Source organism: Halorubrum lipolyticum DSM 21995 (genome assembly GCF_000337375.1).
Lineage (GTDB): Archaea > Halobacteriota > Halobacteria > Halobacteriales > Haloferacaceae > Halorubrum > Halorubrum lipolyticum.
Genome location: NZ_AOJG01000030.1, coordinates 220402 through 274878 on the forward strand (window position 1 = coordinate 220402; position 54477 = coordinate 274878).

The window sequence follows — 54477 nt, forward strand, 5'->3', positions numbered from 1 at the left end:
TTCCACCGCCGCGGTCGCCGCCGCGAGCGGATTCCGGAGGTCGTGAGAGACGACGCCGGCGAAGTCCTCCAACCGCTCGTTCTGCCGCTCCAACTCGGCCTCGCGGCGTTCGAGTTCGGTCTGTCGGCGCTCTCGCTCGGTCACGTCGCGGAGCAGGAACACGTGTCCGCGGTCGGTGCCGCGGGGGTCCGTGATCGGGTCCTCTTGGATGTCGAACTGCCGCCCGTCGATCGAGATCGGGTGTTCCACGCCCACCTCGAGGCGGGGGAACACGTCCGACAGCGAGGAGCCGACCGAATCCGGCGAGAGCAGTTCCTCCGCCGCGGGGTTGAGGTCGCGGATCCGACCGTCGGAGCCGGCGACGATGACGGGGTCCTGCATCACCTCGACGGCGGTGTCGCGGGCGACGACGGCGGCGTCGAGCGTCCCGAGCCAGAAGACGGTCCCGTACAGGAAGACGCCGTGGACCACGAGCGCGGTCGGGAACCACGCGAGGTTCGCGTAGCTCCCCGCGTCGACGACGGTGACGATCCCGCCGAGAAACGGGAACAGCGTTCCGAGCAGGATCACGAACGTCTGGAGCCGGTAGCGGTTCCCGGTCCGGCGGTACAGGTCGACGACGACGAGAACCCCGGCGAGACACAGCCCGTAGGCGTACACCACGAACGCCGCGTCCGCGACCCCGAGACCGAACGAGAGCAGCGCGAACGGTCCCTCGACGACCGCCGACAGCGAGCGGCGCGCGAGCCCGTGGGTTCCGCTCGACCACGCGGTCAGCACCCAGACGAAGGCCGGGGCCGCGAGCGCGACGGTCCGGTTCTCCGTGCGCCACCGATCGTGTCCGGTGAACGCGAGCACGAACGCCATCCAGATCCCGGGAACCGCGGCGAGCAGCGGCGTCGAGAGGTTGAGCGCGACGACCATCGCCAACTCGCTCGCGCTGGCGACCCTGAGGGCGTACAGCAGCGAGACACCGCCGCCGCAAAACAGGTAGAGCGCGACCTCGGTCCCGCCCGGTTCGTCGCGGTCGGTCCACGCGACGTATCCGAGCCAGACGCCGATAACCCCGGCGAGCAAGCAGGCCGAAAGGTACGCCTGCACGGGCAGCGCGCCGAGATCGCTCATCGTTACCTGACACAGTCAGAGGGTCGGCAAAACCTTTGTGTCACGCGGTCGCCGCCCGCCCCGAGCGACGAACGACGCGTGTCGTACGCACGTCGCAAACGGCTTGTCCGGTCGACTCCTCTCGCCGGTATGCGCGTGCTCAGAGGTCGCGACCCCCGCCCCGCGGCGGACCGCGAGCACACGTCGACGCTGCTCGCCGACGCGGGCGACGGGACGCCGGGGCTCCGGGTGTGGACGCCGCCCCGGCAGTTCGCCTTCGGTCGTCGCGACGCCCGCGATCCGGGCTTCGAGCGAGCGAAGCGGCTCGCCGCCGATCGCGGGTTCGAGCCGATCGAGCGCGACGTGGGCGGGCGGGCCGTCGCGTATCCGGGAGACGCGCTCGCGTTCGCGCACGCGGTCCCGCTCGGCGACCGTGGCGGCCCCGGATCGATCGCCGACCGATACGAGCGCGCGACGGAGACGCTCCTCGAGGCGCTGCGCGGCCTCGGCGCCGACGTGTCTCCCGGCGAGCCGCCCGAGTCGTTCTGTCCGGGCGACCACTCGGTCCGCGTCGCCGACGGCGGCAAGATCGCGGGGATCGCACAGCGGGTCCGCGGGGACGCCGCGCTCGTGGCGGGCTGTCTGGTCGTCACACGGGCGGGCGCACGCGAGATCGCCGACGCCACCGCGGCGGTGTACGACGCGCTCGGCGTTCCGTTCGACTCGAACACGGTCGGGAGCGTCGCGGCGGCGGGGGGCCCGGAACGACCGAACTCCGTCGTTCGGGCGCTAGAGGACGCGTTTGTCGACGGTCCGTGGGGCGACGGCGACCCGCGGATCGACCGGATCGACCGCGACGGCTGAGCGGCGAGCGCCGTCTGCGACGCGGTCCACTCGCGGATCGCGGGCGGCTCGCGCTTTCGACGTGCTTTTTATTCGCGGGGGTCTCGGTTCGCCCATGGCCGAATTCAAAGTCGTCATCGCCGACCCCGACACCGGCGAGACGTTCCAGCGAGAGGTCGACGGACAGGACGCCAACCGGTTCCTCGGTCGCGAGATCGGCGACGAGATCGGCGGCGACGCCGTCGGGCTCTCCGAGCACACGATCGAGATCACCGGCGGCTCCGACGAGACCGGCCGACCGATGCGCGAGGACGTCTCCGGCACCCGCCTGAAGGAGCTGCTCTTGGAAGGCGGCGTCGGCTTCGAGCCGTCCCGCGAGGGCGAGCGCAAGCGCATCACCGTCCGCGGCCGCGAGATCGACGACGACGTGGCCCAGATCAACGTCTCGGTCGTCGACGGCGACGACGTCGCCGCCGCGCTCGGCGAGGGCGACGCCGACGAGGAGTAAGCGCCCCGTTTCGATGCCCCGCGTCCCCTCCGACGACGAGGGCGTCGCCTCGATACGCGTCTCGCTCGCCCGGAGCGGCGGCACTCGCCGCCCCTGCGTGCGGATCCCGGACGACGACGATCTCAGCGGGCGCGTTGAGTCCGGAAGCTGCGAGTCGCTGTCGATGGCCGCCGGCGACGTGATTCGGGTCGCTATCGACCGCGAGGAGTACCACGCGCCGGTGCGGAGCGACGGCGAAGGGCGGGTGATCCGGGGCGCGTTCGACAACCGCCGGCTCGCGCGCGAGCCCGGCGAGGGGGAGAACCGCCTCGCCGCGTGGCTCGACGAGAACGACCGCGAACCGGGCGACGCGATCGTTCTCGACGTCGTCGTCCCCGACGAGCTGTACGGCCTCCGGGTTCCGGGCGAACGGACGGTGTACGAGGCGACGCGCGGCCCTCGGTCGTCGCTCTCGGACATCGCTCGGGACCTCGACGGCTGAGTCGGGCGGGTCGTCCCGGCTCCTGCCGCTCCGCCACCCGCGCACGGGTCGGATCGCTTATTCTCGCGCGGACCCGATCCAGACGTATGCAAGAGGTCGACGCGGATCTGACGGCGCTCGACCGCGGGATCATCAACGCCTTCCAGGGCGGGTTCCCGGTGACCGAGCGACCCTTCGAACCGGCCGCGGCCGCGCTCCGCGAGCACGGGATCGACGTGACCGGCCCGGAGCTGTGCGAGCGCGTGCGCGAACTCGACGAGGCGGGGACCCTCTCTCGGTTCGGGGCGCTCGTCAACGCCGAAGAGATCGGCGGGGCGGCGTCGCTCGTCGCCATGCACGCGCCAGAGGACCGATACGACGAGATCGCGGAGACGGTCAACGAGTTCACCGCGGTGGCGCACAACTACGAGCGCGAGCACCCGCACCTCAACATGTGGTTCGTGGTGAGCGTCGCCGACCACCCGGACCCCGACAAAGACGGCGGCGATCGGGTCGACGAGGTGCTCGCGGAGATCGAGGCGGCGACCGGCCAGGAGACGTACAACCTCCCGAAAGTTCGGGAGTTCCACGTCGGGGCGAAGTTCCTCGTCGACGGTCCGGTCCCCGAGGGCGACGTCGACCTCTCCGACCTCGGGCCCGCGGTCACGCCGAGCGACCGGTCGACGCTCACGCCGGACGAGCGCGACCTCGTCGTCGAGATTCAGGGCGGGCTCCCGATCACGGAGACGCCGTACGCCGACGTGGCGGCCGCGATCGGCGCCGACACCGAATGGGTGATCGAGACGATAACGCGGTTCGACGCGGAGGGGAAGGTGCGTCGCGTCGGCGTCATCCCCAACCACTACGCGCTCGGGTACACCGAGAACGGGATGACCGTCTGGGACGTGCCCGAGGAGGCACTCGACGAGGTCGGGCCGGCAGTCGCGGGGCTCGGCTTCGTCACCCACTGCTACGAGCGACCCCGCCACGAGGGGGTCTGGGAGTACAACTTCTTCGCGATGACGCACGGGCGGACGGAGGCCGAGAGCGAGCGCCGGATCGCGGAGGTGAAGGAGCTGATGGACGAGTACTGGGAGGTCGGAAGGAACGACTGGGACACGCTGTTCTCGACGCGAATCCTGAAGAAGACGGGGATCCGCATCGCCGACCGCGCCGACAGCAACACGGCGTGACCCGCCGGACCGCGGTCTCACGGTGGCGCGCGTGATCCCGCTGTACCACGACTTCGCCGGCGAGACGGTGCTGGTGTTCGGCGGCGGCGCCGTCGGGTCGCGGAAGGCGTCTCGGTTCGCCGACGAGGCGCGGGTCGTCGTCGTGAGCCCCGCGTTCGACGACCGGCTGGCCGACCTCGCCGAGGGGGATTACGGGGCAGTAGACCTGGTCCGCGCCGCGCCGGACGCCGACGCGGTCCGCGGCTGGATCGAACGGGTCGAGCCCGCGCTCGTCGTCGCCGCCACGGACGACGCGGCCGTCAACGCGGCGGCCGAGGCGGCCGCGCTCGACGCGAACGCGCTCGTCAATCGGACCGACGTGTCGGCCGCGGACCGGCCGGGCAGCCGAGGGGCGCGGAGCGTCGTCGTCCCGGCGACGGTCGAGGACGACCCGGTCAGGGTGGCCCTCTCGACCGGGGGCGCGAGCCCGGCGCTGGCGAAGGCGCTCCGCGAGCGGATCGAGGCGGATATCGACGGCGCCGGCGCGATGGCGGAGCTGTCGGGATCCCTCCGGGCGGAGCTCAAAGACCGCGGTATCGCACCCGAGAAACGCCGGGAAGCGATCCGCCGCGTCGTGCGATCCGAGGGGGTTTGGAAGGGTTTACAAAAGGGGGATTCTTACGGTCGACAAGAGGCAGATTCCGTGATCGAGGAGGTACTCATCGAATGAAGGAGACGGGCGCTATCACGGGCGTGAGCGTCGCCCACTCCCGCGCGACGGTCGACGAGATCGAGGCCGCGGGCGGCGACGGCGTCCGCGCCACCGTCTCGGACCTGCTCGCGCGCGACGGGGTCGAAGAGGCGTTCGCGCTCCAGACCTGTAACCGCTCGGAGGCGTACGTCGTCACCGATCGGACCGTCGACGGCTCGGTCGCGCTGGAGTCGTTCGCCCCCGAGGTCCGCGGCGGCGCGGTCCGCCGACTCGACCACGAGGAGAGCTTGGAACACCTGATGCGAGTCGCCTCCGGGCTCGAGTCGCTCGTACTCGGCGAGGACCAGATCATCGGCCAGCTCCGCGAGGCGTACGAGGAGTCGAAGTCCGCGGGGGGGATCGGTCCCGTGTTGAAAGACGGAGTGACGAAGGCGCTCCACGTCGGCGAGCGCGCGCGCAACGAGACGTCGATCAACGAGGGCGTCGTCTCGCTCGGCTCGGCCGCGGTGCGGCTGGCCGCCGACGAGATCGACCTCACCGACGGCTCCGCGGTCGTGGTCGGCGCCGGCGAGATGGGGACGCTCGCGGCCCGGTCGCTCGACGACGCCGCGGTCTCGGAGATCGTCGTGGCGAACCGGACGGTACCGAACGCGGCGTTCGTCGCCGGCGAGGTCGACACGCCCGCGGAGGCGGTGTCCCTCGCCGACCTCGCGACGGTGGTCCCGGACGCCGACCTCGTGATCGCGGCGACCGGCAGCCCCGACCCGGTGATCCGGTCGGAGCACGTGACGGGCGCCGACCGGCTCGTCTGTATCGACATCGCGCAGCCGCGGGACGTGGACCCCGCGCTCGCCGATCACGACGGCGTCACGCTGTACGACATCGACGCCTTAGAGGACGTGACCCGACGGACCCGCGAGAGCCGCGAGGCGGAGGCGCGGGAGGTGGAGGCGATCATCGACGAGGAGCTCGACCGCATCTTGGAGGCGTACAAGCGGAAGCGCGCCGACGACGCCATCTCGGCGATGTACGCCGGCGCCGACCGTGTGAAGGCCCGAGAGGTCGACCGCGCCGTCTCGAAGCTCGAAGCGCAGGGAGACCTGACCGACGAGCAGCGCGAGACCGTCGAGGACTTGGCCGACGCGTTGGTCGGCCAGCTGCTCGCCGCCCCGACCCGCTCGCTGCGCGACGCGGCCGGCGAGGACGACTGGGAGACGATCCGCACCGCGCTCCAGCTGTTCGACCCCGAGTCGGACATGCTTCCGGGAGGCCCGGGATCGAGCGAGTCCGGACGCGACGCGGCCCCCGGAGACATCGAGGCGCCGCCGGACTCGGTCACAGAGGAACTGGACGACTGACGCGCGGTCGCGACTCGGTTTGTAACTAGCCCGCGAGCGACGGCGACGCCTCGAACTTCGCCTCAGTCGCCGGCGACCGCGAACCGCGAGGCGTCGCCGTCGGCGGTCGGCGCGGTGACGAGCGAGACGCCGACGGTGAGGAGCGCCGACAGGACCATCAGCCCGAGCGCCACGTCCCAGCCGCCGGCGACGGTGCGGGGCAGCGTCGGCACGGCGCCGACGACCGCCGACAACACCACGGAGAGGTACGCGACCTGCGGCACGAGCACGCCGGCGATCATCCCGGTCCGCGTCGTCCGGTCCCAGTAGAGGGCGCAGAGCACGGGGAGCGCGAGCAGCGCGAACCCGGAGAAGGCGGTGTCGCCGACCTCGATCAGCGTCCCGGGCCGGAAGAGGCTCGCGACGAACGCGGCCAGCGCGAAGACGGCGACGCCGAGCCGGGCGATCCACGCCTCGCGGCGCTCGGAGGCCTCGGCGTTGATCACGGGTCGGTACACGTCGCGGGTGAAGTACGACGAGCCGGAGAGCAGCATCGAGTCCGAGGAGGACATCATCGCGGCCATCGCGCCCGCGATCACGAGCGCCGCGAACCACGCCGGCGTGTACTCGTTCAACACGACGGGGAGCACGTTCGCGCCCTCCGGGACCTCGATCGGCATCCCGGCCGCCCACGCGCCCAGCATGAAGGCGGGGACGAAGAGGAGGAGGACGAGGACCGGCCACAGCACGAACGACCGCTTCAGCGTCTCGCCCGACTTCGCGACGAAGAAGCGCTGGTTGATCTGCGGGAACATCGTCACGCCGAACGCGATGGTGATCGCGGTGGAGACGATGAACCCGGGCGTGTAGCTGCCGCCGCCGAAGCCCCCGAACTCGGGTCGGGCGTCGAGCATGGCGCCGGTGGCCGCGCCGACGCCGCCGACCGCCGAGACCACCCACGCGGCGGCGATCCAGACGACGGAGAGCATGAACAGCCCCTGTACCGTGTCGGTCCACGCCACCCCGCGCATCCCCGCGAGGACGACGTAGAGGATCATGAAGGCGGTGACCAGCGCCGCGCCGCCCCAGTAAGGGACGACGCCGTCGGTGAGCCCGACCAGCGCCTCGCCGGCGCCCATCTGCTGGAGCATGACGTACGGGAACAGCCAGAGGAGGCTCACGCCGGCGACGAGCGCGCGGAGCCCGGTGGAGCCGAACCGGTCGCCGAGCATCTCCCCGAGCGTGACGTACCCGTGTCGGTCGCCGATCAGCCACTGCTTGTAGCCGATGACGTACCACAGCACCGCGAACAGCACGCCGTCGAGCGTCCCCATGACGATCAGCCACTCCGGGCCGGCGGCGAACGCGAGGTTCGGGCCGCCGAAGAAGGTGAACGCCGAGAGCAGGGTGGCGAACGTGGTGAAAAGCAGCACGACCGTCCCGATCGAGCGGTTCGCGAGGTAGTAGTCCTCGGCGGTGGCCTCGGAGACGCGGTAGGCGACGAGCCCCACCGCGAGCGCGAACAGGAGGTAGCCGACGACGACGCCGAGCGACAGCCCGAGCGTCACGGCCGATCACCCCCGAGCGCCGACCCGGGGCCGGACTCCCGGCCGCGACCCATCCCTCGCTCCCACGCGCCGCTCCGGACGAACAGCGAGAACAGGGCGGTACACAGTCCGAGCCACGCCACGTGCCACCAGATCCACACCGGCAGCCCGGCGACGACTCGATCGACTCCCCAGAGCGGCCACGGCACCGCGAAGGCGACGAGGACCGCGAACGTCGGTATCCACACGAGATCTCTCCGCGATCGACTCATGTGAAACAGTCTTAGAATCCACCGATTAAATATTGTTGGTCTACTTCAGTATTTAGTATCGAAGAGAATTTCTCTTCGAACGTCGACGACGCAGGCGCGTGCGATAAGTATTTTCGCCGACGGACACAACGATGCACGGGCGGCCGGCTCCGCCCGATCATCACCATTCACCCATCATGAAAGACACCGAAAAATACCTCATCCACGCCACCATCGCGGCCGACGGCGTCGTCGAGCGGAGCGACGTCGTCGGCGCGGTGTTCGGCCAGACCGAGGGGCTCCTCGGCGACGAACTGGACCTGCGGGACCTCCAAGAGTCCTCGCGGGTCGGTCGGATCGACGTCGCCGTCGAGTCCGAGAACGGCCAGTCGTTCGGCGAGGTCACGGTCGCGTCGAGCCTCGACAAGGTCGAGACCGCGATCCTCGCCGCCGCGCTGGAGACGATCGACCGCATCGGCCCCTGCCACGCCTCGGTGGAGGTGACGAGCATCGAGGACGTGCGGGCGGCGAAGCGCCGCGAGGTCGTCGAGCGCGCCAAGGAGCTGATCGCCGGCGGCTTCGAGGAGACCAGCCTCAGGAGCGACGACATCCTCGACGAGGTCCGCGAGGCCGCCCGCGTCGAGGGGATCGTCGACTACGAGGGGCTCCCGGCCGGGCCCCGCGTCGGCGACTCCGACGCCGTCATCGTCGTCGAGGGGCGCGCGGACGTACTGACGCTGCTCGAGTGCGGGATCAAGAACGCGGTCGCCGTCGAGGGGACGAACGTCCCCGACGCGGTCGCGGACCTCACCGCCGACCGCACCGTCACCGCGTTCCTCGACGGCGACCGCGGCGGCGAGCTGATCCTCCGCGAGCTCGCGCAGGTCGGCGACGTGGACTACGTCGCGTTCGCCCCGCCCGGCGAGTCGGTCGAGGACCTCGACCGGAACGCCGTCTTCGAGGCGCTCCGCGGGAAGGTGCCGTACAGCAGCCTCGCCGACGAGCCGAACCTCCGCGAGGCGGCCGCGGGCGACTCGGGGGACGCTCCTCTCAACGGCGACGGCACCGGCCTCCCCGGCGGAGCGTCCGATCCGTCCGATAGCGACGGCGAGAGCGACACCGAAACGGAACCCGAGCGAGCGGGCTCCGCCGGCGACGACGACGGCGCCGGCGTCGTCGCCGGCGGAGCCCGGGGCGCGACGGAGGGCGGACTCGTGGAAGCGGTCGAGAACGCGCCGGCGCCCGCGGCGATCGACGCCGAGGAGACCGACGAGGACGCGATCGAGGACGGCGACGCGGCTGGCGACGATACCGCCGAGGGCGAGGTTGACGAGGGCAACTCCGACCCCGACAACTCCGACAATTCCGACTCCGACCTCGATGCGGCCGAGGCCGAGACCGCGGAGGAAGGAGGAGACGACTCCGACGCGCCGCTCGACGACGAGCCGCGCTCGATCGAAGAGCACGTGCAGGAGGTCGTCGACGCCGGCAGCGACCGCGCCCGGCTCCTCGGCGACGACCGCGGCGTCCTCGCGGAGGTCGACGCGGCCGACGCCTTCGACGCGCTCGAGAGCGCCGAGACCGCCCCCCACACGGTCGTCGTCGACGGGCTGATCGACCAGCGCCTGCTCGACGTCGCCGCCCAACGCGGGGTCAGCGAGCTGCTCGGCCGCGAGGTCGGCCAGTTCGTCAAACGGCCCGTGGGGACGCGGGTGCTCACCGTCGGCGACCTCCGCGCCGGGAGCTGAGCCGACGCGAAGCCTCTCGGGCGGAACCGAATTCCGTCTCACCTCGCGTTGGGGAACTCCCGTTTATCACACAGATCACGGTATGAGGCAGCCGTTCGCTGAAGAGTGCTTCTTGATCGGTTGCGGGAGTAGGTGAATCAGACGGATCGCTGTGAAACGCTATTTAAATGGCCGTGAGCGGTAGCGACGTTTGTTTATAAAAGATAGGCGGTGGCGCGTGCCTGCGAGCGGGCCGTAGGCCCGCGAGTAGCACGCGCGAGGTCGCCNGCCGTGAGCGGTAGCGACGTTTGTTTATAAAAGATAGGCGGTGGCGCGTGCCTGCGAGCGGGCCGTAGGCCCGCGAGTAGCACGCGCGAGGTCGCCGGCGCTACGCGCCGGCTGCCAGAGGGACCTTCGGTCCCTCGCTGGAGTCGGTGGTCCGGAGCGAAGCGGAGGACCACCGACGAGGCTGAGGGAGGCGTGAGGCTGCGATGCTGTGCGGGGTGGGACTCAAAGGGGCAGTCGCGAGGACGAAGCACGGCGACGCAAGCACCACAGGAACGAGTGAAGCGAGTGACGAGGAGCGCAGCGAGCCGCGCGAGTCCTCGCGACTGGGGCTTTGGAGGTGTTCACCGTAGAATCACTAATCACTTATAAATAGACGACAGCAACACCGCGATTCAATTTATAAACAACCGCTCAGCCGATCTGATTCACCTACTCCCGTAATCGCTCACCGCNTGTTCACTGTAGAATCACTAATCACTTATAAATAGACGACAGCAACACCGCGATTCAATTTATAAACAACCGCTCAGCCGATCTGATTCACCTACTCCCGTAATCGCTCACCGCTACCTCTGTACTGACCGAAGCCAGATCGAGAACCGCCGCTCGTCGGGGATTTTGACGGGGAGATTTAAACCAACCCGACCGCGCCCAGCACCGCGAACAGCGCGTCGCCGAAGGTCAACGAGACGATCAGCCCGATCGCCATCGGCACGACGAACGGCATCCCCGGCGACACCAACACGCGGTCCGCCCGGGCGACGAGCGCCAGCCCGCCGCGGAGCGTCTCGGCGTCGGTGCCGTACGCGCCGTGGTCGATCTCGTCGAGGAAGCGCTCGGCGGCCCAGGGGTCGGCCGCGACCGGTTCGCCCTCGGCTCCGGTCGCGGTCCCCCCGTCGGTCCGCGGGCCGACGTGCGTCCCGCCGTCGGTCGGGTCGTGCGTCTCGCCGACGGTGTCGGGGTCGCGGAGGCGGTCCGGGTCCCCGCGAAGGTCCGCGAGCGTCGCCCCCCGCCAGCGCAGGTACATCCGGAGCGCGTCCAGATCGAGGCCGTTCCGGGTCGTCCCCGCGTCGTCCTCGAACAGGCGCCCGTGGCGGTCCGGCAGCGAGTCGGTCGCCACCGGCCGCGCGAAGAACATCGTCGCCGAGTACTCCCCGCGGCGGAGGTTGCTCAGGGCGAGCCCGAGGGGGTACGCGAGCGCGAGCAGGACCGTGTTCGTGAGCACCGTCAGCGAGAACACGCCGAGCTGGGTGTCGACGAGCGGGAGGGTCAGCCCGGCGACGGCGTACTCCGGGAACGTCGGAAAGAGGATCGCGATCGCGATCAGCGCCTTCGCGTCGGCCCCGCCGAACGCGCCGAGGTACCAGAACGCGTAGCCCAGCGGCGCGACGAACAGCAGGCTGAGCGCGGCCCGCACGGCGAACCGCGTCCCTTCGAACCCCGCGAGCGGCCATATCGCCGCGAGCTCCCAGACCAACAGCAGCGCCCCGAACGCGTACAGCGGCGGCCAAAGGCGGTTCGGGAGGCGTCGGGTCCGAACGTCCCGCAGGGCCGCCCACGCGAAGACGGGGACGACGAACAGGCGGAGGGCGTCCGGCAGCGTCGCGAACATGTCATCACGGGCGGCGCGGGCGCAATTAGGCGTTCGGGTTCGCGTATCGCGATCGATAGCGCGGGGGACGCGGTCGCGGCCAACGAGGGAGAGCCGAACCGCCGGCGCTTTGTGGGCCAGTCTCCGACCGCCCGGTAATGCGTCGCCGCCTCGGAACCAGCCTGTACGCCGGGCTCCTCTTCACCGTCCTCGGCGCGATCGCGTGGGGGACCGGCCAGCCGTTCGTCTTCCCGAGCCTCGGGCCGTCGGCGTTCCTGCTCGCGTTCGACCGCCGGAGCGAGCGCGGGCGGGCCGCCCGGATCGTCGGGAGCCACCTCATCGGCGGCGTCGCCGGGCTCGCGGCGTGGTGGCTGATCGCGGCCGGCGCGACGCTCACCGCGACCCCGCCCGCGTTCTCCCCTGCGGGGTTCCGGCTCGCGGCGAGCGCGACCGCCTCGCTCGTGGCGACGAGCTGGGCGATGATCGCGACCGACGCGGTCCACGCGCCCGCCTGCGCGACGACGCTCATCGTGTCGCTCGGCCTCCTCTCTACCCCGACCGAGGTGGCGATCATCGTCGCGAGCGTGAGCGTGCTCGTCGGGTTTCACGCCGGCGTCATCCGGGTGTTCAAGCGGATCGTCGGCGACGCACACCCACTCTATCGAGCCGAGAAGAGCTGACCGTCTGATCGTCGCGCGCAGTCGGCCGACCGCTCGGTCAGCCGTCCGGCCGTTCCGCCCGGCGGTCGAAGACGTCGAGGACCGGATCGGGGTCGGCCAGCCCCGGAATTCGGTACTCCTCGTCGCGGAGTTCGATCACGACCGTCTCGGTGCCGAGCCGCCGGTCGAGCCATCCCCGCCTCACCCGCAGGTCGGTCTCGTCCCACGGCTCGACGCGCCAGAGGGCCGCCTCGGACAGCCGGTCGTAGGCGACGAGCGCGTCGTCGCCGGCGCGGTACTCCACGGTTCCGTACCGCAGCCAGTGGTCGATCCCGAGGAGCAGCGCGGGGAGCGCGACGCCAGCCGCGAGCAGGAGCGAGGCGACCGACCACAGCCGACCGGTCGCGAACAGGAGCCCCCCGAGCAGACACAGAAGGCCGATGTACCCGACGCCCGGGTGTTGCGGGGCGCTCGCGAGCCCGCCGAGCAGCCGGCTGCGGAGGGTCGGGCGCACCCGGCACCGCGCGTCCGGGAGCGGGTCCTCGACCGGGTCGTCGGCGGGCGGGTCGTACGCCCACCCGATCTCCAGCGCCGACGACTCGTCGAAGGCCGCGAGTCGGTCGCGGTACAGCCCGGCGAGGTCGAAGGCGGCCTTGACGCCGACGACCCCGACGAGCAGCGGGAGGCCGACCGCGCCGGGATCGACCGCCGACAGCTCGGCGTCGGTCTCCAGCGTCGCCGCGCCGATCAGCGTGACGGCGAAGATCCCGCCGACCGCCACCGCGCCGGCCCTGAAAAAGACGCCCCGAATCGCGGTCTGCGCGCTGTGCTCGCGGTACGTCCCTTTATAAATGTAATCGACGAGCGTCGTCGCGCCCTCGGTCGCGAAGATCACGAGCACCGCGAGCGTCACCGAGTCGAGCGCGTCGGGAGCGAGCCCGCCGTCGACGGCGACGCCGACGGTGACCGTCCCGGCGACGAACCACACGCCCGCGAGGACCGGGACGACGACCGGGAGCACGAGGAGCGTCGAGAGCCGGACCCGGAGGTCGGTTCCCGGGACGGGGAGCGCCGCCCGCCTCGCCGCGAGCGGGCCGACGATCAGCCCGTCGCGCCCGATCTCGGACGGGCGCCCGGCGAACAGCGCGCGGACGACCGCCCAGAAGGACGCGATCCCGAGTTCGAACCAGTAGAGGAACACCAGCGCGCCCGCGTTCCAGCCGAGCGCGACGACGCCGACGAGCGGGAGGAAGTTCGAGACGAGGAACCCGATCGCCCGCGGACGGCGACCCCGAGCGAGGGCTCCCAGTCGGGGAGCGCGGTCGGTGGAGGGCATGCGTTCGAGCGATCCGAGTTCGGAGTTTATAAGCGGTCGGTGCGCGTCACCGCGCCGGTCCCGCGTCGCGGTGGAGGTAGAGGTACGCGAGCACCGGCACGATCGTGAACGCGAGCGTCGAGAGCGCCCAGAGGACCGCGTAGCGGCTCCCGCGCGCCCTCGCGTCGCGGTAGATCCACACCGCGGCGGCGACGACGACGCCGTAGATCACGAGCGTGAGCGGGAGCGACCACGGGAGGGCGACGCCGAAGAGGCTCATGGCGCCCCGGTGAGGTCGGCGGCCATCACGAAGTCCGGTTCGGCCGCGACCGGAACGCGGTTCGCGCCCGTGTCGCTCACGTGCTCGACCGTCTCGGGGATCAGCACGCGTGCCGCGTCGGCGTCGACCGCGTCGGCGTCGGCGGCGATCGCGTCGTACAGCGCGCCGGCCGCCTCGACGCCGCGCCACGCGGCGACGCCGTAGGTCGCGATCCGGGTCGCCTCGCCGTCTTCCTCGCGCTCCGTCACGCGCGTTCTGACCGCGAACCCGGCGAGCGCGTCGGCGTCGGCGACCGCGAGCAGTCGGCCCCCGTCCGCGGCGTCCCGGAGTCGCTCGCGGGTGAGTTCGGAGCAGGCCCACGACTCGTCGGGGTCGAGCGCGAGCCCGCGCAGGTGATCGCGGGCGTCGCTGTCGCCCCAGAACGCCCACGTCGCGTTCGGGTCGGGGTCGGCGAGGGCGTCGAAATCGGTCGTATTTAACCCAGACGCGTCCGGCGCCGGCTCCGCGAACCGGAACTCCGTCGCGGGCTCGAAGCCGACCGCGCGCGACTGGCCGAGCCCCATGACGTTCCACGAGAAGACCATGTTGCGGCAGACGGTCGCGCCGCGGTCGCGCGCCCAGTCGAGCGCGGCCGCCGAGAGCGCGGTCCCGACGCCGTGACCCCGGGCCGCGGGGTCGACGCGGATCCCCTGTCCCCACGCCTCCCACTCGGAGAGCAGGACGCCCTGGATGCAGCCGACGACCGCTTCCGGCTCGCCCGGGGCGGCCGCGCCCGCGCCGTCGCCCTCGACGAGGGTGTCGCCCGGATCGCGGCCGTCGCGTTCCGTGACCCCGCCGGTCTCGGCGACCGCGGCCGGCGGCAGCGTCGCCACGAGGGTCCGGCTGTCGGGGTCGTCTGACTCGGCCCACTCGGGGAACACGCGCGGGATGTAGTCGTCGTGACGCTCACCCCACGTGTCCCGCGCGAAGGCGGCGACCGCGTCGGCGTCGGCGGGGCGGGCCTCGCGGACGACGACGCGGTCGGCGGCGGCGGCCCCGTCGGACTCCCGCTCGGTCATCGCCAGGGCTGGGACTCCTCGGTCAGTTCGCCGGCGAGGTCGCGTCCCATCGCCTCGGCGGGGTCGGACAGGTTCGCGAGCGCCCACAGCAGCTTCACCTTCGCGGTGCCGGGGAGGGTGTCGCCCGCCTCGACGACGCCGGCGTCGAGGAGGTCACGGCCGGTGTCGTACACGCGGTCGCAGACGCGGCCGGAGAGACACTGGCTCGTCATCGCGACGACGGTCCCGCTCTCGACCAGCTCCTCGATCCGCGGGATGAGGTCGGTGTGGACGTGACCGAGTCCGGTCCCCTCGATCACGACGCCGTCTTTGCCGTCGAGGTAGTCCCACGCCGCCGGATCCATGCCGGGCGTGAACTTCACCAGCTCCACCTCGGCGTCGAGGTCGGTCGCGGTCGAGAGGCCGTCCCCGCCCGCGCCGTCTCCCCGCGGAAGCGGCTCACGGGCCCATTCGATGGCATCGTCGGCCGCGTCGCCGTCGGCTCCCGCCTCGGCGGCGGCCTCGTAGTCGATGCGGCCGAGGGGCGCGGCGCCGACCGTCTCGAAGGCATCTCGGCGGGACGTGTGGTTCTTCCGGACGCGGGTGCCGCGGTGGAGCGCGCAGGCGTCGTCGGACTGGCTCGCGTGCATGCAGACGAGCGTCTCGGCGTGGTCGGCCTTCGCGGCCTCGACGGCGCACACCGCGTTCATCACGTTGTCGGAGGAGGGCCGGTCCGCGGAGCGCTGGCTCCCGGTGAACACGACCGGCACCGGCGAGTCGAGCATGAAGGAGAGCGCGGACGCGGAGTACTGCATCGTGTCGGTGCCGTGCATCACGACGACGCCGTCGGCGCCGGCCTCGATCTCCTCGCGGACGGCCGCGGCGAGCTCGCGCCAGATCGGCGGCTCCATGTTCTCGGAGAGGATGTTGGCGACGACGCGCCCGCGGTAGTTCGCGCGGCCGGCCAGGTCGGGGACCGCTCGGAGCACGTCCTCCGCGTCGAACTGGGCGGTGACCGCGCCGGTCCGGTAGTCGACGGTGGAGGCGATGGTGCCGCCCGTCGAGATGAGCGAGACCGTCGGCAGGTCGTCGTCGAAGGTGATCTCGGAGGCCTCGCCGCCGCCGGCGTCGGCGCCCTCGTCGACGTCGCGGGCGCCGGATTCGAGCACGTCCACGTCCGCCTCGTCGCGGTCGACGCCGACGTTGTACCCCCCGTCGAGCTTGACGACGAGGTGGTCGCGAGTCGTCGAGGGGAGCAGTACGCCCTCGTTCGTGACGTCCCCGCGGTCGACGCGGACGCGATCTCCCGGTTGCATACCACCCGGTTCCCCTCCGGCGGACTTGAATCCAACCGTTCGGCGGTCCGGGGCGGACCCAGTGGCGGATCGAATTCGGTCCCGAACCGGACCCAGTACGTCTTTTACCTACGCCCCCACCGTGAGCGCATGGACCGCGACGAGTTCGCCGCCAGCATCGATCACACCGTGCTCGGCCCGGAGACGACGTGGGGCGACGTCGAGACCGTGCTCGACGAGGCCGCCGACCACGGGATGAACGCCTGCATTCCGCCCTGTTACCTCCCTGAGGCGGCCGAGCACGGGAACGCGCCGGAGACGGTCGCGACCGTGGTCGGGTTCCCGCACGGCCAGCACGCGCCCGAGGCGAAACGCGACGAGGCGGTCGCCGCGTGGGACGCCGGCGCCGACGAGATCGACCTCGTGATCAACGTCGGTCGGCTGAAGGCGGGCGAGGACGACGCCGTCGCGGCCGAGGTCTCGGACGTGGTCGCCGCGGTGCCGGTCCCGGTGAAGGTGATCATCGAGACCGCGCTCCTGAGCGACGACGAGAAGCGCCGCGCCTGCGAGGCCGCCGTCGACGCCGACGCCGACATGGTGAAGACCTCCACCGGCTTCGCCGACGGCGGCGCCACCGTCCCGGACGTGGAGCTGATGAGCGAGTACCTCCCGGTGAAGGCGTCGGGCGGCGTCGGCTCCTACGACGAGGCGGTGGCCATGCTCGAGGCGGGCGCGGTCCGGATCGGCGCCTCCTCCGGCGTCGCTATCGTCGAGGGCCACCCGGAGAGCGGGACGGGCGAGTAGCGCCCGAGCGACGCCGACCGGGACGAGAACGAGCGTCCCGGGAACGGCGGACCCCGCCGATCGCGTTCTCTCGCCGTGGGAACGCCGTCGTATCCATTTATATACTGAACCCCTATCGGGGGGTATGAGTCATTCGACCGGACCGGAATCGACGGGAGTGGACCTCGACGCGGCGTTCAAAGCGTTCGGCGCGGTGGGCATCCTCATCTCCGTCGCGCTCATCGTCGGCGTGCTCGCGCTGACGGACCCGTTCGGCGAGTACGTCACGACGTCGCCGGCGGTGTTCGGGAGCCTGCTGTCGGCGGGGCTGCTCGTCGCCGTCGGCTACGCGACCTACGCGCTGCGGCGGCGCTGAGGAGATACGCCGGGCGATCGGCGGAAAACGGGAAAACCGAACAGCGAGAAGGAGAGAGAACGGAACAGCGAGAGGCGCGGGCGCAGAGTCGGAACCAGCAGCGGGAGCGGAACCGAAACGGATCGACGACAGAGCGTCCGATCAGCTCGACGCGGTCGCGGACTCGGCCTCCGACCGGTCGTACTTCTCTTCGAACTCCTGGATGAGCTGGCCCATCTTCGCGTACCAGTCGTTGAGCATGCGCTGCATCTCGTCGGTGATCTTCTCGGGATCGGTCGGCGAGTAGACGTGGTAGTAGCCGCCCTGGTCGTAGTTGATCTGCTCTTTGGTGATGAACCCGGTCTGAAGGAGGCGCTGGACCGACCGGTAGGCCGTCGAGCGCTCGCGGTCGACGGCCTCGGCGACCGCGTCGATGGTCATGGGCTCGTCGCTGTCGACGAGCACCCTGAAACACTCGCGGTCGAGCGGCTTGAGCCCGTGGAAACACTCGAGTAGCCCCTCGCATTGCATATCGCTCTGGAGCTGTTCGGACAGGGAATCCGGCATGGTATTACCCGCGGATACGACGCGTATCGGTAAAAGGCTTGTGTGTAGATAATACAATCTTGCGATATCCTGCTAACGGAAACGGGCGACCCACCGGTCGCGGGGCAGGGCGGCGGGGTGGAGATCGGCTACACGGAGCGGCGGCGCGGAGGGCAGCGACGGTGGCGGAGCGGCGGCGGCACGGAGGGCAGCGACGGTGGCGGAGACCGGCCGTCCCGGAACGGACTCGCCCTCAGGCCGTTCGTGGCGGGGGAACGAGGAAGACGTTCCCGGTCGCGCGGGCGACGACCTCCTCGGAGACGCTCCCCAACAGGAGCCGGCGGAGTCGGCTGCGCCCGCGAGAGCCGACGAGCAGGGTGCTCGGGTCGTACTCCGCCTCGGCCGCGAGGATCTCCTCGGCGGGGTCACCGCGGCGCACGTCCGTCCTGGCGTCGAGCCCCCAGTCGCCGAGCCGGTCGGCGAGGTCGGCGAGGCGGTCGGCGGGGTCGGCGTCGCCGCCCGCGTCGTCCTTCGGCGACTCGACGTGGACGAGCGTCACCTCCTCCGTCGCGTGCCGCAGGTACTCGAACGCCCGGAAGGCCCGCTCGGCGTTCTCCGAGAAGTCGGTCGCGAACAGCGTCCGCTTAAACAGGTGCCGTCGGATCGGGTCCGGGTCGTCGACGCCGCGCTCGATGCGGTCGACGAGCAGCGGGACGACGGTCGTGCGGGCGAGGTTGCGCGCGGTCGACCCGATCACGCGGTTCTCGAGCGGGCTCTTCCCGCGGGAACCGACCAGGATCAGGTCGGCCGCGACCGACTCGGCGATCCCGTTGATCCGGCGGTGCGGCGTCCCGCGGACGACGTGGGTCTCGACCCCGAAACCGGCGCTCTCGATCGTCGACCGGTAGGTCCGAAGCGTCTCCTTCCGGCGCTTCTGGAAGTTCATCCCCGGCATCCCCGAGTGGACGTTCGAGGGGACGACCGTCACGAGGTGGACCCGGTCGACGCCGATCCGGCCGAGACAGGAGAGCCCCGTCTCGGACTCGACCATCGTCTCGCTCGCCGCGGACAGGTCGGTCGCGATCACCGCGGACTTCCCCTTCGGAGCCGAGTCGCCGGCCCCCGCGCCTCCGGTCATCGTCGCCCCTCGACGCCGATCGGTCCCCGAGCGGCCCTCTCTCCCCCGTCAGTATTTTTCATACTGCACAATATTCACCCACAAGCGATAAAACTCCCGGTCGGAACGCGGCCGGACAGAGGCGGCCGGACGGAGGCGGCGAGGGATATAACCCGGCGGCGGCCGAACGGCGGCCATGAGCGACGAGCCGATCGAGGCCGCGGTCGAGCGCTTCCTCGACGAGACCGAGTCCTCGCTGGACAGCTACGATCAGGGGTACGCGGACGCAGACGCGACGATATCGGTGATCCGGACGCACATCGACGAGCTGGCCGCCGCGGTCGACGACGCGGAATCGGAGTGAGCGAGGCCGGAGTAGGCGAGGGCGAAGTGAGCGAGGGCGAAGCGGCGTCGGCGCTCAGGGCCCCGCGCCGATCAGCTCCCTGACGCGGGCGACGTGCTCGCCGAAGGCGGGGTCGCCGCGCTCGCGCGGCCGCGGCACGTCGACGTCGACGATCTCGGCGACGCGGCCGGGCTCGGCCGCCATCACGACGATCCGGTCCGCGAGGGTCACCGCCTCGGCCACGTCGTGGGTGACGAACAGGACGGTCTTGCCGGTCGACGCCCACACGTCGAGCAGCTCGCGCTGCAGCATCTCCCGAGTCTGGGCGTCGACCGCGCCGAACGGCTCGTCCATGAGGAGCAGCTCGGGGTCGACCGCGAGCGACCGCGCGATGGCGACGCGCTGTTTCATCCCGCCCGAGAGCGACTTGGGGTACGAGTCGCGGAACTCGGTGAGTCCGACGAGGTCGAGCATCTCGTCGACCCGGCGCTCGCGCTCCCCCTGAGGGCGGTCGCTCCGCTCCAGCCCGAACCCGACGTTCTCCTCGACCGTGAGCCACGGGAACAGGTGGTACTCCTGGAAGACGACGCCCATGTCTGTCGTGGGGGCGGTGACGGGCGCGCCGGCGACCCGGACCGATCCGTCCGTGGCGCCCGTGAGCCCGGCGATGACCCGGAACAGGGTGGTCTTCCCGCAGCCGGACGGGCCGACGACGCAGACGAACTCGCCCGACTCGACCGCGAAGGACACGTCGTCGAGCGCCCGGACCGGGCCCCCGCCGTCGTCGTACGTCTTGCCGACCCCGTCGACGGCGACGCCGGTGTCGGCGCCTCCGTATCTGTCCGCCGACTCGTCTCCCGCCTCGGAGTCGCGGTTCACGCCTGCCATGCTAACACCCGACGTTGGACCGCGCGGAACGCCACGTCGACGACGAGGTACATCAGGCTCAACACGAGGATGTACGCGATGGCCCGGTCGACGCGGAGGTTGTTGCTCGCGCGCAGGATCTCGCGCCCGACGCCCGGCACGGAGAAGATCTCGGCGGCGATCACGAGCATCCAGCACCGGCCGAGCCCGGTGCGGATCCCCGTCGTGATCCCCGGCAGCGACGCCGGGAGGACGACCGACCGGATCATGTCGAGGTCGCCGCGCACGCCCAACGTCCGCCCCACGTCGACCAGGTCCTCGGAGACTCCCTCGACGGCGCCGTAGGTCGCGTAGAAGTTGATCCAGAAGCCGCCCACCGCGATGATGAACGCCGCGCCGGCGTGGTTGAGGCCGAACCACGCGATCGCGAAGCCGATCAGCGCCAGCGGCGGCACGGGGCGGAGCACTCGCACCAGCGGGGCCGTCACGTCGTCGAGCAGGCCGCTCCACGCGAACGCGACGCCCGCCCCCACGCCGAGCCCCGTGCCGGCGATCGTGCCGGGGACCCAGTGCCGGACACTCGACGCCAGCGCCTCGAGCATCGTCCCCGAGACGAGCTGGCCGCGGAACTCCGCCGCGACCGCGACCGGTGACGGCAACACGATCGCCGGCTGCGTGAGCGAGACGAGGTACCAGAGCGCGACGAACCCGATCAGCCCCGCGGTCCCGCGGAACAGCCGCCGCGGGTCGTCGAGGCCGAGGCCGGTCCGCAGCCCGCTCCCGTCGAACTTCCCTCCGGTGTCGGTGGCCATCAGAGCGAGTCGTAGACGTCGAAGTCGAAGATCTGGTCGTTCGTGAGCTGCTCGCCGATCTGCCCGTTATCCGCGGCGAACTCCGAGAACACGGGGGTGGCCTCGTTGATGGACGCGGGGTCGGTGACGAAGTTCGACAGCGGCGAGTCGAGGGCCGTCCGCGCCCGGTCGGCCGGCATCCCGATCCCCGACTCGACGTGCTGGGCCGTTGCGTCCGGGCTCTTACCGATGAACTCGGTGGCGCGAACGTGCTGTTCGAGGAACTGGGTCGCGAGCGGCGAGTCGCGGACCGCGTCGCTCATCAGCGTCACCGCGGCCGGCTGACCGGGGAGGATCTCGGCGGCTGTCCGGAGCATCGTGACGGACGAGCCCTCCTCCTGTGCGATCGTCGGCACGGGTTCCATGATCGAGGTCCCGTCGATGTCGCCGCCGTTGATAGCCTGCCAGACCGAGTTGGCGCCGTTTATCTCCCGGATCTCGACGCTGTCGTTCGCCTCGGGGTCGACGCCGATCTCCCGGAGCCAGTACCGGAGCAGCACGTCTGGGACGCTCCCCTGCGGGAACGTGCCGAACCGGAAGGGGCGCCCCCGCTCGTCCTCCCACATCGCGAACGCGTCTCCGCCGTGCTCCTCGAAGGTGTCGCGGAACGACTCCTTGGCCATGATCCCCATCGGCTCGCGGATGTTCGCCGCGGTCACCTGCGCGGCGATGCCCTTGTCGATCACGATCATCGCCGGCACGATCCCGAACATGGCGATATCGATGTCGCCGCCGGCGAACGCCTGCACGATCGCCGGCCCGTCGGTGAACTCCCGGCCGTCGATCTCGGCGTCGATCTCGGAGAAGTACCCCTCGCCCTCCATCACGTACCACTGGAGGTCGGGGTAGATCGGCATATGCGCGACCGTCAGCTCGTCGAGGCCACCGCCACCGCTGCCGCTGCCACCGCCGAGACAGCCGGCCAGACCGACCGCCGCCGTCCCGCCCGCGGCCGCAAGAAATGACCGCCGCGAGGCTCCCGCGTTTCGCTCGTACATACCGATTACAGGGGCGGAGCGTGCAATACACCCGCGCCACCAGCAACTGGAGCGTATACCGGTGACGACCGATATCGCCCCGAGAGACCGATCCGCGGGGTCCGCGGTCGACTTCCGCGGCGATCCCCCCTCAAGGTCTCGTCCCCGCTAGACGCAATACTTGCGGGCGCGATCGGGGGCGTCGCTCTCGCGATCGGTCCTCGGCGTCGACCCGCCGTCGTTTATGAGGGCGCCCGCCAACACGCGCGTATGGTCTCGGAGATCTTCGACCCCGACGCGTGGGAGCCGGTCACGGACGAGTTCGACGACGTCACCTACCACCGGGGCGTCGACGTGCCGGTCGTCCGGATCGCGTTCGACCGCCCCGAGGTCCGGAACGCGTTCCGGCCCGGCACCGTCGACGAGCTGTACGCCGCGCTCGACCACGCGCGCAAACAGGCCGACGTGGGCTGCGTGCTGCTCACGGGCAACGGCCCCTCTCCTGATGACGGCGGCTGGGCGTTCTGCTCCGGCGGCGACCAGTCGGTGCGCGGCGGCTCCGGCTACGAGTACCGCGACGACGACGAGGCGGGCGACGAGGACGACCCGCTCGTCAGGGAGGCGCGCGCCGGCCGGCTCCACATCTTAGAGGTCCAGCGGCTGATCCGCTTCATGCCGAAGCCCGTGGTCGCGGTCGTCCCCGGCTGGGCGGTCGGCGGCGGCCACTCGCTGCACGTGGTCTGCGACCTCACGCTCGCGAGCGAGGAGCACGCGAAGTTCCTCCAGACCGACCCCGACGTGGCCTCCTTCGACGGCGGGTTCGGCTCCGCCTACCTCGCGAAGCAGATCGGCCAGAAGAAGGCCCGCGAGGTGTTCTTCCGCGGGAAGACCTACTCCGCCGAGGAGGCCGCGGACATGGGGATGGTCAACGAGGCGATCCCGCACGAGGAGCTCGAAACCGTGGCGATCGAGTGGGCCGACGAGATGACGGAGAAGTCGCCGACCGCGATGCGCATGCTGAAGTACGCGTTCAACATGACCGACGACGGGATGGTCGGCCAGCAGGTGTTCGCGGGGGAGGCGACCCGCCTGGCGTACATGACCGACGAGGCGCAGGAGGGCCGCGACGCGTTCCTAGAGAAGCGGGAGCCGCAGTTCCGCGACTACCCGTGGCACTACTGAAGGACCGAGGCTACTGAGCGCGGAGTGCCCACGGCCGACCGCTACCCGTGCGTGTACCCGCGGTCGGGGAGCGGGTCGCCGTCGGCGGTGACCCCTCCCGCGGCGTCGACGACCCGCCCGACGCGGGTCAGCCCGCCCGGACACGCCTCGCGGGCGGGCTCGACCGCCTCGTCGGGGAGCGCGCAGACGAGCTCGAAGTCCTCGCCGAAGTGCGCGGCCAGCTCGAAGCGCTCGGCCTCGTCGCCCTCGGCGACCGCGTCGACGGCGGGATGGACGGGGAGGCGGTCGGGGTCGAGTTCGAACCCGACCTCGCTCGCCTCCGCGAGCTGGTGGAGCGAGCGCGCGAGCCCGTCCGAGGAGTCCATCATCGCGGTCGCCCGGCCCGCGAGCGCGAGCCCGTCGGCGACGCGGGGCGTGAACCGGAAGAGGTCGTTGGCGCGCTCGACCGCCTCGCCGCTGTCCTTTTTAAATAGTCGGAGCGCGGCCGCGGAACGGCCCCACTCGCCGGTGACGCAGAGCGCGTCGCCGGGGCGCGCGCCCGACCGCGTGACGGCGCCCGCGTCGGGCGCGTCCCCGATCGCGGTCGAGGCCGTGGTGAACTCGTCGTGGGTGTCGAGGTCGCCGCCGACGTACTCGGCGTCCACCGCCTCGCAGACGTCGACAGCGCCGGCGACGAACCGATCGAGGTCACCCTCGTCGAAGGCGGCGTCGGCGTACACCGCGACCGCGGCGGTCGCCGCCGCCCCCATCGCCGCCACGTCCGAGAGCGACGCGCCGACCGCGCGCCACCCGGCGGTGTACCGCGTCGTCCCGGGCGGGAAGTCGGTCCGCTCGTGGAGCATGTCGGTCGTGATCACGGTGTCGCCCACGACGGCGGCGTCGTCGCCGGCGTGCGGGAGGTCGACCGCGAGCGCCCGGAGCGCGTCTCGCTCGTTCACGATACGGCGGATCGTGTCGGAGCGATTTATAAGCGATCGATCCGGGAGGCGCGGGGTTACGTCTCGGTCGCCCGCCGATCTTGTTGGTTGTTATCAAGAACCATTTAAAGGAGTAATACACATTAACGAATATTATCATTATCAATCATTATGTTTATTACCAACCTCCCGCACCTACCGAGTGCAATGACAGTATCCGTACGCGGACACGCAGCAGCCCGACCCGCCGATAGCACGATCACTATACGACCGCCGCAACCGCCCACACGACCCGATGACGACACCTGACGACACCACATCCACGGACGACCCGACGAATCAGACGACGACCGACCGACCGACCGATCGGACGCCGACCGATCGACGCGGCACCGATCGAACGCCGACCGATCCTTCTCCCCGGACGATCCCCGGGCGCACGCCGATCACCGAGGAGGCGGGCGCCCCGATCGTTCCGACGACCCGTCCGACGAGCGCGGGGCCGACCCCGACCGACGCCCCGCGACGCCCGAGTCCGCCGCCGACCGACGGCGAGCGGGACGCCCCGCTGGTCCCCGACCTGCGACCGACGCGTCGCCCGCGGACCGCCGGGGGGTCGCGATGAGCGCCGTCCCCATGGCGGGGACCGGGCGCGGACCGCGGCCGGACCCGACGACGTTCACGCGGCGCGCGACCGATCGGACAGAGCGGCCCGACCACGCGACCACGGAGTGACATCAATGCATCCCAACGAACTCGACGACGACGTCTTCACGAGAGATATCGACAACCCGGCCGGCCGGAAGCTCCGCGAGCTGTTCGCGGAGCAGGACTACACGTTCGCGCCCGGGATCTACCACGCGCTCGACGCCCGCCTCGCGGAGATGGCCGGGCTCGACGCGGCCTACATGAGCGGCTACTCGACCGTCCTCGGCCAGTTCGGTTTCCCCGACCTGGAGATGGTCACGATGAGCGAGATGGTCGAGAACGCGAAGCGGATGGTCGAGGCGACGAACCTCCCCGTCGTCGCCGACTGCGACACCGGCTACGGGGGCGTCCACAACGTCCGGCGCGCGGTCCGCGAGTACGAGAAGGCCGGCGTCGCCGCGATCCACATCGAGGACCAGACATCGCCGAAGCGCTGCGGTCACATCGCGGGCAAGCAGATCGTCTCCCGCGAGCAGGCGCGGTCGCGGTTCGAGGCCGCCGTCGACGCCAAGCAGAGCGAGGACACGGTCATCATCGCGCGGACCGACGCGTACGGCTCCGCCAACGGCGACTGGGAGGAGCACCTGGAGCGCGGCCGGATCTACGCCGACGCCGGCGTCGACCTCGTCTGGCCCGAGATGCCCGACCCGTCGCGCGAGGACGCGGTCGAGTACGCCGAGACGATCCACGAGACCCACCCGGACCTGGATCTGGCCTTCAACTACTCCTCCTCGTTCGAGTGGGGCGCCCAGGAGGACCCGCTCACCTTCCAGGAGCTGGGCGACCTGGGTTATCAGTACATCTTCATCACGCTGTACGGGCTCCACTCGGGCGCGCACGCCGTCTACGAGGACCTCTCGAACATCGCCGAGAACGACGAGGAGGCGCAGTTCGACCTCGAAGAGCGGTACATCGGCCACGAGACCGAGAGCCACCACGAGCTCTCCTTCGTCCCGCGGTACCAGGACATCGAGGCCGAGTTCGACCCCGAGGCGCGAAAGCGGCAGGAGGAGTCGGCCGGTTTCACCGACGAGGAGAGCGACCCGATCACGGCCGAGAGCAACGACGACGACTGATCGCGTCGGCCGCCGGCTGATTCCGGCGGTCGACGGCCGGCCGCGTCGCCCGGCGCTCGACCGGCGGACCGCGTCGGCCTTCGGTCAGCGATCCGGAATCGCGCCCCGTTTTTTCAGCTCGGCGATGTCGCCGTCGCCGTAGCCGTACTCGCCGAGGACCGCCTCCGTGTGCTCGCCGAGCGACGGCGGGTGCCGGCGGACCGTCGTCGGCGTCCGCGAGAAGTGCATCGGCGAGCCCGGTACCCGCATCGGTCCGGCGGTCGGGTGGTCGAACTCGGCGACCATGTCCCGCGCGGCCAGCTGCGGGTCGTCGAACACCTCCGCCATGTCGCGGACGGCGCTCGCGGGGACGCCGCCCTCCTCGAGCCGGTCGAGCGCGTCCTCGGTCGCGAGCTCCGCGAAGGCGGCGTCGAGCGCGGGGTCGAGCGCGTCGCGGTTCCGCACGCGCTTCTCGTTGGTCTCGAACCGCTCGTCGGCCAGCAGGTCGGGGCGGTCAAGCGCCTCGCAGAGCCGGGGCCAAAACGGGTCGGAGGCGCAGGCGACGACGACGTAGCCGTCGCGCGTCTCGAACGCCTGATACGGAGCGATGTTCGGGTGTTTGCTCCCCATCCGCCCCGGCGGCTCGCCGCTCGCGAAGTAGTTCGCCGCCATGTAGCTGGTCCACGCGGCCTGCCCGTCGAGCAGGCTCACGTCGATCTTCTGGCCCGTGCCGTCGCCGAGTTCGCGCTCCAAGAGCGCCGCGAGGACCGCCTGCGTCGCGTACATCCCGGCGCCGACGTCGGCGAGCGCGACGCCGATCCGGACCGGCGCGCCGCCCTCGACGCCCGTGATCGACATGAAGCCGCCGCGCGCCTGCATCATGATGTCGTAGGCCGGCTTGTCGCGGTCGGGCCCCCACTCGCCGTACCCGGAGATACCGCAGTAGATCAGCTCGGGGTTCTCCTCCGCGAGGTCCGGGTAATCGAGGTTCCACTCGGCCATCTTCCCGACCCGAAAGTTCTCGACGAGCACGTCGGCCTCGCAGGCGAGGTCGCGGAACACCGCCCGCCCGGCCTCGCTCGCGAGGTTCAGCTCGACGGAGCGCTTGTTGCGGTTGACGCTCGCGTAGTAGGCGCTCTGGGCGCCGTCGTTCTCTCCCGTGCCGTCGTTCCTGTCCGCTCCGTCGCCCACGTCGCCGGCGTCGCCCTCGCCGAACGCGGGCGGGCGCCACGTCCGCGTCTGGTCGCCCTCGCCCGGGCGCTCGACCTTGATCACCTCGGCGCCGAGGTCGCCGAGCTGCATGGTGCAGAAGGGCCCCACCAGCACCCGCGAGGCGTCGAGCACGGTGAGCCCGTCGAGCGGTCCCGTCTCGCCGGCGGGGTCGCGCGCCTCACCGACCACGCGGGATCACCCTCGAGCTCCGTCGCCGTGTCGCGTCCATGTCCCCAGACTCGCACGGGCGGGTTATGAGCCTCCCGGCGAGGCCGGGCGCCTCCGCTCGGTCGATCCCCGGTTCCCCGCCGGCGACGCACGCCGCGTCGCCAACGGTTAAACCGCACCGCGCCGATCGGCCCCGTATGGATCTCGACATCGAGGGCAACGTCGCGCTGACGACGGCATCGAGCAGCGGCCTCGGCTTCGCGTCCGCCCGGGCGCTCGTCCGCGAGGGCGCGAACGTGGTCGTCAACGGCCGCGACGCCGACCGCCTCGCGGAGGCGAAGGCGGACCTAGAGGACGAAGCGGCCGGCGACGCCCGCGTCGTCGCCGTCGAGGGCGACATCACGGAACCGGACGACCTCGACCGGCTCGTCGAGACGACCCTCGACGAGTTCGGGCGGCTCGACCACCTCGTCACGTCGGCGGGGGGACCGCCCTCGGGCGCGTTCCTCGACACCGACGACGAGGACTGGGAGGAGGCCTACGAGCTGCTCGTGATGAGCGTCGTCCGGCTCGCGCGGACGTGCGCCGAGCCCCTCGCCGACGGCGACGGCGGCACCATCGTCACCATCGCCTCGCGGTCGGTGAAGGAGGCGATCGACGGGCTGGTGCTCTCGAACTCGGTGCGGATGAGCGTCGTCGGCTTGGAGAAGACGCTCTCGAAGGAGCTCGGGCCGGACGTGCGCGCGAACGCGGTGTTACCCGGCTCTCACGAGACGAGCCGGATCCGAGAGCTGATCGACCAGGCGATCGAGCGCGGCGAGTACGACTCCTACGAGGAGGGGCTCGCCGACTGGGTCGACAACCCGCTCGACCGCATCGGCGACCCGATCGAGCTCGGGAACACGGTCGCGTTCCTCTCCTCGCCGCGCTCCGGGTACGTGAACGGGCAGGCCGTCGTCATCGACGGCGGCGGCGGGAGTTCCAACCTGTAGTCGACGTGTCCCCGCCTCGGCCCGGGGGATCGCCTCCGCGCCCCGCGCCACCCGCCCGCTACCGCAACCGTCAACCGGCGGGCTCGCCACGGTCCGCGTAGATGGAGGTCCTCCTCCGGCTGTCGGGGTTGCTCGCGCTGCTCCTCGCGGGGACCGGCCTCCGGCGCGTCGGCGTCCTCGACGCGGACCGCACGGAGCTGCTCAACCGGACCGCGTACTACGTCGCGCTCCCGGCGCTGGTGTTCGTCGCGACCTACGACCAGGCGATCGGCGACGTGGTCTCGTGGGAACTGCTCGTCGCCGTGATGGCCACGCTGCTCGGGACCGTGCTCGTCGCGTCCGTCGTCCACCGGAACCGCTCGCCGAGCGCGCGCCGCAGCGTCGCGGTCGTCCAGTCGTACCACTCGAACCTGGGCTACCTCGGCGTCCCGCTCGTCGCGGCGACGTTCGACGCCGAGGTGACCGCGATCGCGAGCGTCATCCTGGGGATCGGCGCGCTGGTGCAGGTGCCGCTGACGGTACTCCTGTTGGTGTCGATGAACGGGGCGAGCGCCGAGGGCGCGCTGGGGCGGCACCTCCGGTCGCTCGCGGGCAACCCCGTCCTCATCGCGCTCGTCGCCGGCATGGCGATCGGCGGGTTCGAGCTCGGCGTGCCGACCGCGGCCGCGACCGCCCTCGACTGGGTCGGGTCGCTGGCGCTCCCGCTCGCGCTGCTCTGCGTCGGCGCAACACTCCAGGTCGACTCCTCGACGATCGACCGGAGGGCGACCGCGTCGGTCGTCGCGCTCAAGGTGGCGTGTATGCCCGCGATCGCGTGGGGCGCCTTCGCGCTGCTCGGCGTCGACGCCGCGACGCTCACCGCCGGCGTCGTGATGCTCGGGACGCCGACCGCGGTGTCGACGTACGTGTTCGCGACCGAGCTCGGCGGCGACGCCGGGTTCGCCTCGCTGAACGTGTTCGTCACGACGGTCGCGTCGGTCGCGTCGCTGACCCTGCTGATCGAGCTGGTCGGGACGGCGGTGTGAGCGGCGGAGGCGGGAGCGACCGGAACGCGAGGCGTGTCCCGCCGCGACCCGAACGGATTTGCTCCGGGGCGCTCACGGACGACCCATGGAACACGTCGCGTTCGACGACGCGGAGACGTACGAGCCGGACGACGGGTGGGCGCGCGCCGCGCTGGCGGGAAGCGACCGCTTCTCCTTCGAGTGGTTCGAGAAACCGGCGGGCCACTCCTCGCCGATGCACGACCACGAGAACGAGCAGGTGTGCGTCTGTCTGGAGGGCGAGCTCGTCGTCCACACCGAGGCGGAGTCCGTCGCGTTGGAGACGTACGACTCGGTGCACCTCGACGCGTGGGAGTCGCACCGCGTCGAGAACCGGACCGACGAACGCGCGGTCGGCCTCGACGTGTTCGCGCCGGGCCGGGGCTTCGACTTCTGGACGGACCGGGAGGAGTGATGTCGGGAGACGCGTCGCGGTCGGGAGCGGGCGCGGAGGCGAACGATGCAGAGGCGCTCCGGCTCGCTCGGACCGTCGAGGGGCGACCCCTGCTCGGCGACGAGGGCGGCTTCGTCCCGCTCGGAGCGACCGGGATCGACGGGGTCGACGACGCGCTCGGGGCGGCGACCGGAGCGGCGGCGTCCGGAACGGCGGCGTCCGGAACGGCGGCGTCCGGAGCGTCGACGCTCCCGTCGATCGACGACCTGCCCGCGACGCGGACGCCGGCGGAGCGCCTCTCGTTCGGCGTCCCGTTCGACCCCGGGAAGCTGTGGGGGATCGGGCTCAACTACGCCGACCACGCGACCGACCTCGACGCGGTCCGGCCCGCGGAGCCCGCGAGCTTCATGCAGCCGTCGACGGCGCTGACCGCGCCCGGCGGCCCGATCCGGCTGCCGCCGACCGAGGAGACGTCTCGGGTCACGGCGGAGGCGGAGCTGGGGCTCGTGATCGGTCGGACCTGCACCGACGTCGACGAGGCCGACTTCGGCGACGTGGTCGCCGGAGTCGTCCCCGTCATCGACGTGACAGCCGAGGACGTGCTCCAGCGCAACCCGCGGTTCCTCACCCGCGCGAAGAGCTACGACACGTTCCTCCTCGTCGGCCCGTGGGTGTCGGTCCCGGTCAGCGTCGACCGCCTCGCAGGAACGACCGTTCGGACCGTGATCAACGGCGTGACGGTCGCGGAGAACACCGTCGACCGGATGCTGTTCCCGCCTGAAGAGCTCGTGAGCGTCCACTCGCGCGTGATGACGCTGGAGCGCGGGGACCTCATCTCGACGGGAACGCCCGGCGCGGGCGTGATCGAGGCCGGCGACACGGTCCGCGCTGAGGTCGACGGCGTGGGAGCGCTGGCGGCCGACGTGGTCGGCGGCGAGTGAAGAGTAAAGGGTGAGCGAGGGGTTCGGAAGTGAACGGGGCGGGACGAAGCGGTGCCCGATTGTCAGGCCGGCAGCGTGTCGATCCCGTTGATCTCGACGTAGCCGTAGCCGCACTCGGGGCAGCGCCACTTCGTCTTCTCGCCGAGGTGGAGCGTCATCGCCGCGGTCCGGTAGAACGACTGCGTCTCTCCGCACGAGGGACAGTCCACGTCCTTTTCGAGCGCCATGTGCGCGGATCCGTCCGGCGCGGTTTTGAAGCTACTGATCCGCCGGTTGTACCCGGTTGATCGTTTTTAAACCGTTACTGACGGAGCGGCGGTGAACGCCTCCAAATCCCCACCCGCAACCGCTGGAAGACGTTCCTGCTCGCTTCGCTGCGCGGGCTGCGACTTCCATGGTCCCGCTCGCTCCCTCCGGTCGCTCGCGAGACCGCAGCCTCACGCCTCCCCAGCCTCGCGGCGACCGAAGGGAGCCGCGTCCCTCGCGCGGTCGGTTCGCGGCCCTGCGGGCCGCTCACCGGCACGCAGGGAGGCGCGTCGCACCTCTTGCAGCCGGCGGCAAGCCGCCGGCGACGCCACCGCAGATTTATTTATAAATAGTCGTTTCCGTCCTCTCGATCGCTTATAAATAACTCTCGCCGCGATCCCTACTTTTCGTCCACGTGCCGGACCTCGCTGGCGACGCCGCGCGTCGACTCGACCATCTCCGGGCCGGACATCTCCGCGCGGCCGACCGCGAACGCCTTCGGCCCCTCGATGACGACCTCGTCGCCGACGCGGATGTCGTCGTCCGCGTCGACGACGCCGGGCGCCAAGACGGAGCCGTGCGGGACGAACGGGTCGATCTGAACGCGCTTGGTGGGCGCGTCGCTCGCGAGCCAGCGGCGCGCGCCGGCGAGGGTAAAGGAGAGCGTGCCGTACTGCGGCACCATCGTCGCGAGCTGCTCGCCCGGCTCGCCCTCGCGGCCGGCGTCGGGGTCGTCGCCCCACACCTGTAGTTTGGGGTAGCGCCCGGTGGTCCGAATGTCGGCCTCGCCCGGCCCGCCGAACAGGTCGTCGCCCGCGCCGTCGCCGAGCAGGTAATCGGCGAGGGCGCGGACCGTGTTGTGCTCGCGCTCGCGCTTGCTGTAGGCGGGCTCGCCCTGTAAGGCGGCGTTCAGCTCCCCGAGCGACTCGTCGCTCGTCGGGTGACCGACGCAGGTGTACTCGAAGGGCACGTCGATCGCGGGGTCGCGCTCGACGCGCTCGCAGATCTCGCGGTAGCCGTCCTCGGGGACGTGCGCGACGACGCGGGAGTAGTCGGTCCGCTCCAGGTACCGGCGGAGCACCTCGGCGACGAAGCCGATCTCGTCCTCGCTCCAGTCGCCGGTGACGACCGCGTCGTAGTGCTGTGCCGGGTAGGTCGTCTCCAGCTCCTGGGGCACCACGCCGATCGGCGAGGTCATCGAGACGGTGTGGCCGCGCCACTGGATCGCGTCGTGGAACTGGCCGTGGCTCTGGGAGTCGCTGTACGGCTTCGTGGCCGAGCAGGGCACGAGGACGAGCGGCTGGTCGGAAAAGCGGTTCCGGTACCGGCTCGTCACCCGGTCGGCGAACCGCCGGATCTCGACGCGGTCCAGCGTCTCCGCGGTCGCCGCGGTCACCTCGGCGTCGCGCATCAGGGGCGTCCGCTGTTCGAGGTACCCCCACTGATCGTCGAACTCGCGGAACGCCGCCGTGAGCCACTGCTCGTGGCGCGTCTGCCCCTCGATGTAGTCCCGGAGGCGACCCGCCCGAACGCGCTCACGGACCCGCCGGAGCTCGGCCCGGAGCGCGTTGACGTTGTGCTCGGCGCAGTCGGCGCGCGTGAACTCCTCGCGGGGCCCCGCGCAGGCGGGACAGGCGCACGGCAGCTCGTCGAGGTCCTCGAGGAAGTGCTCAGCGTCGGCGGTGCAGTACATCCCTTCCGTCCCCTTCGTCCGCGCGAGCGTCGCGTCCACGAGGTCGACGCCGGCGTACGCGAGGAGCGCGACGTTACGGGGCGTGGCGACGCCCGACAGCGTGAGTGCGGTGTCGGCCGGGAGGGTTTCTTTCGCCGCCACGACCGCGTCGCGGAACGCCTCGCCGTGGCCGACGAACCCGGAGGCGTCCGCGAGGACGTACGCGTCGGCGCCCACGTCGCGGGCGCTCTCGCTGTCGACGACCGCGGCGGCGGGGAAGTCGGGATCGGGGTGGTCGACCGCGAACGACTCGCGGACCTCCTCCCGGGTGCCCGCGGGAAACGCCCGGTGCGGCAGGACGGTGAGCGACGCCTCGTCGCCGTCCGGGACCTCGCGGTCGCCGGCCCAGAGGCTGCCCGCGTCCGCCAAGAACGGGTCCGCGAGCGCCGGCGTCGTCACCGGGTCGGCGAGTCGGAGCTCGCCGAGCCGGGCGGCACCGTCGCGCTCGTGGACCTCGAAGTACTCGGTCATACTCCTCCTCGCGGGGGGACGGTCAATTCTCTTGTGTTCCGCGACCGCGGGGGAAGGACCCTCGTCGCCCCGCCGTCGGTCGCGCGGCACCTACTGTTTAGGTCCCCCACGCCCTACGATCCGCATGGAGATCACCGGCCCGTGGGACCGCGAGCGCGTCGACGAGTTCCTCGACGGGGCGAAGATTCCGGTCCGCATCGGCTGTCGCACCCCGAGCGACGCCCCGTGGATCGTCTCGCTGTGGTTCTCGTGGGACGGCGCGGTCAACTGCGCGACGAGCGCGAGCGCCGACCTCGCCGACTTCCTCGCGCACGACGACCGCGTCTCGTTCGAGGTGTCGACGAACGATCCCCCGTATAAAGGGGTGAGGGGCCGGGGGCGCGCGACGGTGACGCCGGACGCCGACAAGGAACAGCTTCGCGCGCTGTTGGAGCGGTATCTCGGCGGCGTCGACAACCCGACCGGCGACCGGCTCCTCCGACCGGAACGCGAGGAGGTCCGGGTGCGGATCGAGCCGGAGCGGCTGCACTCGTGGGACTACAGCGAGCGGATGGACCCGAAAGAGAAAGACCGCTGACCGCCGCCCCCGCGTTCTCAGCGACCGAGGTGCCGCAGGTTCTCCGTCTCGACGCGCTCCGGCACCGCGTCGACCGCGCGCGGCACCCAGTCGTCGTGGCCGAGCGTGATCTCGGTCTCCGGGTTTGCGTCGGCGAGGCTCGCGACGCCCTCGGCGGCCGCGACCTGCGCCGCGCCGTCGACCCGCTCGGGGACCTCCGCGGTGAGCGGGTACGTCTCGGAGAGCGCCCGCGGGAAGGGGCCGAACGGGGGTTTCACGCGCCACACCGCGTCGTAGTCGTGGTTCGAGGGCGCGTCGGACTCGGTGAGGAGGAGGCGGTCGGGGACCGCGAGCCGCGAGAGCCGGTCGTGGTGCCGCCGGACCTCGGGGCGGCGGGCCGACTCGTGGGAGGTGTAGAAGAACGCGTCCTTCGAGGCCGGGTCCGTGCGCTCCAGCTCGTCGGCGTGATCGAGGAGGGTCCGGAGCCCGTCGAGCATCGCGGGGTGGCCGCGGGCGCGGCGGTCGACGAGCTGGAGGAGGTTTCCGGACCGGATCGCGGCCTTCACGCGTCGCAGCTCCTCGAACGTGACGTGGAGGTTGTGCTCGGCGAGGAGCTGCTCGGTGTCGCCGTCGTTTCCGTCCAGCTCCCGGAGCTCCGCGGGCGTGTGCGCGGCGCAGACGGGACACGAGCAGGGGAAGTACTCCATCTCCTCGAGGTGCTCGGTCCCCGAGACCGTCAGGTACCGGCCGTCGCGGGCCATCAGCGCGTAGGCGGCCGAATCGAACAGGTCACAGCCCGCGGCGACCGCCAGCGCGAGCATCATCGGGTGGCCCGCGCCGAACAGGTGGACCGGGGCGTCGGGGTCGAGTCCGCGCTTCGCGGCGCGCACCGCCTCGACGACCTCGGCGTAGCGGTAGGAGTTCAGGAGGGGGACCATCGCGCCGACCGGGAATACGTCCAGGTCGGTCGCGCTCGCGTGGCGGCCCGCCCCCTCGCGGAGGTCCGGGAACGTCGACCCCTGCACGGGAGCGTTGACGAGCATCTCGCCGGTCTCCGCGGCCTCCGCGTCGGCGAGCGCCCGCTTCGTCGTCTCCAGTTCCCGCTCCGCGCGCTCGCGGTCGACGTCCGGGGGCGTGGGCACGTCGACCGGGGTGGCCACGTCGCTCCCGATCCGCCGCTGGAACTCGATGATCTCCTCGGTGGTCACGTCGATGTCGCCGTACTCGGCGAGCTGGAAGGAGCCGGAGTCGGTCATGATTGCACCGTCGAACCCGAGGAAGTCGTGGAGCCCCTCCTCCAGCACGCGGTCGCGGATCCGGTCGGTGCTCCGGATGATGTAGGAGTTGGTGATCAGCATCTCCGCGCCGAACTCCTCGGCCAGCCGCCGCGGCTCGACCGTGAGGACGTTGGGGTTGACGACCGGCAGGAGCGCCGGCGTCTCGACGGTCACCCCGGCGCGGGGGACCTCCAGCCGCCCGATCCGCCCGGCGGCGTCGTGGTCCCGGATCTCGAAGTGATCGCGCATACCCGGAGTCCGGGGACGCGGGCGGTAAGGGTTGCGTTCGGGGGCGACGGGGCGGCGTCGGCGACGCCGTCGCCCTCGGCGTCGACCGCGTCGGCGAGCGCCCCCGACTCAGAGCCCGGTCGGGTGGCTCACGTACGTCGTCTCCAGTCCCCACTCCTCGGTCAGCGCCTGCAGCGACCGAACGCCGAACGTCTCGGTCGCGTAGTGGCCCGCGAGGAAGACGGAGATCCCGGCCTCGCGCGCGTCGTGGTAGACCTGCCCCTTCCCCTCGCCCGTGACCAGCGCGTCGGCGCCCGCCTCGACCGCCTCGTCGAGCCAGTCGGTCCCGGAGCCGGTGACGACCGCGACGCGTTCGATCTCGTCGGGGCCGAAGTCGACCACCCGCGTCGGGGACTCCTCGCCATCGTCCTCACCGCCCGGCTGGCCCTCGAACCCGTCGAGCGTCTCGCGGATCGACGCCGTCGACCGCGGCGCGTCCGTCTCGCCGACCGTCCCGATCGTGACCGGCCCGATCTCGCCGAACGGCTCCCGGTCGCCGAGGCCGAGCTCCGCCGCGACGCCCGCGGCGTTGCCGAGGTCGGGGTGGCCGTCGAGCGGGAGATGGGAGACGTAGAGGGCGATGTCGTGCTCCGCGAGCGTCGCGACTCGGTCGTAGGTCCGGTCCGTGACGCGGTCGATCCCGCCCCACGAGATCCCGTGGTGGACGACGAGCGCGTCGGCGCCCGCGTCGGCCGCGGCCTCGATCGTCGCGTCCGCGGCGTCGACCGCGAACGCGACGCGCTCGATCTCCCCCCGGTCCGACCCCACCTGTAACCCGTTCGCGCTGGCGTCGACGTCGGCGTACGCGGCCGTGTCGAGCCTATCGTCGAGTCGTCGAACGTACTCGGAGCGCTCCATACGGACGCGTGCCCCGGGCGGGAGATAAAGCGCGCGGCTCCGAGCGGTGGTTACGCTCTCTCCGCGAGGAAGGCCTCGACGGCCTCCCGGTCGGGAAGCGCCGTCATCCCGCCGCGGTCCTGCACGGAGAGCGCGGCCGTCGCGTTGGCGAACGCGAGCGCGTCGCCGAGGTCGGACGCGTCGCCGGAACCGGTGGCGTCGCCCGTCTCCGACGCCAACCGGCGTATCAGGCCGGACGTGAACGCGTCGCCGGCGCCGGTGGCGTCGACCGCCTCGACCGCGAATCCCCCGTGACGCGCGGTCGTCTCGCCCCACGGCGCCGCGTCCATGCTCGCCGCGACCGCGCCCGCGGAGCCGAGGGTGACGACCGCCGTGTGCGGGCCGAGCTCCAGCAGGTCCCGCGCCAGCTCCTCGCCCTCGTGCGAGGAGATGCCGGTCGCCGCCACGTCCTCGTCGCTGGCGAACGCCACGTCGGTGTCTCCGAGGATGTCGCGGATCGCCTCGACCACCGCGTCCCGCTCGCCCTCCGGAACCAGGTCCGGACGGTAGTTCACGTCGAAGGAGACCGTGCAGCCGCGCTCGTCGGCGGCCGCCGCCAGCTTGCGCATCGCCGCCCGGCCCGTCGGGTGGGTCAGGGCGACGCCGCCGACGTGGACCCACGAGGCGGACGCCAGCGCGTCGACCGGGACCGCGTCGGGCTCGAACCCGAACGTCACGTCCCGCGAGCCGTAAAAGCGGAACCGCCGGCCGTCGACGCCCGGGGGAGAGACCACCGCGAGAGTGGTGTTGCCGCCGACCCGTCGAGAGAGCGCATCCGGGACGCCCTCCTCGTCGAGGGCCTCCCGCAGGAAGTCGCCGAAGGGGTCGTCGCCGAGCCGAGTCCAGAACGCCGGGGGCGTCCCGAGCCGCGAGAGTCCGACCGCGACGTTGGCCGGCGCGCCCCCCGGGCGGTGCGTGAAGCCGTCCACGTCGCGCAGCGTCTCGCCCTCCCCGGGAAGCAGGTCGACGAGCGTCTCTCCGGCCACGAGGATGTCCGTCATACCTGGAAGGAGCGGTGCCGGTCGGTATGAAAGTACCCGGTTCGTCGCCGCAGCGGACCCGACCAGCAGGGGCCGGGGGAGGGCGTGGTAACAACCGCAGCGGCGGCAAAAGAAACGGTAAGCGATTCGGCACCGAAATCTGAAGTACCGGCTCACGTTGCTTCTCGTGACCACACGTATGATATTCTAATTCCGCTCGGGAGCTATAGAATTTGTATTTAAAGAGTACAATCTGTCAAAATAGTAGGAACATTATCACAAATTTATATAAATACAATATAAGTAATGTATGATAATAAATGTTATTAGGTGGAGAGGTGAACAGCCAACTGCACCATGCGACGACGTGACACACTCAAGGCCGTTGGTGGTATCGCAGGAGCGAGCGTTATCGGGTCGGGTACTGGCAGCGCGAAAGAGTGCACCGGAGATTTCATTCGACCGGGCGGACCGTTCGTGCCGGAAACGGCGAATATCAACTACAATTCGTTCACGAGCAACGAGAAGCTCTACAAGACGCTCGAAGCGCTCGACGACCGGAGTAATCTCGTATACGAGCCGATCGGCGAAACGTGGGAGGGGCGCCCCGTTCCGTACGTCCGCGTCGATGGCGGCGACACTGACGTGTTCTACACCGCCCAACAGCACGGGGACGAGAATCACGTCGCAGAGGCCGCCCTGCAACTCCTCCGACGATTTGCCGCCGGTGGTCGGCGAGTCGATTCGATTCTCGACGAGCTGACTCTGCACGTCGTTCCGCGGCACAACCCCGACGGTTGGGCGCCCGCGGATGACAACGAGACGCCGCAACGGCGGAACGGGCGACCGGACGACGTCTGTCACGATGGACCGTACTTCGGACCGAACCAATGTGGTCCGGTCGACCCGAATCGCCAGCATTACTTCGGCATTGATCCCGATATTCTCGAGGCCGTTGACGGAATCGACCCGGATCTGATTCCGGACGAGAACCCGTCGCCGGAAACCCAAGCGATGCTGGACAAAGCCGAGGAAGTCGGCGCTGACATGGTGATGGACTTCCACCACCAGTTCACCCTCCGAAACGACGACTGTGAGCTGATCAACGCGTCGACGCTCTGGCCGCTCAACGAAGCTGCACCCGAGGAGGCGGTGGATCTCTCCCGACAAATCTCTGCGTACTCCTACCAGCAGACCAAGGACCTCGGGCACACGACCTGGGACACCTATCCAGGCGGAACGACCGCCAATATCGCCCGAAACGGTCATGGCGTTCGCGGTCGCGGAAGCGTCCTCTTTGAGTTCCGCGGGCAGGCATCCGACCTCGGTAACGCCTCCAAGGGGAGGCTCGTAACGGTCATTAACACGGTTATGAACGAGCTGCTCGAAGGGATCGGGTCTGGCGAGCTCTATGACGTCGACCCCGCCGACGCCGACGATATTCCGCCCCGCGGCGATTACTTCTGGAAAGAGCTTCCGCGAAGCGAATGGGGACCGGAACACGAAGCCTACCGCGAGTGAGTCACGCACAGACGAGACCCGCTCGCGATTTTTCGAAGGGATATGCCCGTCGGCGTACCCCTCCGAGAGTGTGTTCCGGTCGGCAAGCTCCCTCGTCAGCGTACTTCTCTGAGCGGCGCGCTATCCGTCGTCATCCATCTCGTCTCCAGCTTCGCCGTCTTCGTCACTACCCTCCTCAGCCGCCGCGACCTCGTCCGCCACCGCCTCGAACGCCGCGAGAATGACCCGCTTGCAGGCCTGTCCCTCGGTCGTCCAGTGGTGCGCGTAGTCGAGCATGTCGTCGTAGATGTCGGGCTTGCAGCCGGCCGCCTGCGGGTGCCCGCCGCCGTTCACCCTCCCGGCGACCTCGTGGGCGTGTCGGAAGCCCTCGGAGCCGCGGATCGACGCGGAGCCGGCGGGCTTGACGATCACCGCGGCGTCGGCGCCCTCGCCGCGCAGCGTCTCGGCGACCTCGTTCTGCGAGCAGCGGCCGTACGTGACCGCGACGGTCCACTCGCCGACCTCGTGGGTGACCGCGCGGTCGACGGCGGCGTCGATCCGGGCCTCCTTCTCGACGCGCCGGTCGGCGACGTACTCCCGGACCGTCTCGGGGAGGTCGGCGCCGTACGCGCCCACGATCGTCGCGTACTCCTCGCTTCCCGCCCAGTAGGAGTAGTCGGCCAGGTCGTCGGAGCGGGGGTCCTCCTTGATCCAGAGGTCGTGGTCCCGCGTCACGACCGCCAGCTCGGCCCAGCGCTCGTCGAACTCGTGGTCGAGCGAGCGGAGCGCCACGTCGGCGGTGCACTCCTCGTCGGACTCGCCGACCACGAGGTCGACGCCGAGGTCGCGGACGGCCGCGGCGGTCGACTCGTCCCACTGGTGGTGGTCGAACCAGCGGATCGAAGCGGTCGACTCCGCGAGCGCCTCCAAGGGCTCGGCGATCCACTCGTAGTCGTCGGGACAGAGGTCGCAGACGAACAGGTCCACGTCGTCGGCGGCGTACGCGAGCACGCGTTCGAGCGACGCGTCGATGGAGTACGGTCCGGCGGCGACCAGCCCGACCGGCGACTCGGCGTGGGCGTCCTCGGTGGGGTCGTCGGCGTCGGACTCGTCGCCTTCGGCGTCGGACTCGTCGCGCTCCTCGTCCTCCCCGTCGTCGAGCCGCGCCGCGATGGCCGCCTCGAAGTCCGCGGCGTCGAGCGCGGCGTCGTACGTCTCCCGGACCATCGCCGCGCAGGCGAGCCCGTCGGCGTCGCCGTCGGCGATGACGACCGCCTCGCTCCCCTCGATCGCCTCCTTCGCGCGCCGCTCGGCGCGCTCCTCGTCCAGCGAGTCCGGGTAGAAGAAGCCCTTGCCGGGCAGTCGGGTGTACCGCGAGCGGGGGATGTCCCCCTCGTCGATGAGTTCGTCGTCCATACCGTCGCGCCGGGCGGGAGCGGGAAAACTCCGCCGTTCTCGGGCGGGTCGGGCCGTCTGGCCGTCTGGCCGCTCCGGCGCGAACCGCCCCCCGCCCCTCAGATCGTCGTCCGCCGCGGGTCCTCCTCGGTGAGCTGGCGGACGGTGAGCACGGGGATCGGGCACGTCCGGACGACGCGCTCGGCCACCGAGCCGATGAGGAACCGGTTCTCCCCGTGTCGCCCGCGCGTTCCCATCGCGACCACGTCGGCGTCGACCTCGCGCGCGTACCCGGAGATCTCGGGGGCGGGGCGGCCCTCCCGCACCTCAGCGGTGATGTCGAGGTCGGCGTCGCGGGCGGTCGCGGCGTCGGTCACCTGGTCGAGCGCGGCCTCGCCGTGGTCGTCGAGCGCCTCGCGGAGGTCGTCTCGGACCTCGTCCGGGGTGGACTCGACCTCGCCGCTGTCGACGACGTAGACGGCGTGGACCTCGGCGTCGAACCGCGCGGCCACGTCGACCGCGACGTCGACGGCCCGGCGGACGCTGTCGGAGCCGTCGGTCGCGACCACGATCGTGTCGAACATACCACCCCGTTCGCCGAGGCGGTAGTTAAAAACACGCGGTCGGCTCCGGACACACGGCGATCGATAACGCGAGCGCGGCGGAGACGTGTTTTATAAGTGATCGAAGCGGTGCGGCGGCGCGCGCCTCCGAGTAGCCGCCATCGGCGGCTACGAGGAGCGCCGCGCGAGGGAGTCGGTGGTCCGGAGCAACGCGGAGGGCCACCGACGAGGCTGGGGAGGCGTGAGGTGCGGTGCTGAGCGGTGCGGGGTGGGACTCAAAGGGGCAGTCGCCGGCGGCAACGCCGCCGGCTTCCAGAGGCGCGAAGCGCCTCGCTGCCGCGAGGACGGCGCAGGCGACGTAAGCACTGGAAGGAGCGAGCAACGCGAGCGACTGAAGCGCGCAGCGAGCGTGCGCCGTCCTCGCGGCTGGGGCTTTGGGGTGTCCGTCTCGTCACTCGCGGGATCCGTGATAGGCGCGTATAACCGATCAACCACCCCGAAAACCACTTATAAACCCCCGATCCGCGTACTACCCCACTTACGCCAGGAAGACGTGCCGCGGCCGATCCGCTAACACCTCGCGGCCCCACTGGACCGTCTCGCGGAACTCCTCGGAGCCGAAGAAGGCCATCGCGTCCTCCTTCGCGTGCCACTGGCTGGCGATGAACATGTCGTTCTCGTCTTCGACGTTCAGCATCAGGTCGGTTTCGACGTGACCGTCCATCTCCGCGAGGATCTCCCCCACGTCGTCGAACGTGTCGGTGAAGTCACCCTGGTGCTCCGGTTTGACCGTGTAGAACATCCCCATTGTGCCGAAGCCGGACTCCTCGCCGGCGCGGGCGACGACCTCCGGCAGCTCCGAGAGGAAGCCCGCCGCGGTCTCGGCCGCCGACGCCGTGTCCCAGATGGAGACGACCGCGGCGCGGTCGGTGACGCGCCCCTCGTAGACGGCCGTCTTCACGTGGGTGCCGTAGTGGTCGAAGTTGCCGCGGAGCCCCTCGACCTCGTCGAACAGCTCGTCCACGTCGGCCTCGCTGTAGAGCACGGTCGCGTACACGTCCTCGCCGCTGGGCTTCCCGGCGTAGATGTTGAGGTCCGCGAGCTCGCCGCGGATGTCGGCGTCCGAGGCGTCGTCGCCGGCTTCGCCGGTCTCCCCGCCCTCGTCGCCCGCGTGCGGGTGGTCGCCCTCCCCGCTCGCCTCCCCCTCGCCGTGGGGGTGGTCGCCGTGCGCCGATCCGCCGCCGGAGCCGGCGTGGTCGTGGCCCCCGCCGCGGCCGTGACCGTCGTCGCCCTCGCCGTGGTGGCCACCGTGGCCCTCGTCGCCGTGGTGACCGCCCTCGTCGTGCCCGTGCCCGTGCTCGCCGTCGTCCCCGCCGCCCTCCGGCGTCGGCACCGTCTCGCCCGCGAGGTACGCGCCCAGGTCCGCGGGCGGGAACCGGCGACCGATGTAGAACTCGCCGAACTCGCCGTACCGCGAGGAGGCGGGGTCGAAGCGCATCTCGTAGACGATGTCCTTGATGTCCGTCGGGTCCGAGCCGAACAGCGTGACGCCCCACTCGTGGCTGTCGAAGCCGACCGAAGAGGCGATCACCTGCTTGATCTTCCCGGCGTACTCCCGTCCCACGTCGCCGTGGTCGGCCATGAGGTCGGCGCGGTCCTCGAAGGAGAGGTCGTACCAGTTGTACTCCTCGCCGCGCCGCTTGCTCATCGGGTAGAAGCAGACGTACTCGTCGTCGGGGATCTCCGGCGTCAGCTTCCCCTCGATGTAGCGTTTGAGGCCCGCGTCGACGGACTCCGGATCCTCGAAGTACTCGTCGGAGACGTAGCCGGAGACCTCGGTGACCGAGACGTAGGAGGTCGTGCGCTCCGTGAACGCCGCGAGCGCCGTGTCCTCGAACCGGCGCTCGATCGACGACAGGTCGTCGAGCGAGGGGCGGAAGTGGACGAACAGCAGGTCGGCCTTGTGCCCGAGCACGGAGAACAGCCCGGAGTTCCCCGCCTCTGCGTCGGCGACCAGCTCCCGGTGTTTCAGGAAGGCCTCCCCCTCCTCGATCGCCCGTTCCCGCTCTCGTTCGGGGGCGTCGCGCCACGCGTCCCAGTCGATGGACCGGAAGTCGTGCAGCGCGAACCACCCCTCCTCGGTCTGTGGTGCCTCGACCATACGCCGACTTGGGTCGCCGGGACTTAGGGGTTTGCGAGTCGCCTCAGTCGCTGGGAGCCGTCGACGCCGCATCGACCGCCCCTGCCGACGCCGAACCGCGACGCCTCGGGCCGATGTCGCGACCGAAACCCTTTCACGACGACTCAGAAAGGTAGGGACGATGCGGAAGAGCGGGCCGCCCAAGGGGCTGATCTCGTATCTCGTGTTGGAGCTGCTCGACGAGCGCCCCCGGTACGGCTACGAGCTGCTGGGCGAGATCACGGAGATCAGCGGCGGCCACTGGGAGCCCTCGTACGGCTCCGTCTACCCGATCCTCTACAAGTTCGAGGAGGAGGGCGTCGCCGAGCGCGTCGAGCGCGCCGACGAGCCCGACCGCAAGTACTTCGCGCTCACCGACGCGGGCCGCGAGGAACTCGCCGAGAAGCGCCGCGAGATCGGCGCCGAGGCGAGGGACTTCGGCGACGTGGTGCTCGGCTTCTACCACGTGTACGCCGCGCTCGCTACCGACGGCCGCTTCGAGGTCGACGACGACGAGGGCGACTGGGCGTACTCCGAGCGCTACAGCGCGTGGATCGTCGAACAGACGATCCGCCACCACGAGCGCGACTTCGGGGAGTTCGAGCGGATCGACGCCACGCCGGAGGAGTTCTACGCGGAGGCGGCCGACGAGAGCGAGGACGACTCGGCGGAGTGAGTCGACGGAGCGCGGCCGGACCGACTCGACCCGCCGCTACCGGTCGATGAGCCGCCCGAGTATCCCGCCCGGGAGCCCGGCGCGGACCAGTCGGTCGGCCAGCCGATCGGGGAGCGCCGCGACGATTCGCGGGAGCCAGCGCGCGCGGGGGCTCACCCGGTAGACGGCCCGCGGTCGGTCCGCCGTGACCGCGGCGACGACGCGCTCGACCACGGTCTCCACGTCGGTCGCGGCGGGCGCGTACCCCTCGAACGCCCGGTAGGCGTCGGCGTAGGGGCCCTCGGGGTCCGCGTTCCGCTCCGCGACCCCGGCGGCCGCGCGCTCGTTGAACCCGGTCGGGACCGGTCCGGGTTCGACGAACGCGACGGTCACGCCGTGGGGCTCGATCTCGCGGCGGAGGGCGTCGACGTACCCGCGCAGCCCGGCCTTCGCGGCGCTGTAGGCGCCGTGGTAGGGGAGCGCGGTCGACCCGACCATCGACCCGACCACGACGATCCGACCGCCGCGCTTACGGAGCGACGGGAGGGCGGCCCGGACGACGGTGTGGACCGCGGTCAGGTTCGTGTCGAGCTGGCGGCGGAACGAGTCGACCGCGGTGTCCTCGACCGCCGCGATCTCGTACCCGCCGACGCAGGAGACGACGCGGTCCAACTCGCGGTCGGCGAGCAGCGCCGCGACCGCGTCGCCGTCGCGCAGGTCGAGGGCGTGCGTCGACACGGTCTCGGGGAGCGTGGCCAGTCCCGCGGCGTCGCGGTCGACGCCGATCACGTCGTGACCGGCGGCTGCGAGCGCTCGCGCGACGCCGCCGCCGATCCCGCCGGCCGCCCCGGTTACGAGGACGCGCATGAGGACGGGTAGCACCCGAGAAGGGGTGACGCTGGCGGTTCGGGGCGGACGCGGGCGCCGGAACGCGCGGGCCGCGAGGGTCACCCCGAAGTCCACCCCCGAAGGCATATACCGCCGACCCGCGACTACCCGACGTATGTCCACCGACGAACCGTCCGTCCCGATCGTGTGCACCGAGTGCGAGACGGAGACGAGCGTCCCGCTGTCCGACGTGGCGGACGCGCTCACCAGACACAACGACGGGAAACACGACGGGGAGGAGATCGCGGAGGTCGACCCCGCGCTGAAAGACCGACTCGCCGACCTCGTCGCCGAGGACCTCGGCCTCTTCGACGAGGCCTAGCGGCTCTTCGACGAGGCCGAAGGAGAGAACGCGCGGACTCGCGAACGCGACCTCGTCACCTCGGGGTCGCGAGGAGTTCGTCACCCGTCAGTCGTCGCGAGACCGCGAGACGCCGATCGCCGGGAGCCGGTCCCAGCCGCGGACGCGGGTCCCGCGGGCGATCCGCTCGCGGGCGCGGTCAGTCGTCCTGCGCGAGCGCACCCTTCGGATGCCCCTTGTGCTGGAGGTTCCGGTTGTCGCGCTTTCGCGTCGCCGTCGCGGGAATGACCGTCTCGACCTCGTCGCGCGGGCGCCCGGTGTAGCCGTGGTCCGGGTGCTCGGCGCAGTGCGCCATCGCGTCGTGAGACCCTTCCCACGGCCCTTCGTCGCAGCCGTCCGCCGTGCAGACGAACACTATGTCATCGGACATGTTGCCCGACTGTTCAGAGCGGGCCTATAAAAACGTCACAGCCAAATTATCGATGTCGATAACCGTGGGCGTCCCCGGGCGAACGGACGGCTTCTCCCCGTCCTCGCGGTCAGTCGCTGGCGATCGGCACGCCGGACAGCTCGACGCTCGTCCCGTCGTCGCGGCAGGCCTCGAGCGCGTGTTTGGCCGCGAAGCCCGCCTCGTGGGCGGAGGCGCCGTGGCCGACCCCGACCTGAAGCTCGATGCCGGCGTCGTCGGCGACGTGCGCCACCGTGTCCGCGAACGCCCGCTCGGGGAGGTCCGGACAGACGGCGATGACGTTGTCGCCGCCGACGAAAAACGAGAGGGCGCCGTGGCTCTCGCGGAGGTACCGCGTCAGCGAGCCGTAGGCGCGCTCGACGTTCAGGAACGTGTCGAACTCGTTGAGGTGGTCGGTGTACTTCCCCGTCACGTCCACCACGTCGAAGTGGGCGATCTGGAGGTCCGACGGGGCGGTCTCGGTGAGGTAGTCGCCGGCGAGCACCTCGGTTCGGCCCTCGTCTTGCGCGCTCCCGGCCGTCTGGAGCAGGCGGTTCGCCGACTCCAGGGCGTCGATCGGCCGCTCGGCGACACCGGTTCCGAGGCTGACGCTCACGGGGTACCGGTTCCCGATCGACTCCTGAAGCGCCGCGTGGGCCGCGCCGTCGAGGCCGTTCGTCACGGCGATCATGTTGTCGTAGCGGGTGGAGAAGACGTACGCGTCCCGCGGACCCATGAACTGAGCCACGTCGGCGAAGAGCCGCGACTGAAGCGTCTGGAGGTCCATCTCCCGTCGGGGCTCCGGGGTCACCGTCCACGGCCCGTAGTTGTCGATCTGGACCAGCGTCACCTGAGTCGTCGTCACAGTGACCGCAGGTTAGGAACGGCCCCGCTTTACGCTTCCGTTATCCCGAAGCTGAAACGGGTACCGGATATGGAACGGCAGGGTCGAAGCGGGACGGAGCACGGAGGCGAGGCGGCGCAACCCCTACGGCCGTGGCGCCCCGAACGCGTCCATGAAGTTCAGCGGCGCCGTCCTCGACGTGGACGGCACGGTCGTGCGAGGCGACGAGCCGATTCCCGGCGCGCCGGCGGGCTACCGACGGCTCCGAGCGGCCGGGATCGAGACGCTGTTCGTCTCGAACAACCCGACGAAGGCGCCGCCGGCGTACGTCGACCGGCTCGGCGCCGCTGGCTACGAGGTCGACGCGGACCAGGTGTTCACCGCCGGCGCCGTGACGACGCGGTACCTGCGCGAGCGCCACGCGGACGACGAGCTGCTGTGTATCGGCGCCCCGGGACTGGTCGATCAGTTCGAGGCGGCCGAGCTCGCGACGACCGACGACGTCGACGCCGCGGACGCGCTGGTCGCCTCGATCGACCGGGAGTTCGACTACGACGACCTCTGTACGGCGCTGTGGGCGCTGGAGCGCGACATCCCCTTCATCGGCACCGACCCCGACGTGGTCATCCCGGCCCCCGAACGCGACGTGCCGGGCTCGGGGGCCGTGATCAACGCGATCGCGGGCGTCGCCGAGCGGGAGCCGGACGCGGTCCTCGGGAAGCCCTCGGACACGGCGATCGAGATGGTCCGCGAGCGGCTGGCGTACCCTCCGGAGGAGTGCCTCGTCGTCGGCGACCGGCTGAACACCGACATCGCGCTCGGCGAGCGCGCCGGGATGACCACCGCCCTCGTGCTCTCGGGCGTCACCGACGAGGCGGCCGTCGCGGACGCGAGCGTCTCGCCGGACTACGTGCTCGACGATCTCGGCGACGTCGGCCGGATCATCGACTGACGACGCGACCGATCGCCGAGCGGCGATCCCGTGCGCGACCACTTCCGCCCTGTGGAATATATTTATAAACCGGAGCGCCTTCCGAGCGAACATGAGAGAGGTTGCCTCGCACGAGGACGGGACGGGCGACGACGAGGAGGACCCGGAGGGGGCCGTTCGCGTGATCGAGGGGCACGCGGTGCAGTTCAACGAGTACCGCTACTGAGGCCCCGAGCGGGCTCGCGACCGCGTGACCGCGGCGAGCGTCCGCCGACGGCGACGGTGCGCTGTCGGGAGCGTTAAGTGCGCGTCCCGGGTATCCGAGGGTGTGATACGGAGGCTACGACGGGCGAGCGTCTTCGCCGCGGTGGCCGCGGTCGCCGTCCTCGCGCCGGCGCTCGGCGACGCCGCCGCCGTGCCGTTCCTCGCCGCCGCCGGCCTCGCCTTCTTCGGGGTCCGCGACGGCGAGTGGTTCGAGACCCTCGCCCTGCCCGGTGACCGCGAGGAGGAACGCCTCTACGGCTTCGTCGCGTTCGCGCTCGCCGCCGCCGGCCTCGCGCTGTTCGCCTCCCTCCCCCGCGCGCCGCTCCCGTACGAGGCGTTCGCCGCGGCGGCGCTCGCGGTGGGCTTCGGTCGCCTCGGCCGCGCGGTCGTCGCCGGCCGCTCGACCGACGAGTTCCCCCTCGTGGCGGGCTACGTCGCCGGCGGGACGCTCGGCGCCCTCGCCGGACAGGTCGGCGTGCTGCTCCAGATCGGCGGGTCGAGCCTCGTCGACGGCCTCCCCGGAGTCGTCTTCCTCGCGGCCGTGGCCGCGCTCACGGCCGCGCTCGTCAGGTCGCTCGTCTTCGACCGGGACGCGCACATCACGGTCATCCTCGTCGCGTTCGCCGTCTGGGGGTTCGTCGCGGTGGACCCGACCGTCACCGTCCCGCTCGTCGCCTTCGGGCTGGCGGTGACCGGCGGGCTCGGCTACGTCTCGTTCGCGCTCGGCACGGCCTCCGTCCCCGGCATGCTGACCGGGGTGTTGTCCGCGCTGCTGGCCGTCGTCCTCGGCGGCGTCGGCTGGTTCGCCACGCTCATCTCCTTTTACGCGATCGGCGGGCTGGCCTCGAAGTACCGCTTCGACGAGAAGGCGAACCGAGGCGTCGCACAGGAGAACGAGGGCGCCCGCGGCACCGGGAACGTGCTGGCGAACTCCGCGGTCGCGCTCGTCGCCGTCGTCGGCTACGCGGCGACCGCCCAGGTCGGCGTGCCGGGCCCGCTCTTCGGCTTCGCGTTCGCCGGCGCGACCGCGACCGCGATGGCGGACACGCTCTCCTCGGAGATCGGCGGGCTCTTCGACGACCCCCGGCTGGTGACGACCCTGCGCCGCGTCGAGCCCGGCACCGACGGCGCGGTGACGTGGCAGGGCGAGCTGGCCGGGCTCGCGGGCGCGCTCCTCGTCGCCGGCCTCGCGGCGGTCGGGATGCCGATCGGCGACCCGGTCGTCGGCGGGGGGGTCGTCGTCCTCGCCGGCGTCGCGGGAATGACCGCCGACAGCCTCCTCGGCGCGCTGATCGAGGGCGAGCGGATCGGGAATCAGGCGGTGAACTTCCTCGCGACGCTGTCGGGGGCGACCGTCGCCGTCGCCGCCGCCGTCGCGCTCGGGGTGGGCGCGTGAGATGACGGGTGAGCCGTCGGGGGACCGCCGCGACGCCGCCGATCGCCCCGCGGGCGACCGGCTCGCCCCCGATCCCAGGGTCCGCGCCGCCCGGCCGGCCGACGCCGACCGGATCCGGGAGCTACAGGACCACCTCCGACAGCCCAACCCCGACCTGCTGGAGTACGGGCTCGCGGTCGGGTCCGCGCTCGTCAGCGTCGCCGACGGGCGGGCGGTCGGCTACCTGCTCCCGGTCGACGCCGCGAACCGTCCCGGGGTCCACCTCGCCGAACTCGTCGTCGAGCCCGCCCGGCGCCGGGAGGGTCGCGCCCGCGGGTTGCTCTCGGCGGTCGTCGGGGACGCGACCGGCCCCGTGACGCTGCAGGCGCACCCCGACAACGACGCCGCGCTGGCGCTGTACGAGGGGGTGGGGTTCGAGGTCGTCGACCGGCGCGCCGACGCGTACGCCGACGGCGACGCGCTGGTGTTGCGCCGGGAGTAGGAGCCGGTGACGAGTGGGAACAGACAAAAGGACTATTCGAGCCCCACGCGTCCGGCGAGACATGACCGACGCCGACGCGGGAGAGGGAGCGATCGAGGTCGACTTCGGCGACGACGGGCTCGTCCCGGCGGTCGCGCAGGACGCCGACTCGGGCGAGGTGCTGATGCTCGCGTACGTCTCGCCGGAGGCGCTCGAACGGACCCGCGAGACGGGCGAGGCGCACTACTACTCGCGGTCGCGCGACGAGCTGTGGCACAAGGGCGGCTCCTCGGGGCACACCCAGGCGGTCCGCGAGGTCCGCGTCGACTGCGACGCCGACACCCTGCTCTACGTCGTCGACCAGAACGTGGGGGCGTGTCACACGGGCCACCGCTCCTGTTTCCACCGGACGATCGACGGCGAGCACGTCGGCGAGCGCGTCTTCGACCCGGACGAGGTGTACTGAATGAGCGGCGCGGGAGCGACGGCCGACGGGGACGACGCCGACCCCGTCCGCGAGGCGGGCGAGGCGGCCGCGGCGCTGCGCGAGCGGTACGACGAGCTCGCCCGGATCGAGGGGCGGATCGCCGACCTCGGGCGGGACCGAATCGAGGCCGCCGTCGACGCCTACCGCCGGGCGCACCGCGTGCTCGACGGGTACGAGGAGGACGCGGTCGGCACCGGCGACTTCGGCTCCTACGTCCAGTTCCGGGGGGAGTTCGGGGAGGCGGTCGACGTCGACGACGACGCGCTCGCGGCGGACGCGTTCGCCGCCGCGGACGAGGCGGTCGACAAGCGCCGCCTCTCGGAGTCGGACTTCGCCGCCGCGCGGGAGGCGCTGGAGCCGGCCGGCGAGTACGTCGACCTGCTCGCCGACCGAGACGCGGCGGTCGACGACTACCGGGCCGCGCGCAAGGCCGCGCGAGAGGCGCGAAAGGCGCTCGACGCCCGGCTCGACGAGCTGCGCGAGGTCGCCGAGATGGCCGACGCCGACCTCGACGCCGACGTGGACCGGCTCCGGGGGCCGATCGAGTCGTACAACGACGCGGTCCGCGAGGGGTTCGACTCCTTTTATAAATCCGCGTCGGCCCGAGAGGCCTTCGCCTTCCTCGACCGCGCCGACGGCACCCCGTTCGTCGACGCGGACGTGCCGCCGACCGACTTACGCGAGTACGTCGACGAGTACGAGGCAGGCGAGGAACCCCTGCCGACGCTGTTGAAGTACGCGGACTACTCGAACTCGAAGCTGGAGCACTACGTCGACGACCCCGGCGCCCTCCGGACCGCGGTCGCGGTCCATCGGACCTACATCGAACGGCTCGACGCCGAGCCGCTGACGCTCGACTGGCCGCCGGCCGGCGGCGACGAGCTGGCCTACGAGATCGACGAGCTGATCCCGCTCGTCTCGCGGGTCGCCGACGACGAGACGGTGGCGACGCTCCGCTCGGTCCGCGAGCTCGCCCGCGACGACGACTACGAGCGGCTCCGTCGCGCGGCCGCGGTGCGCGACGCGCTCGACGAGCCGAAGCTGGACCTTTTAAAAAAGGGCGTCGTCGACGACCGGGTGCGCGAGGCCGAGCGGACCCTGTCGATCGTCGGGGACGTGCTGGCGGAGACGGAGCGGGACGCGTAGCGAGAGCGCGGCGAGCCGTCGTCACCGCGACCGCGTCACCCCCGGATCCCGTCGCTGATCATCCGCAGGTTGCGCTCGATCCCCCAGTCGAACCGCCGCTCGAGCAGGAACGCGACCGCGAAGTACACCACCGCGCCCGACGGAACCAACACGAGGAACTCGACGAGCGGGGTCAGCTCCGTCGCGGCCGCCGCGTACCACAGGGTGCCGAACATGACCGAGGCGGCGACGAACGGGTAGAGGTACTCGGCGTACAGCTGTCTCTGTCGGGCCTTGACCATCCGCGCCGAGAGGTACACGTCCAGCGGAAGCATCGGGAAGACGTACACCCCGACGACGACCAGCGCGGTCCCCTCTATCCCCCATCTCGCCGTCGCCGGCCAGATGAACGCGGCGATACACGCCACGCGGAGCAGCCCGGTCTTGACGATGTAGTCCGGGCGGTCGAGCGCCTTCCAGATGGCGCCGAAGTTCCGCGTTATCGAGTGCAACAGCCCGTACAACGCGAGTATCTGCATCGCCGTGATCATCGGGCGCCACTCGTCGCCGAGGACGGCGGGGACGAAGCTCGGCGCCACGAGCGCGATGCCGAACGACAGCGGAAACGCGACGAACGCGGTCAGCCGGGTCGTCTGGAGCAACGCCCCGCGGAGCTCGTCGATGTCGCCCTGGAGCCGGGAGTACGCCGGGAACGTGATCTCGGAGATGATCCCGGAGGCCTCGGACGCCGGCATGTCCGCGATCCGGTACGCGTACTGGTAGAACCCGAGGGCGGTCGCGGAGAGGAACCACCCGACGAAGGCGTCGTCGCCCTCGCTGTACACGAACCCGATGATCGACGCGCCGGTGATCCACTTGCCGTAGTCGATGAGCCGCCGCGCGACGGCGACCTCGAAGGCCGGCCGCGGGCGGTAGTCGTGGAGGACGTACGAGAGGATGAACTTGAAAAAGGACTTGCTCACGGTCGCGAAGACGAGCGCCCAGACGGTCGGGGAGTAGAGCGCGTAGCCGACGCCGACGACGAACTGCACGACCGACCCGCTCGACTTGAAGACGAAGTCCTTGTGAAAGGAGAGGTCCTTCTGGAAGTAGACGATAGCGGGGTTGCGAAACCCGTACAGCAGCGGGCTCAGGCCCAGCACGCGGATGAGGTTCGTCGCACCGGGCTCGTCGAAGACCCCGGCGATGAACGGCGCCGCGACGGCCAACACGCCGAAGATGAGGACGCCCCGCGCGGCCTCCAGCGTCCACGTCGTGTTGAGGTACTCGTCGATGTTCTCCTGTTTGTCCTGGATGAGGGCCGCGTTGATCCCGATGTCGGTGAAACGCCTGATCCCGGAGAGAACGAGCAGGGCGATCCCCATCAGCCCGAAGGCGCGCGGGGAGAGCAGCCGCGCGAGCACCAGCAGCATCAGGAGCTGTGACAGCCGGACCGCCATCTTCGTCGCCGTCACCCAGATCCCGCTCTTGACGGTTCGCTGGACGACGGACCCCGACGGGACGGCGCGCTCGACGAGTTCTCGGAGGCGGTCCTTCATGGACTGCCGCGCCCGGACGGCCCGAGACGCCCGCCGCCTTTGCTGGAACGGTTCATGGCCCGGACTCCGGGCGACGAGGGGATTGTTATGCCGCTCGTAACGCCGGGACGCGAGCGGGTCGGGCGTCCCGTCCCGGCTCGGACTCCGGTATCCCGTTTATACTTATTCGGGCGGACGGCCTGCACCGACACGTCGTGACCCACCGACGGAGCGGCCGGCGCGCGTCGCAGCTCACCACCGGCGGGGCGTCCGCCGGGAAGCCACGCGGTCGATCCCGGGGCCGATGACCGACGCCGACGACCTCACGCTGCTGTTGATGAGCGGGAGCTGGTACCCGGAGAACGCGTACATGACCCTGCTCGCGGACGCGCTCTGCGAGGCGGGCGTCGAGGTCCGGACGCCGCCCCTCCCGCTGTTCTTCCCGCTCACGCGCGCGGTCCTTGCGAATCCCGACGCCGACGCGATGCAGCTCGACTGGATCTACGACTACTACGTGACGACCGGGACGGGGGTCGGCCCCGCGAACGCGCTGGTCTCGTTCCTGCGGGCGGCCGCGTTCCTCGTCGACGTCGCGCTCGTCTCGCTGCTCGGCGTCGGCGTCGTCCGGACCGTTCACAACGAGCGCCACCACGAGGGGTTGTACCCCCGCACGGAGCGGCTCGTCAACGAGTGCGTGTTCGCCGTCGCCGACGCGATCACGGTCAAGTGCGGCGCCGCGGCCGACGCGGTCGCCGCGGCGTACCGCGTCCCGGAGGCCGACGAGATCACGGTGGTCCCCGACGGGAACTTCGTCGCCGCGTACGAGAACGACGTGTCCCGCGAGGCGGCTAGACGCGACCTCGGGATCGACGACGACGCCTTCGTGGTCCTCTTTTTCGGGCTGATCCGCGAGTACAAGGGGGTCCCGGACCTCGTCGAGGCGTTCGCTGGCCTCGACGCGCCGGACGCGGAGCTGTGGCTGGTCGGGAACCCGCACGACGACCGGACCGAGGCGCAGGTCGCGGCGCTCGCCCGGAGCGACCCGCGGATCGAGACCCGCCTCGAGTTCGTGCCGGACGAGCGGATCCAGTACTTCCTGAACGCCGCCGACGCCCTCGCGTTACCGTACCGCCGGATACTCAACTCGGGGACGGCGCACCTCGGGATCTCGTACGGCCGCCCGGTGATCGCGCCCGCGATCGGCTGTCTCCCGGAGACGGTGCCGCCGGAGAACGAGTTCCTCTACGACCCGAGCGACGGCGACGGCCTCGCGGAGGCCCTTCGGGGGGCGTACGACCACCCGGACCTCGAGTCGATCGGGCGAGCGAACCACCGGCACGCGCGGTCGCAGCGCTGGGCGGAAGCGGCGGCGTCGCTGAGTCGGATCTACCGAGAGGCGGCCGACGGCGATGGGCGTCTCGACCGCTCGGTCGGCGCGACCGAGCCGTAGACGGCTCTGTGAGAGGCGCCGATCGGCGACGACCCCCGCCGTTTCGGGGCCTTCCCGCTCGGTTAATTATGAGACTAACTATATATTTCAATGACATATTGGGCTCCGTCTTGATGTCTCGCATCCTCTCCTCGGTCAAACGGCGGCCCGTCGTCGTCCGGACGGCCTGGTGGGCCGGCAAGGTCGTCAACCACCGGATTCCGAGGCTGATCTCGCGGCTGTCGAACGGGGAGGGGCGGGCGAAGGCGGGGATACGCCCGCCGGTCCGCGAGAGCGACATCCTCTCGGACGGCGGCGAGCACGAACTCCCCGGGCCGGAGGAGATAACGGAGACGGGGTATAACCCGGTGTTAGTCGCAGAGGACGTGACGGACTTCGGCGCGGTCGACTTCGTCGCGGACCCGTTTCTCCTCCCCGGAGCGGACCGCTGGCACCTCTTCTTCGAGGTGTGTAACTACGCCCGCGACCCGGACGCCGCGATCGGCCACGCGACGAGTCCCGACGGGCTCCGCTGGGAGTACGACCGCGTCGTCCTGCGAACGGACGAACACCTCTCGTTCCCGTACGTGTTCGAGTGGGAGGGCACCCGGTACATGGTGCCCGAGGAGGGCGGAGCAGACGGGCGAGCGGTCCNGTACGTGTTCGAGTGGGAGGGCACCCGGTACATGGTGCCCGAGGAGGGCGGAGCAGACGGGCGAGCGGTCCGGCTCTACGAGGCGACCGATTTCCCCGGCGGGTGGGAGCAGCTCGCGACGCTCGTGTCGGCGGATCACCACACCGACGACACGGTCCTGTTCAGGTGGGGGAACCGCTGGTGGCTGCTCGTCGGCGACGGTGACGTCGCGGGGGTCCGGGCCTACTACAGCGACTCGCTCGTCGCCGACGACTGGGAGCCGCACCGAGAGAACCCGGTCGTCACCGACCGCCCCGCCGCGTTCCGACCCGGCGGNGTACGTGTTCGAGTGGGAGGGCACCCGGTACATGGTGCCCGAGGAGGGCGGAGCAGACGGGCGAGCGGTCCGGCTCTAC

General features: G+C 71.0%; 56 protein-coding genes and 1 pseudogene (2 of these 57 cut by a window edge). 30 read left to right on the forward strand and 27 right to left on the reverse strand.

The features are described 5' to 3' along the window. Positions 1 to 1125, reverse strand: partial view of a sensor histidine kinase gene (locus tag C469_RS11515; protein WP_008006781.1) — the 5' portion only. 555 nt of this gene lie to the left of the window's left edge; the window shows 1125 of its 1680 coding nt (coding positions 1-1125); it begins with the start codon at positions 1123 to 1125; its stop codon lies off the left edge, out of view. 129 nt (positions 1126 to 1254) lie between these two features. On the opposite strand from C469_RS11515, the gene C469_RS11520 reads away from it, so the two are divergent. The 6 genes from C469_RS11520 (at position 1255) to hemA (ending at position 6157) form a co-directional block, all read left to right on the forward strand. Next, positions 1255 to 1968 (forward strand): lipoate--protein ligase family protein, encoded by a 714-nt coding sequence (locus tag C469_RS11520; protein ID WP_008006782.1) that lies wholly within the window; start codon positions 1255 to 1257, stop codon positions 1966 to 1968. A 94-nt stretch (positions 1969 to 2062) separates the two neighbouring features. Continuing rightward, positions 2063 to 2455, forward strand: a complete 393-nt coding sequence (locus C469_RS11525) for a 30S ribosomal protein S6e (RefSeq protein ID WP_008006783.1) — start codon at positions 2063 to 2065, stop codon at positions 2453 to 2455. A gap of 13 nt (positions 2456 to 2468) precedes the next feature. Next, the gene (locus tag C469_RS11530; RefSeq protein ID WP_008006784.1) at positions 2469 to 2936 is read left to right on the forward strand and encodes a DUF7112 family protein; all 468 of its coding nucleotides are present in this window, start codon (positions 2469 to 2471) and stop codon (positions 2934 to 2936) included. Between the two features lie 86 nt (positions 2937 to 3022). Next, entirely contained in the window at positions 3023 to 4108 is a 1086-nt protein-coding gene (ahbB, locus tag C469_RS11535; RefSeq protein ID WP_008006785.1) for a siroheme decarboxylase subunit beta, read from the forward strand. A 31-nt stretch (positions 4109 to 4139) separates the two neighbouring features. After that, positions 4140 to 4817, forward strand: a complete 678-nt coding sequence (locus tag C469_RS11540; RefSeq protein WP_049911365.1) for a precorrin-2 dehydrogenase/sirohydrochlorin ferrochelatase family protein — start codon at positions 4140 to 4142, stop codon at positions 4815 to 4817. Continuing rightward, entirely contained in the window at positions 4814 to 6157 is a 1344-nt protein-coding gene (gene hemA / locus C469_RS11545; RefSeq protein ID WP_008006787.1) for a glutamyl-tRNA reductase, read from the forward strand. Before C469_RS11540 ends, hemA begins: the two co-directional genes overlap by 4 nt. 62 nt (positions 6158 to 6219) lie before the next feature. Here hemA and C469_RS11550 read toward each other — a convergent pair whose 3' ends face one another. Together C469_RS11550 and C469_RS11555 are read right to left on the reverse strand one after the other, a co-directional pair. Then, a complete protein-coding gene (locus C469_RS11550) occupies positions 6220 to 7704 on the reverse strand; it encodes a sodium:solute symporter family protein (RefSeq protein WP_008006789.1) in 1485 nt (494 codons plus the stop codon). Continuing rightward, on the reverse strand, positions 7701 to 7955 hold the full coding sequence (locus C469_RS11555; RefSeq protein ID WP_008006792.1) for a DUF3311 domain-containing protein: 255 nt from the start codon (positions 7953 to 7955) through the stop codon (positions 7701 to 7703). The genes C469_RS11550 and C469_RS11555 overlap by 4 nt, the downstream gene beginning before the upstream one ends. A gap of 176 nt (positions 7956 to 8131) precedes the next feature. Between C469_RS11555 and dnaG the strand changes: the two genes are divergently transcribed. Next, on the forward strand, positions 8132 to 9682 hold the full coding sequence (gene dnaG, locus C469_RS11560; protein WP_008006793.1) for a DNA primase DnaG: 1551 nt from the start codon (positions 8132 to 8134) through the stop codon (positions 9680 to 9682). 898 nt (positions 9683 to 10580) lie between these two features. On the opposite strand, the gene C469_RS11565 is transcribed toward dnaG, so the two are convergent. Further along, positions 10581 to 11561: an A24 family peptidase gene (locus C469_RS11565; RefSeq protein WP_008006794.1), complete on the reverse strand. Its 981-nt coding sequence runs from the start codon at positions 11559 to 11561 to the stop codon at positions 10581 to 10583. A gap of 137 nt (positions 11562 to 11698) precedes the next feature. Between C469_RS11565 and C469_RS11570 the strand changes: the two genes are divergently transcribed. Next, positions 11699 to 12220: an HPP family protein gene (locus C469_RS11570; protein ID WP_008006795.1), complete on the forward strand. Its 522-nt coding sequence runs from the start codon at positions 11699 to 11701 to the stop codon at positions 12218 to 12220. A gap of 37 nt (positions 12221 to 12257) precedes the next feature. On the opposite strand, the gene C469_RS11575 is transcribed toward C469_RS11570, so the two are convergent. The 4 genes from C469_RS11575 to gatD are packed head-to-tail and all read right to left on the reverse strand — an operon-like array spanning position 12258 to position 16147. After that, entirely contained in the window at positions 12258 to 13535 is a 1278-nt protein-coding gene (locus tag C469_RS11575) for a DUF6498-containing protein (RefSeq protein ID WP_008006796.1), read from the reverse strand. A 46-nt stretch (positions 13536 to 13581) separates the two neighbouring features. Then, complete coding sequence (locus C469_RS11580; protein WP_008006797.1) at positions 13582 to 13794, reverse strand: hypothetical protein; 213 nt, start codon at positions 13792 to 13794, stop codon at positions 13582 to 13584. Continuing rightward, the gene (locus tag C469_RS11585; RefSeq protein WP_008006798.1) at positions 13791 to 14852 is read right to left on the reverse strand and encodes a GNAT family N-acetyltransferase; all 1062 of its coding nucleotides are present in this window, start codon (positions 14850 to 14852) and stop codon (positions 13791 to 13793) included. The genes C469_RS11580 and C469_RS11585 overlap by 4 nt, the downstream gene beginning before the upstream one ends. Beyond that, positions 14849 to 16147: a Glu-tRNA(Gln) amidotransferase subunit GatD gene (gatD, locus tag C469_RS11590; RefSeq protein WP_008006799.1), complete on the reverse strand. Its 1299-nt coding sequence runs from the start codon at positions 16145 to 16147 to the stop codon at positions 14849 to 14851. Before gatD ends, C469_RS11585 begins: the two co-directional genes overlap by 4 nt. Before the next feature lie 129 nt (positions 16148 to 16276). Here gatD and deoC point away from each other — a divergent pair, with 129 nt between their 5' ends. Further along, positions 16277 to 16930, forward strand: coding sequence for a deoxyribose-phosphate aldolase (gene deoC / locus C469_RS11595; protein ID WP_008006801.1), 654 nt, complete (start codon positions 16277 to 16279; stop codon positions 16928 to 16930). A 124-nt stretch (positions 16931 to 17054) separates the two neighbouring features. After that, a complete protein-coding gene (locus C469_RS11600) occupies positions 17055 to 17285 on the forward strand; it encodes a hypothetical protein (protein ID WP_049911330.1) in 231 nt (76 codons plus the stop codon). Between the two features lie 141 nt (positions 17286 to 17426). Here C469_RS11600 and C469_RS11605 read toward each other — a convergent pair whose 3' ends face one another. Together C469_RS11605 and C469_RS11610 are read right to left on the reverse strand one after the other, a co-directional pair. Beyond that, positions 17427 to 17831: a helix-turn-helix domain-containing protein gene (locus tag C469_RS11605; RefSeq protein ID WP_008006805.1), complete on the reverse strand. Its 405-nt coding sequence runs from the start codon at positions 17829 to 17831 to the stop codon at positions 17427 to 17429. Between the two features lie 232 nt (positions 17832 to 18063). Beyond that, on the reverse strand, positions 18064 to 18948 hold the full coding sequence (locus tag C469_RS11610; protein ID WP_008006807.1) for a universal stress protein: 885 nt from the start codon (positions 18946 to 18948) through the stop codon (positions 18064 to 18066). 175 nt (positions 18949 to 19123) lie between these two features. On the opposite strand from C469_RS11610, the gene C469_RS17245 reads away from it, so the two are divergent. Next, a complete protein-coding gene (locus tag C469_RS17245) occupies positions 19124 to 19291 on the forward strand; it encodes a hypothetical protein (protein ID WP_008006809.1) in 168 nt (55 codons plus the stop codon). A gap of 54 nt (positions 19292 to 19345) precedes the next feature. On the opposite strand, the gene C469_RS11615 is transcribed toward C469_RS17245, so the two are convergent. From C469_RS11615 to C469_RS11625, 3 genes are read right to left on the reverse strand one after another with little or no spacing between them, the layout of a single operon-like run. Beyond that, positions 19346 to 20158 (reverse strand): ABC transporter ATP-binding protein, encoded by an 813-nt coding sequence (locus tag C469_RS11615; RefSeq protein WP_008006811.1) that lies wholly within the window; start codon positions 20156 to 20158, stop codon positions 19346 to 19348. Further along, positions 20146 to 20949: an ABC transporter permease gene (locus tag C469_RS11620; protein WP_008006813.1), complete on the reverse strand. Its 804-nt coding sequence runs from the start codon at positions 20947 to 20949 to the stop codon at positions 20146 to 20148. The genes C469_RS11615 and C469_RS11620 overlap by 13 nt, the downstream gene beginning before the upstream one ends. Continuing rightward, entirely contained in the window at positions 20949 to 21986 is a 1038-nt protein-coding gene (locus C469_RS11625; protein ID WP_008006815.1) for an ABC transporter substrate-binding protein, read from the reverse strand. The genes C469_RS11620 and C469_RS11625 overlap by 1 nt, the downstream gene beginning before the upstream one ends. A gap of 249 nt (positions 21987 to 22235) precedes the next feature. On the opposite strand from C469_RS11625, the gene C469_RS11630 reads away from it, so the two are divergent. Then, the gene (locus C469_RS11630; RefSeq protein WP_008006818.1) at positions 22236 to 23147 is read left to right on the forward strand and encodes a 1,4-dihydroxy-2-naphthoyl-CoA synthase; all 912 of its coding nucleotides are present in this window, start codon (positions 22236 to 22238) and stop codon (positions 23145 to 23147) included. 41 nt (positions 23148 to 23188) lie between these two features. On the opposite strand, the gene thiL is transcribed toward C469_RS11630, so the two are convergent. Continuing rightward, on the reverse strand, positions 23189 to 24088 hold the full coding sequence (gene thiL, locus C469_RS11635) for a thiamine-phosphate kinase (RefSeq protein WP_261797449.1): 900 nt from the start codon (positions 24086 to 24088) through the stop codon (positions 23189 to 23191). A gap of 271 nt (positions 24089 to 24359) precedes the next feature. Here thiL and C469_RS11640 point away from each other — a divergent pair, with 271 nt between their 5' ends. Further along, on the forward strand, positions 24360 to 24689 hold the full coding sequence (locus C469_RS11640) for a hypothetical protein (protein WP_008006822.1): 330 nt from the start codon (positions 24360 to 24362) through the stop codon (positions 24687 to 24689). A gap of 115 nt (positions 24690 to 24804) precedes the next feature. Beyond that, positions 24805 to 25848 (forward strand): isocitrate lyase, encoded by a 1044-nt coding sequence (gene aceA / locus C469_RS11645; RefSeq protein WP_008006824.1) that lies wholly within the window; start codon positions 24805 to 24807, stop codon positions 25846 to 25848. An 84-nt stretch (positions 25849 to 25932) separates the two neighbouring features. Here aceA and C469_RS11650 read toward each other — a convergent pair whose 3' ends face one another. Next, a complete protein-coding gene (locus tag C469_RS11650; RefSeq protein WP_008006825.1) occupies positions 25933 to 27228 on the reverse strand; it encodes a CaiB/BaiF CoA transferase family protein in 1296 nt (431 codons plus the stop codon). Positions 27229 to 27404: 176 nt separating this feature from the next. Between C469_RS11650 and C469_RS11655 the strand changes: the two genes are divergently transcribed. The 4 genes from C469_RS11655 (at position 27405) to C469_RS11670 (ending at position 30577) form a co-directional block, all read left to right on the forward strand. Beyond that, complete coding sequence (locus C469_RS11655; protein ID WP_008006826.1) at positions 27405 to 28199, forward strand: SDR family oxidoreductase; 795 nt, start codon at positions 27405 to 27407, stop codon at positions 28197 to 28199. Between the two features lie 101 nt (positions 28200 to 28300). Then, positions 28301 to 29224 (forward strand): AEC family transporter, encoded by a 924-nt coding sequence (locus C469_RS11660; protein WP_008006827.1) that lies wholly within the window; start codon positions 28301 to 28303, stop codon positions 29222 to 29224. 85 nt (positions 29225 to 29309) lie between these two features. Beyond that, positions 29310 to 29657 (forward strand): cupin domain-containing protein, encoded by a 348-nt coding sequence (locus C469_RS11665; protein WP_008006828.1) that lies wholly within the window; start codon positions 29310 to 29312, stop codon positions 29655 to 29657. Then, positions 29657 to 30577: a fumarylacetoacetate hydrolase family protein gene (locus C469_RS11670; protein ID WP_187127453.1), complete on the forward strand. Its 921-nt coding sequence runs from the start codon at positions 29657 to 29659 to the stop codon at positions 30575 to 30577. Before C469_RS11665 ends, C469_RS11670 begins: the two co-directional genes overlap by 1 nt. A 62-nt stretch (positions 30578 to 30639) precedes the next feature. On the opposite strand, the gene C469_RS17250 is transcribed toward C469_RS11670, so the two are convergent. Both C469_RS17250 and arcS read right to left on the reverse strand, forming a co-directional pair. After that, positions 30640 to 30804: a DUF7838 family putative zinc beta-ribbon protein gene (locus C469_RS17250; RefSeq protein WP_008006832.1), complete on the reverse strand. Its 165-nt coding sequence runs from the start codon at positions 30802 to 30804 to the stop codon at positions 30640 to 30642. Positions 30805 to 31223: 419 nt separating this feature from the next. Next, positions 31224 to 33026 carry an archaeosine synthase subunit alpha gene (gene arcS, locus C469_RS11675; RefSeq protein ID WP_008006833.1) on the reverse strand — a complete coding sequence of 601 codons (1803 nt, stop codon included), beginning with the start codon at positions 33024 to 33026 and terminating at the stop codon, positions 31224 to 31226. A 124-nt stretch (positions 33027 to 33150) separates the two neighbouring features. Between arcS and C469_RS11680 the strand changes: the two genes are divergently transcribed. Beyond that, positions 33151 to 33603, forward strand: a complete 453-nt coding sequence (locus C469_RS11680) for a pyridoxamine 5'-phosphate oxidase family protein (RefSeq protein WP_008006834.1) — start codon at positions 33151 to 33153, stop codon at positions 33601 to 33603. A 17-nt stretch (positions 33604 to 33620) separates the two neighbouring features. Here C469_RS11680 and tgtA read toward each other — a convergent pair whose 3' ends face one another. The 3 genes from tgtA to C469_RS11695 all read right to left on the reverse strand — a co-directional run bounded on the left by tgtA (position 33621) and on the right by C469_RS11695 (position 37045). Beyond that, complete coding sequence (tgtA, locus tag C469_RS11685; RefSeq protein WP_008006835.1) at positions 33621 to 35108, reverse strand: tRNA guanosine(15) transglycosylase TgtA; 1488 nt, start codon at positions 35106 to 35108, stop codon at positions 33621 to 33623. 108 nt (positions 35109 to 35216) lie between these two features. Continuing rightward, entirely contained in the window at positions 35217 to 36005 is a 789-nt protein-coding gene (locus C469_RS11690; RefSeq protein ID WP_008006836.1) for a Nif3-like dinuclear metal center hexameric protein, read from the reverse strand. A gap of 50 nt (positions 36006 to 36055) precedes the next feature. Then, positions 36056 to 37045, reverse strand: coding sequence for a carbohydrate kinase family protein (locus C469_RS11695; protein WP_008006837.1), 990 nt, complete (start codon positions 37043 to 37045; stop codon positions 36056 to 36058). Positions 37046 to 37381: 336 nt separating this feature from the next. Between C469_RS11695 and C469_RS11700 the strand changes: the two genes are divergently transcribed. Beyond that, the gene (locus C469_RS11700) at positions 37382 to 38545 is read left to right on the forward strand and encodes a M14 family zinc carboxypeptidase (protein WP_082230138.1); all 1164 of its coding nucleotides are present in this window, start codon (positions 37382 to 37384) and stop codon (positions 38543 to 38545) included. A 120-nt stretch (positions 38546 to 38665) separates the two neighbouring features. On the opposite strand, the gene C469_RS11705 is transcribed toward C469_RS11700, so the two are convergent. The 3 genes from C469_RS11705 to C469_RS11715 all read right to left on the reverse strand — a co-directional run bounded on the left by C469_RS11705 (position 38666) and on the right by C469_RS11715 (position 42643). Beyond that, positions 38666 to 39940 carry a DHH family phosphoesterase gene (locus C469_RS11705; protein WP_008006840.1) on the reverse strand — a complete coding sequence of 425 codons (1275 nt, stop codon included), beginning with the start codon at positions 39938 to 39940 and terminating at the stop codon, positions 38666 to 38668. A gap of 98 nt (positions 39941 to 40038) precedes the next feature. Then, positions 40039 to 40503 carry a universal stress protein gene (locus C469_RS11710; protein WP_008006841.1) on the reverse strand — a complete coding sequence of 155 codons (465 nt, stop codon included), beginning with the start codon at positions 40501 to 40503 and terminating at the stop codon, positions 40039 to 40041. 517 nt (positions 40504 to 41020) lie between these two features. Continuing rightward, on the reverse strand, positions 41021 to 42643 hold the full coding sequence (locus C469_RS11715) for a heme-binding protein (protein WP_008006843.1): 1623 nt from the start codon (positions 42641 to 42643) through the stop codon (positions 41021 to 41023). A gap of 160 nt (positions 42644 to 42803) precedes the next feature. On the opposite strand from C469_RS11715, the gene C469_RS11720 reads away from it, so the two are divergent. Beyond that, entirely contained in the window at positions 42804 to 43337 is a 534-nt protein-coding gene (locus tag C469_RS11720) for a PadR family transcriptional regulator (protein ID WP_008006845.1), read from the forward strand. A gap of 36 nt (positions 43338 to 43373) precedes the next feature. Here C469_RS11720 and C469_RS11725 read toward each other — a convergent pair whose 3' ends face one another. After that, on the reverse strand, positions 43374 to 44183 hold the full coding sequence (locus C469_RS11725) for an SDR family NAD(P)-dependent oxidoreductase (protein WP_008006846.1): 810 nt from the start codon (positions 44181 to 44183) through the stop codon (positions 43374 to 43376). Between the two features lie 136 nt (positions 44184 to 44319). Here C469_RS11725 and C469_RS11730 point away from each other — a divergent pair, with 136 nt between their 5' ends. Next, positions 44320 to 44526 (forward strand): hypothetical protein, encoded by a 207-nt coding sequence (locus tag C469_RS11730; RefSeq protein ID WP_008006847.1) that lies wholly within the window; start codon positions 44320 to 44322, stop codon positions 44524 to 44526. 178 nt (positions 44527 to 44704) lie between these two features. Here the strand turns inward: C469_RS11730 and C469_RS11735 are convergent, their stop codons facing one another. Beyond that, positions 44705 to 44935 carry a hypothetical protein gene (locus tag C469_RS11735; protein ID WP_049911334.1) on the reverse strand — a complete coding sequence of 77 codons (231 nt, stop codon included), beginning with the start codon at positions 44933 to 44935 and terminating at the stop codon, positions 44705 to 44707. 109 nt (positions 44936 to 45044) lie between these two features. Further along, complete coding sequence (locus tag C469_RS11740) at positions 45045 to 45818, reverse strand: GTP cyclohydrolase III (protein WP_049911336.1); 774 nt, start codon at positions 45816 to 45818, stop codon at positions 45045 to 45047. Positions 45819 to 45969: 151 nt separating this feature from the next. On the opposite strand from C469_RS11740, the gene C469_RS11745 reads away from it, so the two are divergent. The 5 genes from C469_RS11745 to C469_RS11765 all read left to right on the forward strand — a co-directional run bounded on the left by C469_RS11745 (position 45970) and on the right by C469_RS11765 (position 50481). Next, positions 45970 to 46749 (forward strand): HAD-IIA family hydrolase, encoded by a 780-nt coding sequence (locus C469_RS11745; protein WP_008006850.1) that lies wholly within the window; start codon positions 45970 to 45972, stop codon positions 46747 to 46749. Positions 46750 to 47056: 307 nt separating this feature from the next. Further along, on the forward strand, positions 47057 to 48388 hold the full coding sequence (locus C469_RS11750; protein ID WP_049911338.1) for a DUF92 domain-containing protein: 1332 nt from the start codon (positions 47057 to 47059) through the stop codon (positions 48386 to 48388). Position 48389: 1 nt separating this feature from the next. Beyond that, positions 48390 to 48869 (forward strand): GNAT family N-acetyltransferase, encoded by a 480-nt coding sequence (locus C469_RS11755; RefSeq protein ID WP_008006853.1) that lies wholly within the window; start codon positions 48390 to 48392, stop codon positions 48867 to 48869. A gap of 61 nt (positions 48870 to 48930) precedes the next feature. Beyond that, positions 48931 to 49314 carry a phosphoribosyl-AMP cyclohydrolase gene (hisI, locus tag C469_RS11760; RefSeq protein ID WP_008006855.1) on the forward strand — a complete coding sequence of 128 codons (384 nt, stop codon included), beginning with the start codon at positions 48931 to 48933 and terminating at the stop codon, positions 49312 to 49314. Beyond that, a complete protein-coding gene (locus tag C469_RS11765; protein WP_008006857.1) occupies positions 49315 to 50481 on the forward strand; it encodes a DUF7118 family protein in 1167 nt (388 codons plus the stop codon). Between the two features lie 35 nt (positions 50482 to 50516). Here the strand turns inward: C469_RS11765 and C469_RS11770 are convergent, their stop codons facing one another. Then, entirely contained in the window at positions 50517 to 52019 is a 1503-nt protein-coding gene (locus C469_RS11770; protein ID WP_008006859.1) for a lipopolysaccharide biosynthesis protein, read from the reverse strand. A gap of 283 nt (positions 52020 to 52302) precedes the next feature. Between C469_RS11770 and C469_RS11775 the strand changes: the two genes are divergently transcribed. The 3 genes and pseudogenes from C469_RS11775 to C469_RS17855 all read left to right on the forward strand — a co-directional run. Beyond that, the gene (locus C469_RS11775) at positions 52303 to 53448 is read left to right on the forward strand and encodes a glycosyltransferase family 4 protein (RefSeq protein ID WP_008006861.1); all 1146 of its coding nucleotides are present in this window, start codon (positions 52303 to 52305) and stop codon (positions 53446 to 53448) included. Between the two features lie 113 nt (positions 53449 to 53561). Further along, positions 53562 to 54386 (forward strand): annotated as a pseudogene (locus tag C469_RS17850) (glucosamine inositolphosphorylceramide transferase family protein); the annotation flags it as partial. A 43-nt stretch (positions 54387 to 54429) separates the two neighbouring features. After that, positions 54430 to 54477 carry the 5' portion of a glucosamine inositolphosphorylceramide transferase family protein gene (locus C469_RS17855; RefSeq protein ID WP_449272118.1) on the forward strand. Its footprint extends 639 nt past the window's final position, so the window shows 48 of its 687 coding nt (coding positions 1-48); its start codon is at positions 54430 to 54432; its stop codon lies off the right edge, out of view.

What these genes read in the sequence shown, in the direction of transcription:
- ahbB (WP_008006785.1), top strand. Translation starts at nt 3,023, where the DNA reads ATGCAAGAGGTCGACGCGGATCTGACGGCGCTCGACCGCGGGATCATC.
- C469_RS11585 (WP_008006798.1), bottom strand. Translation starts at nt 14,852, where the DNA reads ATGACCGAGCGGGAGTCCGACGGGGCCGCCGCCGCCGACCGCGTCGTC.
- C469_RS11580 (WP_008006797.1), bottom strand. Translation starts at nt 13,794, where the DNA reads ATGAGCCTCTTCGGCGTCGCCCTCCCGTGGTCGCTCCCGCTCACGCTC.
- C469_RS11640 (WP_008006822.1), top strand. Translation starts at nt 24,360, where the DNA reads ATGACGACACCTGACGACACCACATCCACGGACGACCCGACGAATCAG.
- C469_RS11680 (WP_008006834.1), top strand. Translation starts at nt 33,151, where the DNA reads ATGGAGATCACCGGCCCGTGGGACCGCGAGCGCGTCGACGAGTTCCTC.
- C469_RS11725 (WP_008006846.1), bottom strand. Translation starts at nt 44,183, where the DNA reads ATGCGCGTCCTCGTAACCGGGGCGGCCGGCGGGATCGGCGGCGGCGTC.
- C469_RS17245 (WP_008006809.1), top strand. Translation starts at nt 19,124, where the DNA reads ATGAGCGACGAGCCGATCGAGGCCGCGGTCGAGCGCTTCCTCGACGAG.
- C469_RS11755 (WP_008006853.1), top strand. Translation starts at nt 48,390, where the DNA reads ATGACGGGTGAGCCGTCGGGGGACCGCCGCGACGCCGCCGATCGCCCC.
- C469_RS11625 (WP_008006815.1), bottom strand. Translation starts at nt 21,986, where the DNA reads ATGTACGAGCGAAACGCGGGAGCCTCGCGGCGGTCATTTCTTGCGGCC.
- gatD (WP_008006799.1), bottom strand. Translation starts at nt 16,147, where the DNA reads ATGCAACCGGGAGATCGCGTCCGCGTCGACCGCGGGGACGTCACGAAC.
- C469_RS11630 (WP_008006818.1), top strand. Translation starts at nt 22,236, where the DNA reads ATGGTCTCGGAGATCTTCGACCCCGACGCGTGGGAGCCGGTCACGGAC.
- C469_RS11615 (WP_008006811.1), bottom strand. Translation starts at nt 20,158, where the DNA reads ATGGCAGGCGTGAACCGCGACTCCGAGGCGGGAGACGAGTCGGCGGAC.
- C469_RS11520 (WP_008006782.1), top strand. Translation starts at nt 1,255, where the DNA reads ATGCGCGTGCTCAGAGGTCGCGACCCCCGCCCCGCGGCGGACCGCGAG.
- C469_RS11655 (WP_008006826.1), top strand. Translation starts at nt 27,405, where the DNA reads ATGGATCTCGACATCGAGGGCAACGTCGCGCTGACGACGGCATCGAGC.
- C469_RS11610 (WP_008006807.1), bottom strand. Translation starts at nt 18,948, where the DNA reads ATGACCGGAGGCGCGGGGGCCGGCGACTCGGCTCCGAAGGGGAAGTCC.
- C469_RS11745 (WP_008006850.1), top strand. Translation starts at nt 45,970, where the DNA reads ATGAAGTTCAGCGGCGCCGTCCTCGACGTGGACGGCACGGTCGTGCGA.
- C469_RS11565 (WP_008006794.1), bottom strand. Translation starts at nt 11,561, where the DNA reads ATGTTCGCGACGCTGCCGGACGCCCTCCGCCTGTTCGTCGTCCCCGTC.
- C469_RS11775 (WP_008006861.1), top strand. Translation starts at nt 52,303, where the DNA reads ATGACCGACGCCGACGACCTCACGCTGCTGTTGATGAGCGGGAGCTGG.
- C469_RS11670 (WP_187127453.1), top strand. Translation starts at nt 29,657, where the DNA reads ATGTCGGGAGACGCGTCGCGGTCGGGAGCGGGCGCGGAGGCGAACGAT.
- C469_RS17250 (WP_008006832.1), bottom strand. Translation starts at nt 30,804, where the DNA reads ATGGCGCTCGAAAAGGACGTGGACTGTCCCTCGTGCGGAGAGACGCAG.
- C469_RS11570 (WP_008006795.1), top strand. Translation starts at nt 11,699, where the DNA reads ATGCGTCGCCGCCTCGGAACCAGCCTGTACGCCGGGCTCCTCTTCACC.
- C469_RS11690 (WP_008006836.1), bottom strand. Translation starts at nt 36,005, where the DNA reads ATGGAGCGCTCCGAGTACGTTCGACGACTCGACGATAGGCTCGACACG.
- hisI (WP_008006855.1), top strand. Translation starts at nt 48,931, where the DNA reads ATGACCGACGCCGACGCGGGAGAGGGAGCGATCGAGGTCGACTTCGGC.
- C469_RS11620 (WP_008006813.1), bottom strand. Translation starts at nt 20,949, where the DNA reads ATGGCCACCGACACCGGAGGGAAGTTCGACGGGAGCGGGCTGCGGACC.
- deoC (WP_008006801.1), top strand. Translation starts at nt 16,277, where the DNA reads ATGGACCGCGACGAGTTCGCCGCCAGCATCGATCACACCGTGCTCGGC.
- C469_RS11530 (WP_008006784.1), top strand. Translation starts at nt 2,469, where the DNA reads ATGCCCCGCGTCCCCTCCGACGACGAGGGCGTCGCCTCGATACGCGTC.
- C469_RS11715 (WP_008006843.1), bottom strand. Translation starts at nt 42,643, where the DNA reads ATGGTCGAGGCACCACAGACCGAGGAGGGGTGGTTCGCGCTGCACGAC.
- C469_RS11700 (WP_082230138.1), top strand. Translation starts at nt 37,382, where the DNA reads ATGCGACGACGTGACACACTCAAGGCCGTTGGTGGTATCGCAGGAGCG.
- C469_RS11720 (WP_008006845.1), top strand. Translation starts at nt 42,804, where the DNA reads ATGCGGAAGAGCGGGCCGCCCAAGGGGCTGATCTCGTATCTCGTGTTG.
- hemA (WP_008006787.1), top strand. Translation starts at nt 4,814, where the DNA reads ATGAAGGAGACGGGCGCTATCACGGGCGTGAGCGTCGCCCACTCCCGC.
- C469_RS11575 (WP_008006796.1), bottom strand. Translation starts at nt 13,535, where the DNA reads ATGCCCTCCACCGACCGCGCTCCCCGACTGGGAGCCCTCGCTCGGGGT.
- C469_RS11605 (WP_008006805.1), bottom strand. Translation starts at nt 17,831, where the DNA reads ATGCCGGATTCCCTGTCCGAACAGCTCCAGAGCGATATGCAATGCGAG.
- C469_RS11735 (WP_049911334.1), bottom strand. Translation starts at nt 44,935, where the DNA reads ATGTCCGATGACATAGTGTTCGTCTGCACGGCGGACGGCTGCGACGAA.
- C469_RS11730 (WP_008006847.1), top strand. Translation starts at nt 44,320, where the DNA reads ATGTCCACCGACGAACCGTCCGTCCCGATCGTGTGCACCGAGTGCGAG.
- arcS (WP_008006833.1), bottom strand. Translation starts at nt 33,026, where the DNA reads ATGACCGAGTACTTCGAGGTCCACGAGCGCGACGGTGCCGCCCGGCTC.
- C469_RS11770 (WP_008006859.1), bottom strand. Translation starts at nt 52,019, where the DNA reads ATGAAGGACCGCCTCCGAGAACTCGTCGAGCGCGCCGTCCCGTCGGGG.
- C469_RS11695 (WP_008006837.1), bottom strand. Translation starts at nt 37,045, where the DNA reads ATGACGGACATCCTCGTGGCCGGAGAGACGCTCGTCGACCTGCTTCCC.
- C469_RS11555 (WP_008006792.1), bottom strand. Translation starts at nt 7,955, where the DNA reads ATGAGTCGATCGCGGAGAGATCTCGTGTGGATACCGACGTTCGCGGTC.
- C469_RS11660 (WP_008006827.1), top strand. Translation starts at nt 28,301, where the DNA reads ATGGAGGTCCTCCTCCGGCTGTCGGGGTTGCTCGCGCTGCTCCTCGCG.
- dnaG (WP_008006793.1), top strand. Translation starts at nt 8,132, where the DNA reads ATGAAAGACACCGAAAAATACCTCATCCACGCCACCATCGCGGCCGAC.
- C469_RS11710 (WP_008006841.1), bottom strand. Translation starts at nt 40,503, where the DNA reads ATGTTCGACACGATCGTGGTCGCGACCGACGGCTCCGACAGCGTCCGC.
- C469_RS11765 (WP_008006857.1), top strand. Translation starts at nt 49,315, where the DNA reads ATGAGCGGCGCGGGAGCGACGGCCGACGGGGACGACGCCGACCCCGTC.
- tgtA (WP_008006835.1), bottom strand. Translation starts at nt 35,108, where the DNA reads ATGCGCGATCACTTCGAGATCCGGGACCACGACGCCGCCGGGCGGATC.
- C469_RS11705 (WP_008006840.1), bottom strand. Translation starts at nt 39,940, where the DNA reads ATGGACGACGAACTCATCGACGAGGGGGACATCCCCCGCTCGCGGTAC.
- C469_RS11525 (WP_008006783.1), top strand. Translation starts at nt 2,063, where the DNA reads ATGGCCGAATTCAAAGTCGTCATCGCCGACCCCGACACCGGCGAGACG.
- C469_RS11600 (WP_049911330.1), top strand. Translation starts at nt 17,055, where the DNA reads ATGAGTCATTCGACCGGACCGGAATCGACGGGAGTGGACCTCGACGCG.
- C469_RS11665 (WP_008006828.1), top strand. Translation starts at nt 29,310, where the DNA reads ATGGAACACGTCGCGTTCGACGACGCGGAGACGTACGAGCCGGACGAC.
- aceA (WP_008006824.1), top strand. Translation starts at nt 24,805, where the DNA reads ATGCATCCCAACGAACTCGACGACGACGTCTTCACGAGAGATATCGAC.